General features: G+C 65.0%; 47 protein-coding genes and 1 pseudogene. 29 read left to right on the top strand and 19 right to left on the bottom strand.

Translation table 11 applies throughout. The features are described 5' to 3' along the window. Positions 1-31: 31 nt before the first annotated feature. A complete protein-coding gene (locus I6F24_RS32095) occupies positions 32-1,747 on the bottom strand; it encodes a PQQ-dependent methanol/ethanol family dehydrogenase (RefSeq protein ID WP_063822491.1) in 1,716 nt (571 codons plus the stop codon). Between the two features lie 249 nt (positions 1,748-1,996). After that, the gene (locus I6F24_RS32100) at positions 1,997-2,446 is read right to left on the bottom strand and encodes a carbon monoxide dehydrogenase subunit G (protein ID WP_225152584.1); all 450 of its coding nucleotides are present in this window, start codon (positions 2,444-2,446) and stop codon (positions 1,997-1,999) included. 715 nt (positions 2,447-3,161) lie between these two features. Here I6F24_RS32100 and I6F24_RS32105 point away from each other — a divergent pair. The 4 genes from I6F24_RS32105 to I6F24_RS32120 all read left to right on the top strand — a co-directional run bounded on the left by I6F24_RS32105 (position 3,162) and on the right by I6F24_RS32120 (position 8,209). Further along, positions 3,162-3,647, top strand: a complete 486-nt coding sequence (locus tag I6F24_RS32105; protein WP_036016131.1) for a (2Fe-2S)-binding protein — start codon at positions 3,162-3,164, stop codon at positions 3,645-3,647. Positions 3,648-3,731: 84 nt separating this feature from the next. Further along, the gene (locus I6F24_RS32110) at positions 3,732-6,074 is read left to right on the top strand and encodes a xanthine dehydrogenase family protein molybdopterin-binding subunit (protein ID WP_036016129.1); all 2,343 of its coding nucleotides are present in this window, start codon (positions 3,732-3,734) and stop codon (positions 6,072-6,074) included. A gap of 13 nt (positions 6,075-6,087) precedes the next feature. Next, positions 6,088-6,888, top strand: a complete 801-nt coding sequence (locus I6F24_RS32115; protein ID WP_036031377.1) for a xanthine dehydrogenase family protein subunit M — start codon at positions 6,088-6,090, stop codon at positions 6,886-6,888. Between the two features lie 208 nt (positions 6,889-7,096). Continuing rightward, complete coding sequence (locus I6F24_RS32120; RefSeq protein WP_225152582.1) at positions 7,097-8,209, top strand: CaiB/BaiF CoA-transferase family protein; 1,113 nt, start codon at positions 7,097-7,099, stop codon at positions 8,207-8,209. Positions 8,210-8,379: 170 nt separating this feature from the next. Here the strand turns inward: I6F24_RS32120 and hppD are convergent, their stop codons facing one another. Then, the gene (gene hppD, locus I6F24_RS32125; RefSeq protein ID WP_225152580.1) at positions 8,380-9,498 is read right to left on the bottom strand and encodes a 4-hydroxyphenylpyruvate dioxygenase; all 1,119 of its coding nucleotides are present in this window, start codon (positions 9,496-9,498) and stop codon (positions 8,380-8,382) included. Positions 9,499-9,619: 121 nt separating this feature from the next. On the opposite strand from hppD, the gene I6F24_RS32130 reads away from it, so the two are divergent. Continuing rightward, positions 9,620-10,099: an Lrp/AsnC family transcriptional regulator gene (locus I6F24_RS32130; protein ID WP_036031368.1), complete on the top strand. Its 480-nt coding sequence runs from the start codon at positions 9,620-9,622 to the stop codon at positions 10,097-10,099. 74 nt (positions 10,100-10,173) lie between these two features. After that, on the top strand, positions 10,174-10,485 hold the full coding sequence (locus I6F24_RS32135) for a DUF1272 domain-containing protein (protein ID WP_036031366.1): 312 nt from the start codon (positions 10,174-10,176) through the stop codon (positions 10,483-10,485). A gap of 9 nt (positions 10,486-10,494) precedes the next feature. Here I6F24_RS32135 and fahA read toward each other — a convergent pair whose 3' ends face one another. From fahA to I6F24_RS32160, 5 genes are all read right to left on the bottom strand, one after another. Further along, entirely contained in the window at positions 10,495-11,769 is a 1,275-nt protein-coding gene (gene fahA, locus I6F24_RS32140; RefSeq protein WP_036031363.1) for a fumarylacetoacetase, read from the bottom strand. A gap of 179 nt (positions 11,770-11,948) precedes the next feature. Next, positions 11,949-13,295, bottom strand: coding sequence for a homogentisate 1,2-dioxygenase (hmgA, locus tag I6F24_RS32145; RefSeq protein WP_036031361.1), 1,347 nt, complete (start codon positions 13,293-13,295; stop codon positions 11,949-11,951). A 2-nt stretch (positions 13,296-13,297) separates the two neighbouring features. Continuing rightward, positions 13,298-14,254 (bottom strand): MBL fold metallo-hydrolase, encoded by a 957-nt coding sequence (locus I6F24_RS32150; RefSeq protein WP_036031359.1) that lies wholly within the window; start codon positions 14,252-14,254, stop codon positions 13,298-13,300. An 18-nt stretch (positions 14,255-14,272) separates the two neighbouring features. Further along, complete coding sequence (locus I6F24_RS32155; protein WP_018646238.1) at positions 14,273-14,497, bottom strand: DUF2783 domain-containing protein; 225 nt, start codon at positions 14,495-14,497, stop codon at positions 14,273-14,275. Between the two features lie 8 nt (positions 14,498-14,505). After that, a complete protein-coding gene (locus tag I6F24_RS32160; RefSeq protein WP_036031355.1) occupies positions 14,506-16,164 on the bottom strand; it encodes an FAD-dependent oxidoreductase in 1,659 nt (552 codons plus the stop codon). A gap of 111 nt (positions 16,165-16,275) precedes the next feature. Between I6F24_RS32160 and I6F24_RS32165 the strand changes: the two genes are divergently transcribed. The 4 genes and pseudogenes from I6F24_RS32165 to I6F24_RS32180 all read left to right on the top strand — a co-directional run bounded on the left by I6F24_RS32165 (position 16,276) and on the right by I6F24_RS32180 (position 18,209). Continuing rightward, entirely contained in the window at positions 16,276-16,809 is a 534-nt protein-coding gene (locus I6F24_RS32165; protein ID WP_074448086.1) for a MarR family transcriptional regulator, read from the top strand. Positions 16,810-16,898: 89 nt separating this feature from the next. Next, complete coding sequence (locus I6F24_RS32170) at positions 16,899-17,618, top strand: methyltransferase domain-containing protein (protein ID WP_036016344.1); 720 nt, start codon at positions 16,899-16,901, stop codon at positions 17,616-17,618. Positions 17,619-17,655: 37 nt separating this feature from the next. Beyond that, positions 17,656-17,820, top strand: a pseudogene (locus I6F24_RS32175) (MarR family transcriptional regulator); the annotation flags it as partial. A gap of 38 nt (positions 17,821-17,858) precedes the next feature. Further along, entirely contained in the window at positions 17,859-18,209 is a 351-nt protein-coding gene (locus tag I6F24_RS32180; RefSeq protein ID WP_036030648.1) for a hypothetical protein, read from the top strand. 90 nt (positions 18,210-18,299) lie between these two features. On the opposite strand, the gene I6F24_RS32185 is transcribed toward I6F24_RS32180, so the two are convergent. After that, positions 18,300-19,106 carry an N-acyl homoserine lactonase family protein gene (locus I6F24_RS32185; protein ID WP_036030645.1) on the bottom strand — a complete coding sequence of 269 codons (807 nt, stop codon included), beginning with the start codon at positions 19,104-19,106 and terminating at the stop codon, positions 18,300-18,302. 349 nt (positions 19,107-19,455) lie between these two features. Between I6F24_RS32185 and I6F24_RS32190 the strand changes: the two genes are divergently transcribed. From I6F24_RS32190 to I6F24_RS32210, 5 genes are all read left to right on the top strand, one after another. After that, positions 19,456-21,024 (top strand): caspase family protein, encoded by a 1,569-nt coding sequence (locus I6F24_RS32190; protein ID WP_074448076.1) that lies wholly within the window; start codon positions 19,456-19,458, stop codon positions 21,022-21,024. Positions 21,025-21,171: 147 nt separating this feature from the next. After that, the gene (locus I6F24_RS32195) at positions 21,172-21,843 is read left to right on the top strand and encodes an OmpA family protein (protein WP_036015976.1); all 672 of its coding nucleotides are present in this window, start codon (positions 21,172-21,174) and stop codon (positions 21,841-21,843) included. Between the two features lie 158 nt (positions 21,844-22,001). Further along, entirely contained in the window at positions 22,002-22,931 is a 930-nt protein-coding gene (locus tag I6F24_RS32200; RefSeq protein WP_036015974.1) for an efflux RND transporter periplasmic adaptor subunit, read from the top strand. Further along, positions 22,931-26,077, top strand: coding sequence for an efflux RND transporter permease subunit (locus I6F24_RS32205; RefSeq protein WP_036030634.1), 3,147 nt, complete (start codon positions 22,931-22,933; stop codon positions 26,075-26,077). Before I6F24_RS32200 ends, I6F24_RS32205 begins: the two co-directional genes overlap by 1 nt. Positions 26,078-26,157: 80 nt before the next feature. After that, on the top strand, positions 26,158-26,376 hold the full coding sequence (locus I6F24_RS32210; RefSeq protein ID WP_225114559.1) for a DUF433 domain-containing protein: 219 nt from the start codon (positions 26,158-26,160) through the stop codon (positions 26,374-26,376). Positions 26,377-26,387: 11 nt separating this feature from the next. Here I6F24_RS32210 and I6F24_RS32215 read toward each other — a convergent pair whose 3' ends face one another. After that, entirely contained in the window at positions 26,388-27,062 is a 675-nt protein-coding gene (locus tag I6F24_RS32215; RefSeq protein WP_036044931.1) for a Crp/Fnr family transcriptional regulator, read from the bottom strand. Between the two features lie 250 nt (positions 27,063-27,312). Here I6F24_RS32215 and I6F24_RS32220 point away from each other — a divergent pair, with 250 nt between their 5' ends. From I6F24_RS32220 to I6F24_RS32230, 3 genes are all read left to right on the top strand, one after another. Further along, positions 27,313-29,388, top strand: coding sequence for an AsmA family protein (locus tag I6F24_RS32220; protein ID WP_225152611.1), 2,076 nt, complete (start codon positions 27,313-27,315; stop codon positions 29,386-29,388). 192 nt (positions 29,389-29,580) lie between these two features. After that, on the top strand, positions 29,581-32,028 hold the full coding sequence (locus tag I6F24_RS32225) for an adenylate/guanylate cyclase domain-containing protein (RefSeq protein WP_225152613.1): 2,448 nt from the start codon (positions 29,581-29,583) through the stop codon (positions 32,026-32,028). A 217-nt stretch (positions 32,029-32,245) separates the two neighbouring features. Further along, positions 32,246-33,112, top strand: a complete 867-nt coding sequence (locus I6F24_RS32230; RefSeq protein ID WP_225152615.1) for a hypothetical protein — start codon at positions 32,246-32,248, stop codon at positions 33,110-33,112. 143 nt (positions 33,113-33,255) lie between these two features. On the opposite strand, the gene I6F24_RS32235 is transcribed toward I6F24_RS32230, so the two are convergent. The 3 genes from I6F24_RS32235 to I6F24_RS32245 all read right to left on the bottom strand — a co-directional run bounded on the left by I6F24_RS32235 (position 33,256) and on the right by I6F24_RS32245 (position 36,220). Further along, positions 33,256-33,492 carry an AbrB/MazE/SpoVT family DNA-binding domain-containing protein gene (locus I6F24_RS32235; RefSeq protein ID WP_036015962.1) on the bottom strand — a complete coding sequence of 79 codons (237 nt, stop codon included), beginning with the start codon at positions 33,490-33,492 and terminating at the stop codon, positions 33,256-33,258. A 74-nt stretch (positions 33,493-33,566) separates the two neighbouring features. Further along, a complete protein-coding gene (locus tag I6F24_RS32240; protein WP_225152617.1) occupies positions 33,567-34,907 on the bottom strand; it encodes a Spy/CpxP family protein refolding chaperone in 1,341 nt (446 codons plus the stop codon). Positions 34,908-35,146: 239 nt separating this feature from the next. Beyond that, complete coding sequence (locus tag I6F24_RS32245) at positions 35,147-36,220, bottom strand: LysM peptidoglycan-binding domain-containing protein (RefSeq protein WP_225152619.1); 1,074 nt, start codon at positions 36,218-36,220, stop codon at positions 35,147-35,149. A 180-nt stretch (positions 36,221-36,400) separates the two neighbouring features. Between I6F24_RS32245 and I6F24_RS32250 the strand changes: the two genes are divergently transcribed. The 3 genes from I6F24_RS32250 (at position 36,401) to I6F24_RS32260 (ending at position 43,671) form a co-directional block, all read left to right on the top strand. After that, positions 36,401-37,090: a hypothetical protein gene (locus tag I6F24_RS32250; RefSeq protein WP_225152621.1), complete on the top strand. Its 690-nt coding sequence runs from the start codon at positions 36,401-36,403 to the stop codon at positions 37,088-37,090. 138 nt (positions 37,091-37,228) lie between these two features. After that, complete coding sequence (locus tag I6F24_RS32255; RefSeq protein WP_036044913.1) at positions 37,229-39,892, top strand: EAL domain-containing protein; 2,664 nt, start codon at positions 37,229-37,231, stop codon at positions 39,890-39,892. Between the two features lie 314 nt (positions 39,893-40,206). Beyond that, the gene (locus tag I6F24_RS32260) at positions 40,207-43,671 is read left to right on the top strand and encodes an AAA family ATPase (RefSeq protein ID WP_225152623.1); all 3,465 of its coding nucleotides are present in this window, start codon (positions 40,207-40,209) and stop codon (positions 43,669-43,671) included. Here the strand turns inward: I6F24_RS32260 and I6F24_RS32265 are convergent. Beyond that, entirely contained in the window at positions 43,646-45,826 is a 2,181-nt protein-coding gene (locus tag I6F24_RS32265) for a PAS domain S-box protein (RefSeq protein ID WP_225152625.1), read from the bottom strand. The two genes, I6F24_RS32260 and I6F24_RS32265, sit on opposite strands and share 26 nt — an antisense overlap. A 97-nt stretch (positions 45,827-45,923) precedes the next feature. Here I6F24_RS32265 and I6F24_RS32270 point away from each other — a divergent pair, with 97 nt between their 5' ends. Continuing rightward, positions 45,924-46,100, top strand: a complete 177-nt coding sequence (locus I6F24_RS32270) for a hypothetical protein (protein ID WP_225114568.1) — start codon at positions 45,924-45,926, stop codon at positions 46,098-46,100. A gap of 31 nt (positions 46,101-46,131) precedes the next feature. On the opposite strand, the gene I6F24_RS37695 is transcribed toward I6F24_RS32270, so the two are convergent. Then, positions 46,132-46,254 carry a hypothetical protein gene (locus I6F24_RS37695; protein ID WP_260345449.1) on the bottom strand — a complete coding sequence of 41 codons (123 nt, stop codon included), beginning with the start codon at positions 46,252-46,254 and terminating at the stop codon, positions 46,132-46,134. A 99-nt stretch (positions 46,255-46,353) separates the two neighbouring features. Next, entirely contained in the window at positions 46,354-46,530 is a 177-nt protein-coding gene (locus I6F24_RS32275) for a hypothetical protein (protein WP_156447317.1), read from the bottom strand. A gap of 148 nt (positions 46,531-46,678) precedes the next feature. On the opposite strand from I6F24_RS32275, the gene I6F24_RS37700 reads away from it, so the two are divergent. From I6F24_RS37700 to I6F24_RS32290, 4 genes are all read left to right on the top strand, one after another. Next, on the top strand, positions 46,679-46,810 hold the full coding sequence (locus tag I6F24_RS37700) for a hypothetical protein (RefSeq protein WP_260345447.1): 132 nt from the start codon (positions 46,679-46,681) through the stop codon (positions 46,808-46,810). 243 nt (positions 46,811-47,053) lie between these two features. After that, positions 47,054-48,079 (top strand): beta-propeller fold lactonase family protein, encoded by a 1,026-nt coding sequence (locus tag I6F24_RS32280; protein WP_225152627.1) that lies wholly within the window; start codon positions 47,054-47,056, stop codon positions 48,077-48,079. A gap of 68 nt (positions 48,080-48,147) precedes the next feature. Next, positions 48,148-48,318: a hypothetical protein gene (locus I6F24_RS32285; protein WP_167361671.1), complete on the top strand. Its 171-nt coding sequence runs from the start codon at positions 48,148-48,150 to the stop codon at positions 48,316-48,318. 213 nt (positions 48,319-48,531) lie between these two features. Further along, positions 48,532-49,425 (top strand): HlyD family efflux transporter periplasmic adaptor subunit, encoded by an 894-nt coding sequence (locus tag I6F24_RS32290; protein ID WP_036015950.1) that lies wholly within the window; start codon positions 48,532-48,534, stop codon positions 49,423-49,425. A gap of 117 nt (positions 49,426-49,542) precedes the next feature. Here the strand turns inward: I6F24_RS32290 and I6F24_RS32295 are convergent, their stop codons facing one another. Next, positions 49,543-50,391: a caspase family protein gene (locus I6F24_RS32295; RefSeq protein ID WP_036015927.1), complete on the bottom strand. Its 849-nt coding sequence runs from the start codon at positions 50,389-50,391 to the stop codon at positions 49,543-49,545. A 420-nt stretch (positions 50,392-50,811) separates the two neighbouring features. Here I6F24_RS32295 and I6F24_RS32300 point away from each other — a divergent pair, with 420 nt between their 5' ends. The 3 genes from I6F24_RS32300 to I6F24_RS32310 all read left to right on the top strand — a co-directional run bounded on the left by I6F24_RS32300 (position 50,812) and on the right by I6F24_RS32310 (position 54,771). Further along, on the top strand, positions 50,812-52,539 hold the full coding sequence (locus tag I6F24_RS32300; RefSeq protein WP_036030586.1) for a hypothetical protein: 1,728 nt from the start codon (positions 50,812-50,814) through the stop codon (positions 52,537-52,539). Between the two features lie 216 nt (positions 52,540-52,755). Then, on the top strand, positions 52,756-53,481 hold the full coding sequence (locus I6F24_RS32305) for a thermonuclease family protein (RefSeq protein WP_036015924.1): 726 nt from the start codon (positions 52,756-52,758) through the stop codon (positions 53,479-53,481). 102 nt (positions 53,482-53,583) lie between these two features. Beyond that, entirely contained in the window at positions 53,584-54,771 is a 1,188-nt protein-coding gene (locus tag I6F24_RS32310; protein ID WP_036015923.1) for an aminotransferase class V-fold PLP-dependent enzyme, read from the top strand. Positions 54,772-54,939: 168 nt separating this feature from the next. On the opposite strand, the gene I6F24_RS32315 is transcribed toward I6F24_RS32310, so the two are convergent. Together I6F24_RS32315 and I6F24_RS32320 are read right to left on the bottom strand one after the other, a co-directional pair. After that, complete coding sequence (locus tag I6F24_RS32315) at positions 54,940-56,046, bottom strand: hypothetical protein (RefSeq protein WP_225152629.1); 1,107 nt, start codon at positions 56,044-56,046, stop codon at positions 54,940-54,942. Further along, positions 56,046-57,482 carry an MBOAT family protein gene (locus I6F24_RS32320; RefSeq protein WP_225152631.1) on the bottom strand — a complete coding sequence of 479 codons (1,437 nt, stop codon included), beginning with the start codon at positions 57,480-57,482 and terminating at the stop codon, positions 56,046-56,048. The genes I6F24_RS32315 and I6F24_RS32320 overlap by 1 nt, the downstream gene beginning before the upstream one ends. Between the last annotated feature and the right edge of the window lie 189 nt (positions 57,483-57,671).

Below are 57,671 nucleotides of genomic sequence, written 5' to 3' on the forward strand. Positions count from 1 at the left end.
CCCGTCACCTCGAGGATACGCGCGCGAGTTGTCACTGGACGGAGAACACGAAGAGCGAGCCGCCCTCGGGGGCTGCGGCCGTCATCTTCTTTCCTACCTCGCCCAGGAACGCAGGCAGCGCAGCGGTGCGGCCGACGACGATGGCGACATATTGCTTGCCGTCGACCTGATAGGTCACCGGACCTGCGCCGATGCCGGAGCCGAGATTCTTGCTCCACAGCACCTTGCCGGACTTCGCATCGATGGCACGGAAGTCGCCATGGATGTTGCCGGCAAACACGAGGCCGCCGCCGGTGGTCAGCGTGCCGCCGTTGAAGGGCAGGTCTTCCTTGATCGACCAGACCTTCTTCTGCGCGACCGGATCCCAGGCGACGAGCTCGCCGAGGAAGCCGCCGGGGCCTTCCTTGGTCGGGAATTCGGCGCCGAGATAGAACACGCCGCGCTTGTAAGTGACGTCGCTGACCGACCAGTCCATGCAGACGTTGTTGGACGGGATGTAGACCAGGCCGGTCTGCGGGTTGAACGACATCGGCTGCCAGTTCTTGCCGCCGATCAGGTTCGGGCAGATGTCCTTGGCGGGATGGCCCGGCCCCGGACGCTTGTCGGGATCCTCGACCGCGCGCATCGTGGCGACGTCCCACTTCTTGGCCCAGTTGGAGAACACGTATTTCTCCGCCGACAGCACCTTGCCGGTCTCGCGGTTGGCGACGAAGAAGAAGCCGTTGCGGTCGGCCTTCATCAGCGTCGGAACGGTGCTGCCGCCGATCTTGAGATCCGCGAGCACGGCTTCGTTGACGCCGTCATAGTCCCAGGCGTCGGCCGGCGTGGTCTGGATGTGCCACTTGATCTTGCCGGTGTTGGGATCGAGCGCGAGCGTCGAGGCCGTGTAGAGGTTGGTTAGCTTGCCGAAATTGCCGTCGCCGGTCGAACGCACCGCCGTGTTCCACGGGGCGGGATTGCTGGTGCCCCAATAGACCGTGTCGGTCTTCGGATCGTAGGAGCCGACCAGCCAGGCCGCGCCGCCGCCATGCTGGGCGGAGTCGCCCTTCCAGGAATCGCCGCCGGGCTCGTCCGGCGAAGGAACGGTGTAGGTCTGCCACACCTGCTTGCCGGTGTTGATGTCGAAGGCCAGCAGCGCGCCGCGCACGCCGTATTCGCCGCCGCCGAAACCGGTGATGACCTTGTCGCGCACGACGAGCGGCGGCGAGGTGATGACCGAGCCCTGCTTGTAGTCGACCACCTTCGCCGTCCACAGCGACTTGCCGGTCGCGGCATCGAGCGCGGTCAGCTTGCCGTCGAGGCGGCCGACGAAGATCTTGCCGTCGGCGTAGGAGACGCCGCGGCTGTTCACGTCGCAGCAGGCGTATTGCAGCACGTCCTCGGGAATATCGGGCTCCCAGGTCCATTTGCGCTGCCCCGTCGCCGCATCGAGCGCATAGACGTATTTCGGACCCCACGAGCTCGAAACGTACAGCGTGTTGCCGATGACGATCGGCGAGGATTCGTTCGAACGCAACGACGCCAGCGAGAAGGAGTAAGCGAGGGTCAGCTTCCCGGCGTTCTCGGTGTTGATCTGCTTGAGCGGGCTGAAGCGCGTGTTGCCGTAATCGTGGCCGGCAACGGCCCATTGATTCGAATCGGATTGCGCCTTGAGCACCGAGTCGTTGGCGCGAACGCCCGGTGTAACGGCGGCGAGCATCGCAATCATGGAGATGCCGGCCAAGAAGCCCTTCGTTCCAAAGGTCATGTATTCCCTCCGCGATGTTGTTGTGCACGCCTCGTTGGGCGCCTGAGCGCACTGCGCTCGTGATGCGCAGTTCGCCTGCGAGCCATCGTTCGAAATTACAGCATCGCCGTTTCGCGCTTAGTATAGGCGGAAGGTAGTAGTGCAAATCATCGGCGGCTTTCGCCGCTCATCTTGTTGTCGCGCCTTGCGTCCTGCCCTTGTTTTGCAGCTTGAAATGCGCGTTCGAATGAAGGCGGCATCGCGCATCAATCACGATGATGGCGCTACCACGCCGGCGAGATTTTCGAAGAAGCTCGCGGCGAGTTTTCGCGACGTCGAGTCGATCAATCGCGAGCCGAGCTGTGCGAGCTTGCCGCCGATCTGCGCATCGGCCTCGTAGTGCAGGATGGTGACATCAGGGGCTTCTTCTTCCAGCCTGACCTTCGCGCCGCCCTTGGCAAAGCCGGCGACGCCGCCGGCGCCCTCGCCGACGATGCGATAGCCGTTGGGCGCATCGATATCGGACAGCCTCACCTTGCCGCTGAACGCCGCCTTCACCGGACCGACCTTCAGCACCACGGTCGCCGTCATCTCGGTCGGCGACGCCATCTCGAGCGATTGGCAGCCGGGAATGCAGCGCCTGAGAATTTCGGGATCGTTGAGCGCAGCCCACACCGTGTCCTTCGACGCCGGGATCCGCTGACTGTCGTTCATCTGCATCGCTTCCACCCTTGTTGCCGTTGCCTGTACGGCTCGACTAGGGGCACGGGCGGCTGCGTTCAATCGCCAGGAAGTAGTAGTCCTGCTTTCCGGACCTCTCATTCACGCGATGTCATTCCGGGGCGCGCCTGTTGGCGCGAACCCGGAATCCACTTCCCCGCGGACTCTGCGGCCCGATGGATTCCGGGCTCCCTCGCTCCGCTCGGGCCCCGGAATGACGCAGTGGGTTGTTGGAAGCGCAACACGCGGGGCGTCCTAACCCACGCGGCTCGACGGCGGCACTTCGCTGCATTGCCGTAAGCAAAATCAATGGCTTAAGTCGTCTCGTCCTACTACCAAGATCGCGATTACAAAGGCAGGGGCGCATGCTCCTATTCGCGCAACGAGCACGGCATTAAAGGGAGGAACGACGCACGACCGGGCCTAGGTCCAGGGCAAGCGGCGAGATGACCACGGCACGCGCGACCAGCTCACGCGCCTATTGCGGCGGCAGCCGAGCACGCCATCGCAGATGCTAGCTGCGACTTTCCGTGTGTCTCCTACAATGTCGCAGCACGTGATGGCGGCGGCACGAGACGTCGTGGCCGAATCGCAGATCGGCGACCGTCATCACGATGACCCTTCCATGACCGCGGTCAGCAAAAACCCAGTTGCAAAGTTTCGTTTGCGCTGTCTCTAATTAGAACCAATCAAAATAACTTTGGGAGGACTTCAAGTGTCTACAGTCAAACTGACGGTCAACGGCAAGGCCGTTGCTGTCGATGTCGAGGACCGCACGCTGCTGGTCCAGCTCCTGCGCGATCACCTCAATCTGACCGGGACCCATGTCGGCTGCGACACCAGCCAGTGCGGCGCCTGCGTCGTGCACATGGACGGCCGCGCGGTGAAATCCTGCACCATGCTGGCGGGGCAGGCCGACGGCGCCAGCGTCACCACGATCGAGGGCATCGCCAAGGGCGACGAACTGCACCCGATGCAGGCCGCCTTCCGCGACAATCATGGCCTGCAGTGCGGCTATTGCACGCCGGGCATGATCATGTCGGCGATCGACATCGTGCACCGCCATGGTGGACAGCTCGACGAGGCGACCGTCCGCACCGAGCTCGAAGGCAATATCTGTCGCTGCACCGGCTATCACAACATCGTCAAGGCGGTGCTGGACGCCGCCGGCCGCATGAAGGTCTCGCAGGCGGCCGAGTAAGCGGCGCGCCTCGAAACAAGAACAACCGTCGCAGCCGTCGATGGACGGCGCGATCAAGGAAATTTCCGGTCGGGAGGACCAGACATGGGTGTTGAAGGCATCGGCGCACGCGTCGTGCGCAAGGAAGACAAGCGTTTCATTACCGGCAAGGGCCGTTACGTCGACGACATCAAATTGACGGGTATGACCCATGCCTATTTCATCCGCAGCCCGCACGCGCACGCCAAGGTCAAGAAGATCGACTCGTCCGCGGCGCTGAAGATGCCGGGCGTGGTCGCGGTGCTCACCGGACAGGAGCTGGTCGACGATAAGGTCGGCAACCTGATCTGCGGATGGGCCATCACCTCCAAGGACGGCAGCCCGATGAAGATGGGCGCATGGCCGGCGATGGCGCCGGAGACGGTGCGCTTCGTCGGACAGGCAATTGCCGTCGTGATCGCCGACAGCAAGAATCTCGCGCGCGACGCGGCGGAAGCCGTCGTGGTCGACTACGAGGAGCTCCCCGCGGTCGCCGACATGCACGCCGCCATCAAGCCCGGCGCGCCGCAGCTTCATCCTGAGGCGCCCGGCAACCAGGTCTATGATTGGGTGATCGGCGACGAGGGCGCGGTGAATGCCGCCTTCTCGAAAGCCGCCAATGTGGTGAAGCTCGACGTCACCAACAACCGCCTCGCGCCGAATGCGATGGAGCCGCGCGCGGCGATCGCCGATTACGACACCGCGGAGGAGCACTTCACCCTCTATACGACGTCGCAGAACCCGCACGTCGCCCGTCTCGTGCTCTCGGCGTTCTACAACATCGCCCCCGAGCACAAGCTGCGCGTGATCGCGCCCGACGTCGGCGGCGGCTTCGGCTCCAAGATCTTCATCTATCCCGAGGAGATGGTGGCGCTGTGGGCCTCGAAGAAAGTCGGCCGTCCCGTCAAGTGGACCGGCGACCGCACCGAAGCCTTCCTCACCGACGCGCATGGCCGCGATCACATCACCCATGCCGAGATGGCCTTCGACGCCAACAACAAGATCATCGGCCTCAAGGTGAAGACCTACGCCAATTTCGGCGCCTACATGTCGCTGTTCTCGTCCTCGGTGCCGACCTATCTCTACGCGACGCTGCTGTCGGGCCAGTACAACATCCCGGCGATCCATGCCGAGGTGATCGGGGTCTACACCAACACCACGCCGGTCGATGCCTATCGCGGCGCGGGCCGGCCCGAGGCGAGCTATCTGATCGAACGGTTGATGGAGACGGCGGCGCGGCAGCTGAACGTCGATCCGGCCCAGTTGCGGCGGACCAACTTCATCACCCAGTTCCCGCACCAGACGCCTGTCATCATGGCCTACGACACCGGTGACTTCAACGCTTCGCTCGATGCGGCGATGAAGGCGATCGATTATGCCGGCTTCCCTGCCCGCAAGGCCAAGGCGAAGGCCGACGGCAAGCTGCGCGGCATCGGCGTGTCCTGCTACATCGAGGCCTGCGGCATCGCCCCGTCGAAGGCGGTCGGCAGCCTGGGCGCCGGCGTCGGCCTTTGGGAATCGGCCGAGGTGCGCGTCAACCCGGTCGGCACCATCGAGATCCTCACCGGCTCGCACAGCCACGGGCAGGGTCACGAGACCACCTTCTGCCAGCTCGTCGCGGAGCGCCTGGGCGTTCCGATCAGCCAGGTCTCGATCGTCCATGGCGACACCGACAAGGTGCAGTTCGGCATGGGCACCTACGGCTCGCGCTCGGCGGCCGTCGGCCTCACCGCGATCCTGAAGGCGATGGAGAAGATGGAATCCAAGGCCAAGAAGATCGCCGCGCATGCGCTGGAGGCATCGGAAGCCGACATCGTCATCGAGAACGGCGAGTTCAAGGTGACAGGCACCGACAAGGCGATCGCCCTGCCGATGGTCGCGCTCGCGGCCTATACGGCGCACAACCTGCCTGACGGGATGGAGCCGGGCCTGAAGGAGAGCGCCTTCTACGACCCGACCAACTTCACCTTCCCGGCCGGCGCCTATATCTGCGAGCTCGAGGTCGATCCCGGCACCGGCAAGACCTCCTTCGTCAACTTCGTCGCGGCGGACGATTTCGGCCGGCTGATCAACCCGATGATCGTCGAGGGCCAGGTCCATGGTGGCCTCGTGCAGGGCATCGGGCAGGCATTGCTCGAGCATGCGATCTATGATGCCAACGGCCAGCCGGTCACGGCCTCATTCATGGATTACGCCATGCCGCGCGCCGACGACGTGCCGTCGTTCAACCTGTCCCACACCACGACGCTGTGCCCGGGCAATCCCTTGGGCATCAAGGGCTGCGGTGAGGCCGGCGCGATCGGCGCATCGGCGGCCGTGATCAACGCGATCACGGATGCGATCGGCAAGAACAACCTGGAAATGCCCGCAACCCCTGACAGGGTGTGGCGCACGATCCACGCGGCTTAAGGGAGGACCGAAGATGTACCAGACCACCTATCATCGCGCCTCCTCGGTCGACGAGGCCGCCAGCCTGTTCGCCAAGGGTAGCGAGTCGAAGTTCCTCGCCGGCGGTCAGACGCTGCTGCCGGTGATGAAGCAGCGCCTCGCAGGTCCCTCCGACGTCATCGACCTCGGCAGGATCAAGGAGCTGCAGGGCGTCGAGCTGTCAGGCGACACGCTGACCATCAAGGCTGCGACGACCTATTACGACATCATGACGAATGCCGACGTGAAGCAGGCGATTCCTGCAATCGCCTACCTCACCTCCGTGCTCGGCGACCCCGCCGTGCGCTACCGCGGCACGATCGGCGGCTCGATCGCCAACAACGATCCGGCCGCGGATTTCCCGGCGGCGCTGCTCGCGCTCGGCGCCACCGTGAAGACCAACAAGCGGTCGATTGCGGCGGATGATTTCTTCCAGGGCCTGTTCACGACGGCGCTCGAAGACGGCGAGATCATCACCGCCGTGTCATTCCCGGTGCCGGCGAAGGCGGGCTACGAGAAGATGCGGCATCCGGCCTCGCGCTTCGCGCTGACCGGCGTGTTCGTGGCGCAAGCCAAGTCGGGCGAGGTTCGGGTCGCCGCCACCGGCGCCTCGCAAACCGGCGTGATGCGGGTGGGCGCGATCGAGGCGGCGCTGAAGGCGAACTGGTCGCCATCGGCGATCGACAGCGTCAGCATCTCGGCGAACGGATTGCTGGCCGACATCCACGGCACGGCGGAATATCGCGCCAATCTGATCAAGGTGATGGCACAACGCGCGGTCGCTGCTGCGCGCTGACAGTTCGACTTAGCGTCTCCACGCAAATCTTCCGCGGCGCGCACTTCGGTGCGCGCCGTTTTATTTTGGCCGTGCGGCATGAAAACCGCTTGCCTCGCTGGCGTGAAGGCGAGAAAAGTTAATCGGCCGATTAACTCGCTCAACAGAAGAAACGTCAGAGGCGATTGCCGATCGCCGGCATCCGTCCGCGACCCGAGGAAACAACAACGTGCTCGACAAACCCGCCCCCACCTCCTCCGTCCGCGCTTCCGGCCCGCTCTCGGGCTTCCGCATCGTCGAATTCGCCGGCATCGGGCCCGGTCCGTTCGCCTGCATGATGCTGGCCGACATGGGCGCCGACGTCGTCACGCTCGACCGCGTCGGCGCGAAGAAGAGCATGAAGTCGGTGGCCGGGCGCGGCCGCAAGGTGATCGAGCTCGACCTCAAGGACAGGGCGGCGATCGCGCAAGTATTGGATCTGCTCGCGAGCGCGGACGCGCTGGTCGAGGGTTTTCGCCCCGGTGTGATGGAGCGGCTCGGCCTCGGGCCGGACGTCGTGCTCGCACGCAACCCGAAGCTGGTCTATGGCCGCATGACCGGCTGGGGCCAGGAAGGCCCGCTCGCCAACGCCGCCGGCCACGACATCAATTACATCTCCATCACCGGCGCGCTCGCCGCGATCGGTACGAAGGAAGCGCCGGTGCCGCCGCTCAATTTGGTCGGCGATTTCGGCGGCGGTGCGCTCTATCTCGTCGTCGGCGTGCTCGCCGCACTGCTGGAAGCACAGAAGTCGGGCAAAGGCCAAGTGGTGGACGCGGCGATGTGCGACGGCGCGGCCTCGCTGATGTCGTTCTTCTTCGACATGACCACGATGGGACGCTGGACCGAGGAGCGCAACCAGAACTTCCTCGACGGCGGCGCGCATTTCTACGGCGTCTACGAATGCGCCTGCGGGCACTTCGTCTCGATCGGCTCGATCGAGCCGCAATTCTACGCGCTGCTGCGCGAGCACGCCGGCCTCACCGACGCCGATTTCGACGCGCAGATGGACCGCAAGGCCTGGCCAGCGCTGAAGGAGAAGCTGAAGGCCGTGTTCAAGAGCAAGACGCGCGAGGACTGGTGCAAGATCATGGAAGGCACTGACATTTGCTTCGCGCCGGTGCTGACCATGTCTGAGGCGACACAGCATCCGCACATGGTCGCCCGCAACGTCTTCATCGAGCGTCACGGCGTGAAACAGCCGGCCCCGGCGCCGCGGTTCTCGCGCACGCCCTCGGCCGCGCGCGAGCCGGAGGCGGCGGAGATCGGGGCGGTGATGAAGGCGTGGCAGGCGCCGAAGTAATTTCCGCGGTCACTCCGGGGCGCGCGGAGCGCGAGCCCGGGATCCATAACCACAGTCGCGTAGGGTGGGCAAAGGCGCGAAGCGCCGTGCCCACGTCTTCGCATCAATTGGGCAGGACGTGGGCACGCTTCGCTTTGCCCACCCTACAGCAGTGTGCGTGACGGCCGCGCCTACGCCGCGTCCCCCACCTTCAACACGCCGCGCCGGATCTGATCCTCCTCGATCGATTCGAACAGGGCCTTGAAATTGCCCTCGCCAAAGCCGTCGTCGCCCTTGCGCTGGATGAACTCGAAGAAAATCGGGCCGATCGCGTTGGCCGAGAATATCTGCAGCAGCACCTTGGTCTGGCCGCCATCGACCACGCCCTCGCCGTCGATCAGGATACCGTTCTTCTTGAGCCGCGCGACATCCTCTCCGTGCTTGGGCAGGCGCGTATCGATCTTCTCGAAATAAGTGTCGGGCGGCGACGGCATGAACGGCAGGCCGGCCTCGCGCAAACCTTCGATGGTGCGGTAGATGTCGCGGCAGCCGCAGGCGATGTGCTGGATGCCTTCGCCGCGATAGGTCTGCAGATATTCCTCGATCTGGCCGGACTCGCCGGCGTCCTCGTTGATCGGAATGCGGATCTTGCCGTCGGGGCTGGTCAGCGCGCGCGAGAACAGGCCGGAGGCACGGCCCTCGATATCGAAGAAGCGGATCTGGCGGAAGTTGAACAGCTTCTCGTAGAACCCGGCCCAGACATTCATGCGGCCGCGATGGACGTTGTGGGTGAGATGGTCGAGATAGAACAGGCCGGCGCCATGCGGCTTGGGATCGCGCGCGCCCAGCCATTCGAACTCGGCATCGTAGGCCGAGCCTTGGGCACCATAGCGATCGACGAGATAAAGCAGACTGCCGCCGATGCCCTTGATCGCGGGCACGTCGAGCGTCTTCTGCGCCGATGACACATCGGCCGGCTCGGCGCCGAGCGCAATCGCGCGGTCATAGGCTGCCTTGGCGTCGACGACGCGGAACGCCATCGATGGCGCACAGGGGCCGTGGGCGGCGACGAACTCATAACCGTGAGTGCCGGGCTCCTCGTTGACGAGATAGTTGATGTCGCCCTGGCGATAGACCGTGATCTTCTTGGTTCTGTGGCGCGCGACCGGGGCGTAGCCCATCAGCTTGAACAAAGCGTGCAGCTCTTGCGGATTGGGATGCGCGTATTCGACGAACTCGAAGCCGTCGGTGCCCATCGGATTGTCGGCAGTGATCGTGGCCGGTGGTGCATCGTGCGGAAACGGTCCCATGGTGTTCTCCCGAATGGCTGCTGCCAGGAACTATCCTTCATGGGGCGCGCAAGGAGCGTGCAAACGGGCCGCTGATTGGCTATTATATGCACGATCCGTGCATCAAATGGGCAGAATGCGCATGATTTCGGTGGATGCCTTCGACCTCAGGATTCTCGGCGCGCTCCAGGACGATGGCCGCCTCACCAACCAGGAGCTCGCCGAGCTCGCGGGCCTGTCAGCCTCGCAATGCTCGCGGCGGCGGATGCGGCTGGAGGAGGAGAAGGTGATCGCGGGCTACCACGCCGACCTCTCCAGCGAGGCGCTCGGCTTCGGCGTGATCGCCTTCATCCAGGTCGGGCTCGCGACGCATTCGCCGGACAATTCCAAGCGTTTTCGCGCGCTGGTGAACCGGATCGACGATATCCAAGAGGCGTATTCGCTGACGGGCGATGCCGACTATGTGCTCAAAGCCGTGCTGCGCGATCTCAAGGGCCTGTCCAACCTCGTCAACGACGTGCTGATGCCGCACCAGAGCGTGGCGCATGTGCGCTCCTCGATCGTGCTTGATAGGCTGAAGGAGAGCTCGAAGCTGCCGCTGAAGGAGATCAAGCCCGGCTGAAATCGAGGGAACTATGGCATTCGCGCTGGCAACGCGATCTGCGATGATCGCAGCTCTAGTTGCGGAGGTTCAACATGGCGCTCCAGCTGCGACCGAACTGCGAATATTGCGATTGCGACCTGCCGCCCGACGCGACCAATGCGCGGATCTGCTCCTATGAATGCACGTTCTGCGCGGACTGCGTCGAGACCAAGCTGTTCAATGTCTGCCCGAATTGCGGCGGCGGCTTCGCCCCGCGGCCGATCAGGCCGGCGCAGGAATGGCGGCCGGGCGTATGCATCACCAAGCAGGCGCCGTCCGACAAGCGGGTGCATCTGAAGTACAGCGTCGAGGACGTCGCGGCGCATTGTGCGCGGGTGCGCGACGTGCCGCCGGAGAGCCGGTGATTTGGCCCGCTACTCCGCCGCCACGATCGTTCCCTCGACCTCGCCGAAGCCGACGCGGTAGCCGTTGCCCTGACACCAGCCGCGCATCACGAGGCTGTCGCCGTCCTCCAGGAACGAGCGCTTGGCGCCGCCGGGCAGTTCGACCGGCTCGGTCCCGTTCCAGCTGATCTCGAGCAGGCTGCCGCGCTGGTTCTTCTCCGGGCCGGAGATGGTGCCGCTCCCTAAGAGATCGCCGACATTCATGGCGCAGCCGCTTGAGGCGTGGTGCATCAATTGCTGCACCGAGGACCAGTACATGTATTTGAAGTTGGTGCGGCTGATGCTGGCGGGCGCATTGGCGCCGGCGCCGCGCAAGGAGACGTCGAGCTCGACATCGTAGTTTTGCGGCCTGGTCTGCTTGAGATAATCGAGCGGCACCGGCTGCTGCTCCGGCCCGTTCAGGCGGAACGGCTCCAGCGCCTCGCGCGTCACCACCCAGGGGCTGATCGAGGTCGCGAACGCCTTGGCCAGGAACGGGCCGAGCGGCACATATTCCCATTGCTGGATGTCGCGCGCGCTCCAGTCGTTGAGCAGCACGAAGCCGAAGATCATCTCCTCGGCCTGGCTCTCGGTGAGCATGCCGCCCATCGGCGACGGCTGGCCGATCACGACGCCCATCTCCAGCTCGAAATCGAGCCGCTTGCACGGCGCAAAGCTCGGCAGCTCCACGTTCGGCGGCTTCAGCTGCCCGCGCGGCCGCTTCACCCTGGTGCCGGAGACCACGACGGTGGAGGCGCGGCCGTTATACGCGATCGGCATATGCAGCCAGTTCGGCTGCAGCGCATTGTCCTTGCCGCGGAACATCACGCCGACATTGGTGGCGTGCTCCTTCGACGAATAGAAATCGGTGTAGCCGGAGACGGCGAAGGGCAGATGCAGTCTAACATCGCGCATGGGCACCAGAGCCTGCTTGCGCAGCTCCTCGTTGTCACGCAGCTCCGGATGATCCGCACGCAACAGCTCGCTGATACGTGCGCGGGTGTTGGTCCAGACCTTCGGGCCCAGCGCCATGAAGGGATTGAGCGAGGGACCCGAGAACACGCCGAGCGGCCCGACATCGAGCCGGGACTCCTGCTCGAGCTCCCAGAGATCGAGCACGTAGTTTCCGATCGCGACGCCGACCCGCGGTGTCGGATTGGAAGCGGTCGAGAACACGCCGTAAGGCAGGTTCTGGATCGGGAAGTCCGAGGCCGGATCAACGTCGACGAAGGAGCGGAGGCTGGGGTCGTTGGGGTGGGTTGTCACGTTTGGCTCGGTTCTTTCTTCCTTCTCCCCTTGTGGGAGAAGGTGGCGCGAAGCGCCGGATGAGGGGTTCTGTCCGCGTATCCAAATGTGAGAGGTTCACTCGCGGAGAGAGACCCCTCACCCGTCTCGTCGCTTCGCGACGAGCCACCCTCTCCCACAAGGGGAGAGGGTGAAGAAAACTACGGCTTTGTCGGATCGAAGCGCTTCTCCAGGCCGTTCCAGCAATCGGCGTAATCGTCCTGCAGCGTCGAGGACTTCGCCGCATGCGCGGTGACGCGTTGCGGGTAGCGGGTCTCGAACATGAAGGCCATGGTGCCGGTCAGCTTCACCGGCTTCAATTCGCCGTTGCTGGCGTGCTCGAAGGCGTCGCGGTCGGGGCCGTGCGGCAGCATGCAATTGTGCAGCGAGATGCCGCCGGGGACGAAGCCCTGCGGCTTGGCGTCGTAGACGCCGTAGATCAGGCCCATGAACTCGCTCATGATGTTCATGTGATACCAGGGCGGCCGGAAGGTATTTTCCGCGACCATCCAGCGTTCGGGAAAGATGACGAAATCGATATTCGCGGTGCCCGCCGTCTCCGACGGCGAGGTCAACACCGTGAAGATCGAGGGATCGGGATGGTCGAAGCCGATCGCGCCGACCGGCGAAAAGGTACGCAGATCATACTTGTACGGCGCGTAATTGCCGTGCCAGGCCACGACGTCGATCGGCGAATGCGGCAACGTGGTCTTGAACAGCGAGCCGCCCCATTTCACGTAGAGCTCGGTCGGCGTGTCCTTGTCCTCGTAGTTTGCCACCGGCGTCAGGAAGTCACGCGCATTGGCGAGGCAATTGGCGCCAATCGGCCCGCGCTCCGGCAGCGTGAAGGCGCCGCCATAATTTTCGCAGAGATAGCCGCGCGCCGGGCCGTTCGGAATCTCGACGCGGAACTTGACGCCGCGCGGGATCACCACGATCTCGCCAGGCTCGGCATCGATACGGCCGAACTCGGTGACAAGGCGCAGATTGCCCTGCTGCAGCACGAACATCAGCTCGCCGTCGGCATCGTAGAAATGCTGATCCACCATCGACTTGGTGATGAGGTAGACATGCGCGGCCATGCCGGCCTGCGTATTCACATCCCCCGCCGTCGTCATGGTCTGCACGCCCTGAATGAAGGTGACCTCCTCCTTCGGCAGCGGCGTCGGATCCCAGCGCAGCTGCGCGATCGGCAGGTCGTACTCATGGCACGGCGCCGAACGCCACAAGCCGGCATCGACCTTCTCGAAGCGGCCGGAATGCTTCACGGAAGGCCGGATGCGATAGAGCCAGGAGCGCTCATTGCTGCCGCGCGGCGCGGTGAAGGGCGAGCCCGAGAGCTGCTCGGCATAGAGCCCGTAGGCGCAGCGCTGCGGCGAGTTGCGCCCGATCGGCAACGCGCCCGGCAGCGCCTCGGTCTCGAAAGAGTTGCCGAAGCCGGACATGTAACCCGGCGTCACCTGGGCCGAACTGCGGATGATCTGGTCAGGCGAGGTATTGATGTTCATGACTATCCTCCTCCTTGCAAGGCGGCCCACATTTCCTGATCGCGCTTGTCGGTCCAGATCACGGGGTCGTCGATACCGGACGCTTCGTCGTAAGCGCGCGACACGTTGAACGGCAGACAGTGCTCGTAAATGGCAAAGCTCGAGAATTTCGGATCCATCACCTCGCGCGTCGCCGCCATCGATTCCTTTAAGCTGCGGCCCTTGGCGACCGAGATTTCGGCGGCACCATAGAGCGAGGTGACGAAGTCGCGCGTCATCGCGATGGCCTCGCGCACCGTGGCGGTGCCCTTCAGCGCATCGCCGCGGCCCGGCGCGATCGCCTTCGGATTGAAGTTGCGGATCTCGTTCAGCGTCATCGGCCATTCGCGCAAATGCGCATCGCCGCAATAGCAGGCCGAGTGATATTCGATGAGGTCGCCCGAGAACATCACCTCCGCATCCGGCACCCAGCCGACGATGTCGCCCGAGGTGTGGCCGGCGCCGAGCTGCATCAGGCGCACCTCGCGCTTGCCGAGATAGATCGTCATCTCGCCTTCGAAGGTCAGCGTCGGCCAGGTCAGGCCGGGAATGCTCTGCGCATCCTGGAACAGGCGCGGAAAGCGGCCGTACTCGGAATCCCAATCCTGCTGGCCGCGCTCCGCAATCAGCCGATGAGTTTCCTGCGAGGCGACGATACCTTGGGCGTGATAGGCGGAGGCGCCCAGCACGCGCACGGCGTGATAATGCGACAGCACGACATATTTGATCGGCTTGTCGGTCACCGTGCGGACCCGCTCGATCACCTTGTTCGCCATGGCCGGCGTCGCCTGCGCGTCGAACACGAGGCAGCCATCGTCGCCGACGATCACGCCGGTGTTGGGATCGCCCTCGGCGGTGAAGGCATAGAGATCGGTGCCGATCTCGGAGAAGGTGATCTTCTTCTCGGCGAGATCGCCGGTGGATGCGAAGTTTTTCGCCATCAATTCGTCCTTACCAGGTTATTGTTGCTGCTGTTGTTGCTGCTGACCGTCGATCATGCGGCGCCTGGCCAGTCCGATCGCCTCGCGCAGCACGTCGATGTCGCCGATATGGTTGGCGAGGATCAGAACCAGCGCCGCGTCGAAATCGGCGCTCTGCTCCTCGGTCAGGCCGCGATGCGCCTCGACGATGGCGCGGAAGGCATCGTCGGGGCGTGCGAAGTTCGAACTGGTGGAGAGCGGCATGCCAGACCTCAATACAAACCTTCGGCTCGCGCCAGCGCCGCCGCGATCGCCGAACGCGTCGGATGACGGAAGCGCGCCGCGACATAACCGTCGGGCCTCAGCAGGTAGGCGGCACCCGGCACGGCGCCGTAGCGCTTTGCGATTAGGCCCGAGGGATCGGCAAATTCACCGTCGCCGCCAATGCGGATGCCCTTGATACCATCAGGCGCATCGATCGGCGCGCCATTGCTGAACGACAGCAAGGTGAAATCCGTTCCACCCTTGCGGAAGGCATCCGTCAGATAGATCGGCTCGCCGGCGGACGTTGCGGCGGGCGCGTCGAGCATCGAACCGCCGGGCGGCGGTCCACCCCGCCACGTATCCGCATCAAGCGAGGACAGCGGCGTATCGTAGCTGCACGGCACCGACAGCCGACCGCCATTGACCATGCGCTTGCCGAACTCGGTTTCCTTGGCCAGCGACAGCACCGCCTTGCGCAACCGCGCCTCCTGATGCGAGTTCGGTGCCATGAAGTCGGTCGAGCGGGTGGATTCGCGGATGTTCTCGTCGGCCGCCATGCTGCGCTCGAGATGGTAGCTCTCCAGCAGGCTCGCAGGCGATTTGCCGCGCAGCACGCGGTCGAGCTTCCAGGACAGATTCTCCGCGTCTTCGAGTCCCGAGTTCGCGCCACGCGCACCGAAGGGCGAGACCTGGTGCGCGGAATCGCCGGCAAAAATGACGCGGCCATGGATGAAGCGGTCCATCCGCCGGCACTGGAATTTGTAGAGCGAAATCCACTCGAACTCGAACTTGTCATGGCCGAGCATGCGCGCGATCCGCGGCCGCACGTTTTCCGGCTTCTTCTCGAGGACCGGATCGGCATAGCGATTGAGCTGGAGATCGATGCGCCAGACATCGTCGGGCTGCCGGTGCAGCAGCGCCGAACGCCCGGCATGGAACGGCGGATCGAACCAGAACCAGCGCTCGGTCGGAAATTCCGCGGTCATCTTGACGTCGGCGATCAGGAACTGATCCTCGAAGATCTGGCCGGCGAATTCCGCCCCGACCATCTGCCGCAGCGAGGAGCGCGCGCCGTCGCAGGCGACGACATAGCGCGCATTCAGGCGGTAGGCGCCCTCGGGCGTCTCGATCGTCAGCAGCGCGGATTCGTTGCGCTGCTCGAGCGCTGTCACCTTGTTGCGCCAGCGCAGGTCGATCTCCGGCAGCTCGTTGATGCGATCAACCAGATAGGCCTCGGCGTAATATTGCTGGAGATTGATGAAGGCCGGCCGCTTGTGACCGTCTTCGGGCAGGAGATTGAACTGGTAGAGCTGCGACTCGCCATGGAAGATCCGCCCCACACTCCACACCACGCCCTTCTCGACCATGCGGTCGCCGACGCCGAGCCGGTCCCAATATTCCAGCGAGCGTTTCGAGAAGCAGATCGCGCGCGAGCCCTCGCCGATGCGGTCGGCATCATCGAGCAGCACGACGCGCTGGCCGCGCTGGGCAAGATCGATCGCCAGCGACAACCCGACCGGGCCCGCGCCGACGATCACGACCGGATGCGCCGCGGGGCTCGAGCCGGGGCGGTCCTGATCGGGGTGACGGCGGTAGCCGAACTGGGTCTTGGCTTGAGCGGTCTTAGCTTGAGCGGTCTCGGCGTGAGGGGTATTGGCCGGCGCCATACACGAACCTCGGCTCTGGTCAGGACAGGATCGATCTGCTAGATAGTCTCACGTGCAACTATTTTGGACCGGAGCCGGCCGGCCGTCAACTGGAATTCGGAGGCGCTCTCCTTGGCGAGGACATCCAGCGACATCGCGCTCAAGGCGCGTGCGGCCGACGAGCGGCCAAAGCCGCGGCTCGATTTGTTCAGGTTCGTGCCGTTCCGCCTCAACCGGCTCGCCGCGGAGGTCAGTTCCGCGCTGTCGGTCGAGTATCAGGAACGCCACGGCCTCGACATTCCGGCCTGGCGCGTCATCGCCACGCTCGGCTTCCGCAATGATGCCTGCAGCGCGCAATACATTTCGCAATGCACCCGCACGCACAAATCCACCATCAGCCGCGCAGTGACGGCGCTGCTCAGCGACGGCCTGATCGAGCGGGTCGAGAACGAAGCCGACCGCCGCGAATTCCGCCTGCAACTGACGAAAAAGGGCCGCGCGCTCTACGAGGAGCTGTTCCCGCAATTGCTGCGGCGAGAGGACGAGATCCTCGCCTGCCTCTCGGCGCAGGAGCGCAAGCAGCTCTCGGCCCTGCTCGGCAAGATCGAGCAGAGCCTCGATCTGATCCAGACCAGCGAAGAGGCGGATGCGAAGCAGGCGTATTAGGGCGCCCACCCATAAGGCGCAGACGTCAGCTTTTGGGAGCCCGGTTGAGAAAACTTGGTAGGACCGTGACGGCAGCGAGGTATATAGCGATGCTCCTTGTGGCGTTTGCCGCAACTCGCGCATACGCCGCTGACATAGGTTATCTGGCTCCCCCTGGAGTCGCGGCAAACGAGTTTCCCTCACCGCAGCGTCCTGTCGCACGGATCGTCAGCCCGCGCCGCTCCGCCGAAGAGCGCCGCGACGCCCTCAATGAGGCCGGTCAAATCGCACGCGCTCTTGAACTGAAACCAGGGATGACTGTCGGCGACATTGGAGCAGGCAGTGGCTACCACACGGTCAGGCTCTCGCACCTCGTCGGATCCGCCGGCTCTGTCGTTGCCCAGGACGTCACGCGGGATTACCTCGTCGAACTCGCCAGGCGAACAAAACTTCTGAAGTTGACAAACGTGCAATTCGCGCTCGGCGAACCACACGACCCGCGTCTGCCCGCTTCCTCGCTGGACGCCGCAATCCTTGTGCATATGTATCACGAGATAGCCCAACCCTATGCCTTTCTCTACAATCTTGCGTCCGCCTTGAAGCAAGGTGCGCGGGTCGGAATTGTCGATCTTGAGCTTCCGACGTCGAAGCATGGCACGCCAATTGAGCTCTTGCGCTGCGAGTTGACCGCCGTCGACTATCGCGAGATCGCCACATATAAGCTCGCAGGGGGCGGAGGATACCTGGCGGTATTCTCTCCTCCGGAGCTAGCGGCTCGAAAATCTCCCCACGATATCGTTGCTTGCGGGGATCCTGCCGGTGCTCGTTGACATCGCGCCCGCCTCCCGTCTCAACCCATCCGACGAACTCTACGAGGAGCTGTTCCCGCAATTGCTGCGGCGAGAGGACGAGATCCTCGCCTGCCTCTCGGCGCAGGAGCGCAAGCAGCTCTCGGCCCTGCTCGGCAAGATCGAGCAGAGCCTCGATCTGATCCAGACCAGCGAAGAGGCCGACGCCAAGCAGGCGTATTAGGGCAGGCTGTCGCGAGCGGTTAGTAGATGAGAGGCGAAATGAATAGCCAAGAATTCGTTGAAGCCATCAAGCGCTATGTGAAGGATGCCGCAATCGAAGATACAATAGCCGGTCTGAAGAACCCTCCGGGTAGGAGTGTGCCGCTCCGAGAGCGGGCGTGCTCGGATTGGTACAACGGCCTACGACCGGAAGACGCTGATAACGTTAATCGCGTGATCGCGACATCAGTCCATCAAGCGCTGTTCGGGCTTCTTGCAGTGCTCGATGGCGTACGAACCATTGACGACGAAGCGGGACGGTTCGAGCTGACTTATGTTGGCGCGAAGCGGATCTTGCTCAACGATCAACAGGCCATTGGTCTACACGACCTCCTGAACGCCCCGAACTGAGCTGGTGGGTAGAGCGCCAGCGAAACCCATCCTACGAGCTGTCATTCCGGGGCGCCGCAGAGCGGCGAACCCGGAATGACGGCGACACCATCACCTCGCAAACGACCGCGTCGGCGGCAGATGCAGCGCCCAGGCATCGACCTCATCGCTGGCGCGCGGATAGATCTCGGTCACGATCGGATCGTGGCCGGGGATGAACCTGTCGGGATGGCCGGCGAGGTGCTCGATCGTGTCCCAGCCTTGCGCCATGTCGCCGACATTATAAACGATCGGGAACGGGCTCTTGCGCTGCAGATTGGCGTAATAATGCGCGGCATCTGAGGCCAGCACCACGGCGCCGCGCGCGGTCTCGACCTTCACCACCTGCAAGCCGTCGGAATGGCCGCCGACGCGGTGCACGGTCACGCCGGGAGCAACCTCGCCATCGCCGGAATAGAAGGTGACGCGCTCGCCATAGACGTGGCGCACCATCAGCGTGACATGCTCGACCGAGAACGGGTGGCGCAGCAGGCCGTTGCACATGCAGCGTCCGGTCGCGTAGGCCATCTCGCGCTCCTGCAGATGGAAGCGCGCGTTGGGAAAGCGGTCGAGATTGCCGGCATGGTCGTAATGCAGATGTGTCACGATGACGTCACGAATGGCTGACGCCGAAACGCCGAAACGCTCCAGCGCATCGACGGGATTGAGCGTGAGCTTGCGCGCCCGCGCGCTCGCCTCCTCGGCGTTGAAGCCGGTATCGACCAGAATGTCGCGGCCGTGCCCGCGAATCAGCCAGACGAAATAATCGAGGTCCTGCGCCGCGCTGTCATGCGGGTCGGGCACGAGGAAGTTCATGTGGGGGGTGCGCGGCGACATCGTCGCATAGCGCAGGGCGTAGATCTCGTAGACGTTTCCCATGGGGCTCGCTTTTTTTTAGAGTTGGATCTTGGACGATCGCGCACACCAAGCCACCACCGGCAGGAAAGGTCAAACCCGGAGGCGCGGCTGCAATGTGAGATCGATCACGTCTTCACCCGCCCTGGCTGCGCTAAGGTCCGCCGGACAGCATCGAGGTACCGAGGACCGTCATGATAACCCCATCCATTCCTCTCGCGGCATGCCCATCCGCTGCGGTCCATCATCGGGATAAGGTCGAATCTCCAAGCGGTTGACGCCCTCCGTCCCCGGTTTGATAATGAGGTAAGCGTAAGTTAAGGTCGCCGCGGCGCAAGCTGGAACGGCGCCTTTTGGCTGGACCGCGCTGATTATGAAAATTCGCTTCTTTTTTCTTCTGCCCTTGCTGATCTCGCTCGTCCCGACGGCCCCCTCGCTTGCGGCCGGCGACCGTTTTGCGCTGGTCATCGGCAACGCCAAATATCCGGATGCGGATGCCCCGCTGAAGGAACCGATCAACGATGCGCGCGCCGTCGCCGACGAGCTCAAGCGCGACGGCTTTTCGGTCGAGCTCGGCGAGAATCTGACCGGCGACGCCATGCGCCGCGCCTTCGACAAGCTCTACGGCAAGATCAAGCCGGGCTCGGTCGCGCTGGTGTTCTTCTCAGGTTTCGGCATCCAGTCCGCGCGCCAGAGCTATTTGCTGCCGGTGGATGCGCAGATCTGGACCGAGTCCGACGTGCGCCGCGATGGCTTCAGCCTCGAGACGGTCCTCGGCGAGCTCAACACCCGCGGCGCCGGCGTCAAGATCGCGCTGGTCGATGCGTCCAGGCGCAACCCGTTCGAGCGCCGGTTCCGCAGCTTCTCAGCGGGCCTGACCCCGGTGATCGCCCCGAACGGCACGCTGGTGATGTACTCGGCGGCACTGGCCTCGGTGGTCTCGGACGCCGGCGGCGACCGCAGCCTGTTCGTTCAGGAGCTGCTGAAGGAAATCCGCGTTCCCGACCTGATGGCCGAGGAGACGCTGAACCGCACCAAGATGGGCGTCACCCGCGCCTCGCGCGGCGAGCAGGTGCCGTGGATTTCCTCGTCATTGGCCGAAGATTTCTCGTTCATTCCGGGCGCCGGCGGATCGCGTCCGGCAACGCCGCCGCCCGCGCCTCCCGCCGCGCCGGCCGTCGTCGCCAACAACCCGCCGCCCGCCCCTCCCGCACCGCCGACACCACCGCCGCCGCCGAAGCCGGCCGACAGCGCGGCTGCGGCTCCCGCTCCTGCGCCTCCGCCACCTGCGGCTCCAGTCGCGGCGCCGGCACCGGCGCCCGCGCCTGCTCCCACGCCGAGGCCGCAGATCGAGGCCGCCCTGCCCCCGCCGCCACCGCCGGTGAAGCCGGTTGATCCCGTTCCTGCGCCGAGCACGGACGGTGGGCCGAGCGCTGCCGCCCTGGCTGACGATCCCACGATCAAGAGCCTGACTGCCAAGATTGCCGCCAACCCTGACGACGTGAACGCGCTGTACCGCCGCGGCCAGGTTTATGCCAGCAAGGGCGCCTACAGCCTCGCCATCAAGGATTTCGACGACACCCTCCGGATCAATTCGAAGGACGTCGAGGCCCTCAACAACCGCTGCTGGACCCGCACCGTGGTCGGCGACCTCCAGGCCGCGCTGAAGGATTGCAACGAGGCGCTGCGGCTGCGGCCGAACTTCGTCGATGCACTGGACAGCCGCGGGCTCGTCAATCTCAAGTCGGGCGCGGTGAAGAATGCGATCGCCGATTTCGACGCGGCCCTGAAGATCAACCCGCGCCTGACGTCCTCGCTCTACGGACGCGGCCTTGCCAAGCAACGCAACGGCTCGGCCCAGGAGGGGGCGCTGGACATCGCCAATGCTAAGGCGATGGATCCGAACATCGTTCAGGAATTCGCAAGCTACGGAGTGCGCTAGTATTTTTTTGAGTCGGGCCCCCGTCCAAGGCTCGAACCTTGAACAGCCCTGGGAAGACCAATGGGCGGATGCCGCAACAGGCTTTTTCGGGGGCGTGTTGCTTGAATTTTGAGAGCACGTGAGCTGGCTGCGCAGGAGGGACTGGGAATGAGATCGGCTGCAAATTGGCTTACCGCGATTCTGTCCATCATCACCGTCGGCGCCGCGCTGTCGCTGCCGACCTCGGCCGCATATGCGGGCGATGACGGCAACAGCAAGAATGTCACCGAGGACGAGATCGTCCGCGCGCTGGCGCCGGCGCCGAAGAAGCCCTTGACGCGCGGCCTCTCGATCGGTCCGCAGACCGCCCCTGCACCGAGCGCGACCGACTCCAAGCTGATCCAGTCGGTGCGCGGCCGCTCGACGCGTTCGCTGTCGTCGACCGAGCGCGAGGAAATCGCCTTGGCCGCCAAGGACAAGCCGAACATCGATCTCGAGATCACGTTCGACTACAACTCCGCCAATATCAGCGCCAAGTCGCTGCCCTCGGTGCAGGCGCTCGGCCGCGCCTTGACCAGCCCGGATCTGAAGGGCTCGACCTTCGTGGTCGCCGGTCATACCGACGCCGCCGGCGGCGAAGCCTACAACCAGGACCTCTCGGAGCGTCGCGCCGATTCGATCAAGCGCTACCTGGTCGAGAAGTACAGCATCTCCGCGACCGATCTCGTCACCGTCGGCTACGGCAAGAGCAAGCTCAAGGACCCGAACCAGCCGCTGGCGGAGGCCAACCGGCGCGTGCAGGTCGTCAACATGGAAAACAAGACCACCGCATCGAAGTGAGCACGACGAATCCATTGCCAGTGACAAGTCGTGATGTCGTGTAAGGTCTCGTTTCCAAAGCGCGTCCCGCAGCCTTGCGGGACGCCGCTTCATGTCAGAAAAGCGCTCCGTTTGGGCCTCGCGCGGATGGCCGTGAGCCAGGTCAGGATGATCCGGCGATGAATTTGACTGAATACCTCAAGCCGGCCGGAACCGTGCTGTTCGTCGCCGCGCTCGGCATCGGCTATTATCTGTTCGAGCATCGCAAGCGTCCCGAGCCGAAGGAGACGCAAAGCGAGGCGCTCGTCATCGTGACGAAGTCAACCAATGCCTGCTTCTCCGATCTGGTGCGGGTGACCGGTTTCTTCGTACCGCGCCGCGAGGCGGTGGTCGTTGCCGATCAGGAAGGCTCCAGGGTCACCGACCTCCTGGTCACCGAGGGCACGATCGTCGCCGACAATCAGGAGCTAGCGCGCCTGACCGCGCCGCCGCAGATTCCGGGCCAGCCGCAGCGGCCCGGCCCGCAAGGCCCGATCTCGCTGAAAGCCCCCGCGCCGGGCCTTGTCACCGAAGTCCGCACCATCGTCGGCGCGCCGGCCTCGCCGCAGGCCGGTCCGATGTTCCGCATCGCCGTCAACAACGAGATCGAGCTCGACGCCCAGGTTCCGGCGGTGCACATGTCCAAGCTCACCTCCGGCGCCACCGTGCGGATCAGCCGCGACGATGCGCCCGACCTGATCGGGCGGGTCCGGCTGGTTGCACCCGAGATCGACCGCGCCACGCAACTCGGGCGGGTCCGCATCAGCGTCGCCAACAACCCCTCGCTCAAGGTCGGCGTGTTCGCTCGCGCCTCGATCGACGCCAAGCGAAGCTGCGGCGTCTCGATCCCGAAGACCGCGATCGATCACCTCACGGTGCAGGTCGTCAAGGGCAATGTCGTCGAGACACGCAAGGTGCGGGTCGGATTGTCGTCCGACAGCGCGACGGAAATCCTGGAAGGGCTGCAGGTCGGCGAAATCGTCGTGGCCGACGCCGGCTCTTCGCTCCATGACGGCGACCAGATCAAGACCATGTTCGCCGATGAACTCGATCGCACGCGGGTACGCTGATGGCTCTCAATATCTCGGCATGGTCGATCCGCAATCCGCTGCCGTCGATCGTCTTCTCCATCATCCTGCTGGTGCTGGGTTGGGTGTCCTTCACCAAGCTTGCGATCACACGGCTGCCCTCGGCCGACATCCCCGTGATCTCGGTGGCGGTGTCGCAGTTCGGCGCCGCACCGGCCGAACTGGAATCCCAGGTCACCAAGACGGTTGAAGACGCGGTCTCCGGCGTCGAGGGCGTCAGGCACATCACCTCGTCGATCACCGACGGCCTGTCGGTCACCACGATCCAGTTCGCGCTCGAGACCAACACCGATCGCGCGCTCAACGACGTCAAGGACGCGGTGACGCGCGTGCGCTCCAACCTGCCGCAGAACGTCACCGAGCCGCTGATCCAGCGCGTCGACGTCATCGGCCTGCCGATCGTGACTTATGCCGCGATCTCGCCCGGCAAGACGCCGGAGCAGCTCTCCTATTTCGTCGACGACGTGGTCAAGCGCGCGCTGCAGGGCGTGCGCGGCGTCGCCCAGGTCGAGCGCATCGGCGGCGTCGAGCGCGAGATCCTGGTCTCGCTGGATCCCGATCGCCTGCAGGCGATGGGCCTGACCGCGGTCAATGTCAGCCAGAGCCTGCGCGGCACCAATGTCGACGTCGCCGGCGGCCGCGCCGAGATCGGCAAGAACGACCAGGCGATCCGCACGCTCGCCGGCGCCAAGACGCTTGGCGATCTCGCCGGCACCATGATCCCGCTGTTCGGCGGCGGCGAGGTCCGGCTCGACGATCTCGGCACCGTCACCGACACCATCGCCGACCGCCGCACCTTCGCCCGCTTCAACGGCGAGCCGGTGGTCGCGCTCGGCATCAAGCGCTCCAAGGGCGCCAGCGACGTGAAGGTGGCCGAGGCCGTGCAGAAGCGCATCGACGCGCTGAAAGCGGCCTATCCCGACGTCGACCTGAAGGTGATCGACACCTCGGTCGAATACACCAACGGCAATTACCACGCGGCGATCTCGACCCTTTTCGAAGGCGCCATCCTCGCCGTGATCATCGTGCTCTTGTTCCTGCGCGACCTGCGCGCCACCATCATCGCCGCGATCTCGCTGCCGCTGTCGATCTTCCCGGCGTTCTGGGCGATGGACCTGCTCGGCTTCTCGCTGAACCTCGTCAGCTTCCTCGCCATCACGCTCTCGACGGGCATTCTTGTCGACGATGCCATCGTCGAAATCGAGAACATCGTCCGGCACATGAACATGGGCAAGTCGCCCTACCGGGCCGCGCTCGAGGCCGCCGACGAGATCGGCCTCGCCGTCATCGCGATCTCGCTGACCATCATCGCCATCTTCGCGCCCGCGAGCTTCATGTCGGGCATTGCCGGACAGTTCTTCAAGCAGTTCGGCATCACCGTCTCGGTGCAGGTGTTCTTCTCGCTGCTCGCCGCGCGCTTCGTCACGCCGGTGCTGGCCGCCTATTTCCTCAAGCACAGTACGCACGAGGAGCCGCCGCCCGGTCCCATCCTGCGCTCCTATCATCGCATCGTTGCCTGGTCGGTGAAGCACTACTTCATCACGGTGCTGATCGGGCTCGGCGTCTTCGCCGCCTCGATCTGGAGCATCACGCTGCTGCCGCAGGGCTTCCTGCCGGCCCAGGACAGCGCGCGCTCGCTGCTTGCGCTCGAGCTGCCGCCGGGCACCCAGCTCGCCTACACCGAGAAGGTCACCGAGGACATCGTCGCGCGCCTGCGCAAGCGGCCCGAGGTCAAGAGCATCTTCGTCGACGGCGGCCGCGTCCCGCCGGGCACCCAGGAGGTGCGCCGCGCCGCCCTGATCATCAATTACACACCCAAGGACAGCCGCGACATCACCCAGCGCGAGCTCGAATTCTCCATCAGCCAGGAGCTGGAGAACGTTCCCGATATCCGCTTCTGGTTCCTGGACGAGAACGGCCTGCGCGCGATCTCGCTGGTGGTGACAGGCGTCGACCCCAACATCGTCAACAACGTCGCGAGCGAGCTTGCGACGCAGATGAAGCGCATTCCCACCATCGCCAACGTCATCTCCGAAACTTCGCTGGAGCGCCCCGAACTGCGCATCGAGCCGCGCGCCGATCTCGCCGCACGGCTCGGCGTCTCCACCGAAAGCCTGTCGCAGACCATCCGTGTCGCCACCATCGGCGACGTCGGACCGGCACTCGCCAAGTTCGACGTCGGCGACCGCCTGGTGCCGATCCGCGTGCAGCTCGAGGACGCCGCCCGCGGCGATCTGAAGACGCTGGAGCAGCTCCGCGTGCCGCTCGGCGAGCGCGGCGAGAAGGGCGGCGTGCCGCTTTCGGTCATCGCCGACGTCAAGCTCGACCAGGGTCCGACCAGCATCGGCCGCTACGATCGCGAACGGCAGGCGACCGTTGCCGCCGACCTCGTCGGCTCCGCCGCGCTCGGCGATGCCACCAAGAAGATCTACGACCTGCCGGTCATGAAGACCCTGCCGAAGGGCGTGAAGGTCTCGCCCTCGGGCGATGCCGAAAGCCTGAACGAATTGTCCGAGGGTTTTGCGACCGCCATCACGGCGGGGCTGATGATGGTCTATGCGGTGCTGGTGCTGCTGTTCGGCACCTTCCTGCAGCCGATCACCATCCTGTTCTCGCTGCCGCTCTCGATCGGCGGCGCGATCGCGGCCCTGCTCGTCACCGGCAAGCAGCTCACCACGCCGGTGTGGATCGGCATCCTGATGCTGATGGGCATCGTCACCAAGAACGCGATCATGCTGGTGGAATTCGCCATCGAGTCCATCAAGGCCGGCACGCCGCGCGAAGAGGCCATGATCGACGCCGGCATGAAGCGCGCCCGTCCGATCGTGATGACCACGATCGCGATGGCCGCGGGCATGATGCCGAGCGCCCTGGCCGTCGGCGCCGGCGGCGAATTCCGCTCGCCGATGGCGCTCGCGGTGATCGGCGGCCTGATCTTCTCGACCCTCCTGTCGCTGGTGTTCGTGCCCGCGATGTTCATGGTGATGGACGATTTCGGCGCCCTGATCTGGCGCTTCGCCAAGCGGCTGATCGTGCACAGCGAGGATGCGGAGACGGACCATCATGGGGCTGCGGAGGCGGAAGCCAGGCCGGCGGTGACGAGCGTCGCACGGCCCGCGGCGGAGTAGGGTCCACGCCAGCTTGGAAGCCCACGGTGGCGCAAGTCGTTTGCGTCCGCTAGCCTATGGCATGGCCTTCGCGCATCACGATGGACCCTGCCGTCTGCACTGGCAAAGCTTGCATTCGCGGGCTGCGTTTTCCGGTTGCGCGGCTGCTCGGCCTGCTGGCGGCCGGCGAGACGCGCGAATCGATCCTCAATGAATATCGGTATCTCGAGCGCGAGGACATCGATGAGGCACTGCGATACGCGGCGTTCCTCGCCGAGGATCTAGCCGTCGATCTGTCTCCACCCGCCGAGCAAGAGTGAAACTGCTCGCCCTACTCGTTCCGCGCGATCGCGGTCAGCTTGGTCATGTTCCGCAGCAGGATCCGGCCGCGCTGGAGATCGAGGATCGCTTCCTTGCGCCAGGCCTGGAGCTGGCGGTTGACGCTTTCGCGGGCGGCGCCGACGAAGACGCCGAGCTGCTCCTGCGAGATATGGACCTCGGAACCGAAATCGGCGGCGAGCGCGCAGAGCCGCCGCGCCAGCCGCACCGGCAGCGGCTGCAGCATGGATTCTTCCATGCGCTCGCTCTGCCAGCGGATGCGCTGGCACAGCAGCGCGATGATCTTGATCGCGACCTTGGGCTCGCGCTCGAGGAAGCCGAGGAAGTCTTCGCGCCGCAGCACGAACAATTCGCTGGCCTCGCCCGCGGTCGCGTCCGCCGTCCGGTTCTGGCCGTCCAGCACCGCGACCTCGCCGAACAGGTCGCCCGGCCCCATGAAGTTCAGCGTCAGCCGGCTGCCGTCGGCGGCGCCGGTCTCGATGCGGACCTGGCCGCGGCGCACGCCGAACAGCGCATTGCCGGGATCGCCCTTCTGGAACAGCACCTCGCCGCTGGCCAAATGCTGGGTGTGGCAGAGATTGGACAGCCGCTGGAGCTCGTCTGCGCCGAGATCGGCGAACATCGGGTTCATCTTCAGGATGACCGCAAATTCGGCCTGCTTGCTCATGTCAATGTCCTTGTGAACGTGCTGGTCATCGTCTCTTGGCAAATCGTCTTGGCAAATCGCTTGAAACCATCAACCTCAGGATCGCGTAAAACAGCGCCGGAGAAGTGTGTCATAAGTCACATAACTTTGCAGCACCCCCTGACTATTTTTACGCGCTTGGAGCCGCTTCCCGTCCGGGGATAAACTCCGGGCGCAAAGGACGGGTGATCGGCCGGGTTCGGCGCGGATTGTCCGTTGCTGGAAAGTCGACATGAGAGCATTGAAATTCGTCGGCGGGGCTTTGGCCGCCGTCATCGTCGTGATCGCACTTCTGCTCGTGGTCGGGATCCCCTCGGGCTTCCTGACCTCGACGATCGCCTCGCGCCTCGAGAGTGCGACCGGCTATCGGCTGTCGATCGACGGCACCACCAAGATCAGCCTATGGCCGACGCTGAACGTCACGCTGAACGACCTCACGCTGGCCGACCCCAAGGACCGCAGCGGCATCACGCGCCTGACGATCGATCGCGTGCAGGCCGACATGTCGCTCGTGAGCGTGTGGTCCGGCAGGCCCGAGATCAGCGAGCTCGTCGTCACCCATCCCGTGCTCTACCAGCCGCTGCTCCGCGAACGCCTGCCGAATGCAGCCGCGCCTGCGAAGCCGCTCGCGCTCGACACCAAAGGCGCCACCATCGACCGCATCAAGGTCACCGACGGCGAAGTGGCATTCTCGCGCCTGCGCGACCGTGTCGAGGGCCGCATCAGCGCCATCAACGCCGACGCGACCCTGGACCGCGACCGCAAGGTCAATATCACCGGCACCGCGCGCGTCGGCGATCACCCGACCAAGTTCGACATCAAGGCGGCCTCGCCGGCCGAACGGCCGGCGTTTCATGTGGATTTCGCCATCGACATGCCCAGCGTGCTGAAGTCCCAGCTCACCGGCCAGGCCGAGATGCGGCTGAGCGGCAATGTCGTGATGATCAACGGCGTGAACGGCAGGCTCGGCGATGGCGCCTTCAATGGCTGGGCTTCCGTCGACATCGCGAGCAAGCCGCTGGTCAAGGTCGATCTCGACTTCCAGCGGCTCGCCATGCCGCTGGCGAAATCGCCGGAAAGCGTGTCCGGGCAGCCCTGGAGCAACGCGCCGATCGACGTGGCCGGGCTCAACTATGTCGATGCGCAAGTGCGGATCTCCGCCAACGAGGCCGTGATCGGCGATGCGCGCATTGCGCCGCTGGCGCTCGACGCCAAGCTCGCCGGCGGCGTGCTGAAGGCCGGCACGGCCAATCTCGGCGCCTATGGCGGCCAGGTCTCGGGCGAGGTGATCCTGGACGCGACGACCGGCGCGCCGAGCTTTGCGATGCATTCCGACCTCGTCGGCGTGCGCGCGCTGCCGCTGCTCCAGAGCCTTGCCGAGTTCGATCGCATCGACGGCAAGCTGCAGGCCAAGCTCGCCCTGCGCAGCGCCGGCAACAGCCAGCGCGCGCTGATGGCGAACATGCAAGGGACGGCCTTCGTCAATTTCCAGGACGGCGCCATCCGCGGCATCAATGTCGCGCAGATGATCCGCTCGCTGACGACGAGCACGCTCTCCGGCTGGCAAGGAAACCAGAACGGAAACCAGGACCCGAGCCAGGAGCAGAGCACGGATCTGTCGCAGCTCTCGGCCTCCTTCCGCATCGACAAGGGTCAGGCGGTGACGACCGATCTCAACCTGATCGGGCCGCTGGTGCGCGTCACCGGCGCCGGCACCATCGCGCTCGACACCAAGATGATGGGCTTTCGCGTCGAGCCGAAGCTCGTGATGACGACCGAAGGCCAGGGCCGCACCTCCGAGCCGGTCGGCTTCGGCATTCCCGTGATGATCCAGGGCTCCTGGTCGCAGCCGCGGATCTATCCCGACATGGCCGGCATGCTGGACAATCCCGACGCCGCCTATGCCAAGCTGCGCGAGATGGGCAAGGGCCTGTTCGGCCCCGACGGCGCCGGGCTCGGCAACATCCTGGGCAGCCTCGGTAGTAACCTTGGTCTTGGTGGCGCCGCCGCGCCGGGCAGTGGCAATGCAACCGGCAATGCCAATCCGCAAGGCCAGCAACCGGGGCAGAACAATCTGCTTGGCGGCCCGCTCGGGGAGGCGATCGGCAATCTGATCCAGCAGGGTCTCTCCAGCGGCGCGGGGAGCGGCACTGGCACCGGCACCGGGCGCAACCGCAGCCTGCCGGCAACGCCCTCGACGCCGGCGCCGCAGGCCTCCCCTGCGGCCCCCGCCCTGGAGGATCCGCCGGCCGCGCAGCAGGACAGTCAGCCAATGAACGACGTGCTGCGGCAGCTCTTCAACCGCTAAGCTCCCTCCTTCGAACAGATCGGGCTGCGACCATCGCCGCCCGTCCACCTGCCCAGGAGGCCACAGGGGGTAACCACACCGGCCGGTCCCCGGCCGCGCGACGGCCCTTCGGTCCAAATTGTGCTAGAACGGCTTGGAAGGGCCTGTACGGCCCATAGCGCGCAGCGTCAGTGGCGGCGCGAGAGGATCGGGATGGCAGGAGCGAACGACAAGACACGATCTCTGCGCGAGGGCCTGTTCGCCAAATACGTCGTCTCCCTCGTCGGCCTCGTCGTGTTCGTCCTCGCCGTCAACGGGGCAATGGAGACCTGGATCTCCTACCGCGCGACACGGACACAGCTGACCGACGGCCTGGAGGACAAGGCGCAGGCGGCCGCCCGGCGCATCGAGCAGGCGATTTCCGAGCTCGACCGCCAGATCAGCTGGGTGACGCGCGCGAGCCAGGACACGCTGGAGAAGCGCCGCGCCGACTATGCGTCGCTGCTGCATCAGGTTTCCGTCGTCAACCAGCTGTTCCAGCTCAACGGCGACGGCCGCGAGGTGCTGCGCGTCTCCAGGCAATCGACCACGACCGGCGGCAATGCCGACCTCTCCCGCGACGTGCGCTTCACCGACGCCGTCGCCCGCGGCGTCACCTACGCGCCGGCCTGGTTCGCCGACCGGACGCCGTTGATGTCGATCTCGGTGGCGCATTCCGGCTTCAATGCCGGCGTCACCGTGGCCGAGATCGACCTCGGTTTCCTCTCCGACTTCCTGTCCGACGCGCAAGTAGGCAAGGCCGCCTTCGCCTATGTCGTCGATCCGCGCGGCCGGGTGCTGGCGACGTCATCGAAAGGGCCCGAGATCGGCAAGGACCTCTCCAAACTGCCGCAGGTGGCGGCCGCGATCGCGCCCGGCCACGAAGCCGAGACGTCGGGCACCGACTTCAACGGCCATGCGGTGATGAGCGCCGCGAGCATCGTGCCGAAGCTCGGCTGGAGCGTGCTGTTCGAGCAACCGACCACGCAGGCCCTGATGCCGATCCGCGACCAGCTGGTGCGCATCGCGCTTCTGATCGGCATGGGCCTGATGGTCGCGATCCTCGCCGGCACGCTGCTCGCCCGCCGCATGATCATCCCGATCACGGCCCTGCGCGACGGTGCGCATAAGCTCGGCGAAGGCGATTTCAGCCACCGCATCGACGTGCACACCTCCGACGAGCTGGAAGACCTCGCCGGGCAGTTCAACCGCATGGCCGACCAGATCCAGGAGACCTATTCGAACCTGGAGAGCAAGGTCGAGGAGCGCACCCGCGATCTCGCGCAGTCGATCCACGAGCTCAAGGTGCTGGAGGAGGTCGGCCGCGCGGTGGCCTCCTCGCTCGATCTCAACGCGGTGCTTGCAACCATCGCCGCCCGCGCCATCGAGATCACCCGTGCCGACGCGGTGCTGATCTACGGCTTCGACGCCGAGGCGCGCCGCTTCAACCTAGTCGAGGCCAACGGCATCGACAAATCCGCCGAGGGCGCGCATGTCACCATCGCCCAAGGCGGCAACATCCTGAGCGATGCCGCCGACAGCGGCGAGCCGATCGCGCTGGCCGAGCTCGGCGATGCCGCCGAGCAGCCGCTGCGCGAGGCCGCGCTCGCGGCCGGCTTCAACTCGGTGCTGGTGGTGCCGCTGATCGACCAGCAGGGCACGCTGGGCTCGCTCGTGGTGCTGCGCCGCGCCGCCGGGGCGTTCGCGCCCAGCATCATCGGCCTGATGCGCACCTTCGCCAACCAGGCCGTGCTGGCGATGCGCAATGCGCAGCTGTTTACCGAGGTCGACCACAAGAGCCACGCGCTGGAGGCGGCGAACACGACCGTGCGCGCGCAAGCCGACAAGCTCCGCGAGCAGACCGAGCAGCTCAAGGACTGGAACAAGTCGCTGGAGGAGCGAGTCAGGACCCAGCTCGGCGAGATCGAGCGCATCCGCAAGCTCGAGCGTTTCCTGGCGCCGCAGGTGGCGCAGCTGATCGCCTCCTCCGACAGCCCCGAGGGGTTGCTCACCAGCCAACGCCGCGAGGTCACGGTGGTGTTCTGCGACCTGCGCGGCTTCACCGCGTTCACGGAGGCGACCGAGCCGGAAGAGGCGATGAACGTGCTGCGCGAATATCACGCCGCGCTCGGCCAGCTGATCTTCAAGTACGAGGGCACGCTCGACAAATATGCCGGCGACGGCGTGATGATCCTGTTCAACGCCCCGATCCAGTTCGAGGACCACACCAAGCGCGCTGTGAAGATGGCGGTGGAGATGCGCGACACGATCGGCCCCCTGACCGAGCGCTGGCGCAACCGCGGTCATAGCCTCGGCTTCGGCATCGGCGTCGCGCTCGGCTATGCCACGCTCGGCCAGGTCGGCTTCGAGCAGCGGCTGGAATATGCCGCGATCGGCAGCGTCACCAACCTCGCCTCCCGCCTCTGCAGCGAAGCCAAGCCCAACCAGATCGTGGTCAGCCGCCGCGTCTACGGCATGGTCGAGCCTTTCGTCGAAGCCCGCGCCCTCGACGATCTCCAGCTCAAGGGCTTCAATCACCCCGTGCTGGCGATGGAGATCCTGAGCTGGCGCGAGGAGGTGGAGAACGTGGTGGATGCGGCGGCGGTGCGGCGAAGGGGGTAGCCGCAAACAAAACTGCGAAAACAACCCCATGCACAGTAGGCAGGGGCTTTGGGATCAATGACTTACGGCAGGCCTCGGCCGCGTGCCGCGCAATTTGACACGTCGGGCAAAACACCGCAGATTGGCAGCATCCCAGCTCCCTCTCACGAACCACATCCCTCCTCCCCGCGACCAACCATCGCCTCAACGGCGAGGCGGACTTCGTGGGAGACGATTCGTGACGCTTGCCCTGCCTTCGCGTGCCTATGATTTGCAGATGCTGGACCGGCCCGCGGATCGCGCGCGCGACCAGGGCTGGGTGTTTGGGCTGCCGCCGGGCATTGCATCCGAGCAATGGCCGCTCGATCCCGTCACCGGCTATCCCTTGATGCACGGCTTCACGCTTCTGCTGCCGGAGGATTATCGGGTGCATGGCGATGACATCGTCGCATTGTCGTTCTTCGCCACGGCGCCCGATCACAATGACGGCGGCGCGCCCGACGATCCCGAGATTCGCGAGGCGGTGCTGGCGCGGCCGTCGCATCCGCGCCTGTCGCGCATGACCGACATTCTCGACTACGCCTATGCCGCGCTGCTCTTGACGAAGGCCGAATATGACGGCGCGTTCGCCGCGCCGCCGGCGCCGCTTGCGCTGGCAACGGTGGAGCGGCCGCGCTGGTTCGATGTCGGCGGTGCCAGCGCCTTCTTCGAGGCCGCACCTAGCTACGCCAAGAAGATGTTTGCAGCCCCGCCGCGTGCCGATCTCAGCGAGACGCGCGCGATCGCGCTGTCGCCGCGCGCTGATGATCCCAACGCCGGCAAGGGCCCGCAGGATGAGCACGTGCGCGAAAATCCGCCGACCGGCTATCAGCCATATTACTACTATGTCGGCGGCAAGCCGGGCCGCGACAATTTCCGCCTGCACGACTGGGCCAAGGATCACGCCCACAACCACCTCGGCGGCACCATGCGGCCCTGCCAGGCCGTGCCGGAGATGAGCCCGTTCTATATCGAGTTCGAGGAATATTTCGGCGGCTACAATTTCGGCGGCGGCAACGCGCAGCTCGACTTCAAGGACATGAAGTTCGACTGGGCGTGCGGGTGATCATGGAAGCCGCGCAAGGATCCGGACTTTGCGATGATGCGAGCGTTCACGGAGCCATGCCGAGGAACGGATTGACGATGGTGAGCCCGCCGATGCTGCGGCCGTGCTGAAGGTCCCAGAATCACCGCTGTCAAAGAACGCGATCACCGCTCGTTCGCCTCGTCCCGATCGAATTTGTAGCCGGCGGGCAAGGCCGCCCAATTGCGCGCCTCCATGTTCTCGATCGCACGCCGACGCTGCTCCGCCTTGGTCTCGATTTCGATCGCGCCTTTGCGAGTGGCCACGATATCGATTTCGTCGCCCTCCTTGAGGCCGAGTTCATCAACTAGCGCTTTGGGCAGGCGCACTGCGAGGCTGTTGCCCCATTTGGAAACCAGCACCAGCACCCTCCGTGATGTGCATCCCTATCTGCATATCATAGGGAGATATGATGGCATTCCAAGCTGGCGTCCCCTCACGCCCCTCGCTTTGGCCCGATCGCCTCGAATCCGGCCTTTTGCTCGTCGCTGAGATCGGCCTGGAAATCGTCGAGCGCGTCGGCGATGGCGCCGACGGCTTGCAGCATGGTCTGCAGCCGCGCCTTCACGGCGGCGAGGCGGGCCTGCGCCGTTGCAGCGGGTTCTGTCGGACAGGCGCTGAGCGTCTGCATGGTGCGGAGCGTGGTGTCCTGCAGCACCTCGAAGCGGGCGCGGGCGACCTCGTCGAGTTGGAGCGTGGTGGCGATGTCGGCGGCGGGCCATTGCTGCTGGAGCAGCTGCTCGTATTGGCGCTGGGCGTTCTCGTCGGAAACAGGATCGTAGTCCGCCTGGCAGGCCTTGGCCGCCTGCGCATCCCTGGGTGCGTCTTTGGGAGCGTTCTTGTCAGCGTTCTTGCTCGCGTTCTTGATATCGTTCTTGTCAGCGTTTTTGGACTGGTAGGACGCCAGCGCGGCGCGACGCTCATTGGCTAAGGCGTTGAGCCGGGCTTTCTGGTCGTCATTGAGCAGGCCGACGAATTTCGACAGCGGCACTTCCATGGTGTCGATGGCCTTGATCATGGCCTCGACACGCTCGCGCATCAGGCCGAGGCGCTCCGCCGCATTCCCTGGCGTTTGCGCCGGGCAGGCGGTGCGGATGGTGTCGCGCGCGGCAAGCCAGGCGGATGAGAGTTCGTCGAGCGCGGTGCGCTGAGCTTCGTTCGGCGCAACGGCGCTCGCGACGCGCTCGACCGGCAGGCCGCCGGTGTCGCTGGCCTCGCACAGCGTCTCCGCGGTCGGGACCTTTCGCGCGCGACGGCCTTGCGGCACGGTGTAGGCGGCAAGCTCGGTGGCGGCATAGGGCGTGAACAGCGCGGCATAGATATCGCCGTAGCCGTAGAGCGAGAGGCTGGTGGTGTCGCCGAAGACGATCGCATTGGTGAGATCGTCATGGGCGAACGGCCAGAACACCGGGCCGACCCAGCCATAGCTGCCATCGGGATGACGCCACCAGCCCTGCGGGCGGCGGCCGCCTTGCCAGCCCGCCAGCGCAGCCTGCGCCGTGAGGGCCGCACGCATCACGTAAGGGTTCGACAGCTGGCTGCGGTCGGCCCCGCGCGGGTCCTGCGACCTCAGCGCCGCGGAGCGGTAGCGGCCGCCGCGCACCGCCATGCGGGAATGGCGCAGGCGCGACAGGCCGATCACGTGGCCGACGGCGAAGCGCGCAACCCCGACCGGACCGCCGCGCAAGCCGAACTGCGCCTCGGCTCTGTCAGGCAGCAGCACTGCTGCAACCACCAGGATCGCGCCAGCCAGCGCCAATCCCATGCGTCCCGGCATGATCGTTGACCTGACGACCAATTTGGCCAGGTCTTGTTTGGCCACGTCTTGTTTGGCCACGTCTTGTTTGGCCACGACTTGTTTGGCCACGACTTGTTTGGCCACGACTTGTTCGGCCACGTCTTGGCCCTCCCACCCGCGCCAAGTGCGCAATGCGTCGCATCACGAAGACGCGCGAGGGAACCGAATGTTCCAGAGAGACACAGGACAATGCGTCGCAACGCGCCGGCCGTGCCGTGTCACTCCGCCTTTTGCGGCATCACGAAGGTCTGGCCGGGATAGATCAAGTTGGGATTCTGGATCTTGTCGCGGTTAGCGTTGAAGATCACGGCGTAGCGGGAACCGTCGCCGTAAGCGAGCCGGCTGAGCGCCCACAGGCTATCGCCGCGGGCGATGATCCGGCTGCCGCCGGCCTCGGCCGACGCGGCGGTGAGCGCCTCCGCCGGCGAGGCCGATGCAACCACGGTGGCCCTCGGCGCCTGCGCGAAGGCCTTGGGTTTCGGCGCGCCGATCAGTTTCGGCCGGGCCGCTTGCTTCTCAGGCACCGACGCCAGCCGCGGCGAGGCCGACGGCAGCGCGGCGACGACATCCGATTTGTCGTCGGGCTTCTCGGCCGGCTTGGCCTCCTGCTTCGCAACCGGCGGCATGCGCACGGGCGGCGGCGCCGCCGCGGCGATTGTGACCGGCATGGTCCGGCCGGATTCGGTGACCGTGCCGTCCGGCGCCCTGGCGCGGAGCGTCAGGTCATATGAGCCGGCCGGCAGCTGCGGCGGGGTCATCACGAATTGGCCCGAGGCGTCGGCGACCACGCTGTCGAGCGGCTTGCCGTCGCGCAGCAGCTCGACCCGCGCACCCGGCGTGGCGCGGCCGGCAATCACCGCCGCCTCGCCGTGATCGTCGATGCGGGCGACGTCGAAACGGGGGCCGGCATCTGCAGCCGGCGCCGGCGGCTTGACCGGCACGAGGTCACCGAGCGCGGCCACCTGCTTCTGGGTCTCGGCCAGCGCGCCCGCCTTCGGCTCGGGTGCAGGCGGCGCGCTGTCGACGAGCTTCGGCTGTTCCGGCTTCAGCTCTGGCTTGGATTCAGGCTTGGACTCAGGCTTGAACTCCACCTTGGGCTCGACCTTGGCTTCAAGCTTGGGCTCGACCTTGGCTCCGACCTGGGGTTCGACCTTGGCCTCCGGCTTGGCGGCGACGGTGACCTTCGTCCCATCAGGCAGCAGGCGGCGCAGCTCGGTCGGGCCGATCACCAGCGCGGTGCCGACCAGCGCGAGCAGACAGAAGGCAATGAAGGCCTTGGAGGCGGTGATCATTTGAAAAGGACCTTGGGTGGCAAATCAGCCGAGGCCGGCAAGGTGCGCCGATTTGGCTGCCGCAGCAAGACTGTCGATAGGATTATGCTTCCGTCCAGGCGCGCGGGATGAACCGGCGCGACCACGCGGGTGTCCAAGTATCAAGGCCGCCTGGCGGCATTCTTCAAGGGAATTCCTCCCGTGACCGTATTCTCCCGTGCCGCGGGATCCCTAGCGGTTGCTCTGACGCTGGCCGCTGCACCCGCTTTGGCCGCCTCCGGCCCGCCGCCCGGCTTCACGCTTTCCGACGATGCCGATCTCGCCTTCACCTCGCCCGACGGCGCCACCAGGCTCGAGCAGTATATGAAGGAGGGCGAGGATTTCGACATCAAGTGGCAGGTCTGGGCGCGACGCGGCGGGGAGATGCGCGAGCTGAAGCCCGAGCAGGGTTATCCGGCCGGCTTCCGTTTCACGGCCGACTCGCGATGGCTGGTGCGGATCCAGAAGACGGGCTCGGGCGAGCAGGACCTCTTTCTCTATCATTTGGAGAACGGCGCCTTCGTGAGCGCGACCAAGCAATCGCTCGGCGATCTCGCCTGGACCTATTTCCGCAGCCGGCCCGACACTGGGAAAATGAAGCTCGACTACCACATCTCGGCCAATCTGATAGGCGCCGAAAATGGGTATCGCTGGCTCGGCGTCGACCGGACCAACAACCGCTATCTCCTGATCTCGCTGTCGGGCGAGACGGACAAGCATCCGAAGAACGTCGCGGTGAAGGGACTGGCGGATTGGAAATGCCGCTATGATCTCGAGACCGGCAATTTCGATGTGCCGAAGATGTTCGCCAAGGACAACGCGGAAGCCTTGAAGTGGAAAATCAAGCGCTGAAGGTCCTGCGGTCTCGCCGCGGTCTCCTGTACGATGGAACCAACCCTCTGATTCCATTCCGATTCATATTTTCCTAACCGTCAATGGTAACCGGGTCTTGTCGGTTTTGCTGCATCTTGCATCCCAAGGGAGGGCTGGATGGGCGCATCGATCCGATGGACCGCGCGAACGCGCGCGTTGCTCCGCCGTTGGCGCGGAGCGCCGCTGACGTGGCTGATCGCCGGCGGCTTCGTGCTGATGCTTGCGACCGCCATCGGCACCGCGCTCACCGTCGACCGTTTCCGGCAGAATGCCATCGAGAGCGGCCGCGACAGCTTGGAAAACGCCGTCCGCATGCTCGCCCGGCATTTCGACCGGCAGTTCGAGGACTTTGCGGTGCTGCAGAAGAGCATCATCGCCGAGCTCGAGAGCCACGGCATCCAGTCCGCCGAAATCTTCCGCAGCGAGATGGGCACGCTCGCCGTGCACGAGGTGCTGCGCGCGAAAGCCAGCGGCTGGTCCGACGTCGCCGGCGCCAATGTGTTCGATTCCAGGGGCGTGCTGATCAACTCGTCGCGGCAATGGCCGGTCGCCGATATCTCGATCGCCGATCGCGGCTATTTCAACCGTCTCAAGGACGATCCGGCTGCGCAAGAGGAAGTGGAGGTCGTGCCCGGCCGGTTCGGCAACGGACCGGCGATCGTGTTCGCGCGGCGCATCTCCGGCCCGCACGGCGAATTCCTCGGGCTGGTCTCGCGCGCGATCACGCCCGAGCAGCTCGAATCCTTCTTCGCCTCGACCGGGCTCGGCGAGGATTCCTCGATCGCGATGCACCACCAGAACGGCCAGCTGCTCGCCCGCATTCCACACGTCGAAGCGATGATCGGGCAGAACTTCCGCACCGGCACGCCGGAGCAAATGGCGGTGTTCGAGCGCACCTTCGTCACCACCCAGCTCGCAAGCCCGATCGACGGCAAGGACCGCATCGTCGCCTCGCGCCTGCTCACCGGCGAGCCGCTGGTCGTGGTCGCGACCAAGTCGCTCGATGCGACGCTGGCGACCTGGCGCACACAGACGAAATTCTTCGTCACCATTGCCGCGCTGTCGATCGGCCTGTTGGTGCTCACGCTGTTTCTGATCTTCCGCCAGGTGACGCACCGCCTGTCGCTCGAGAAGCAGCGGCTCGACACCGCGATGAACACGATGACGCAAGGCCTGTTGATGTTCGATCAGGACGAGCGGCTGATCGTCTGCAACCGCCGCTACATCGAGATGTACGGGCTCTCTGTCGCCGTGGTGAAGCCCGGCGTCCACTTCCGCGATGTGATCCGGCACCGCCGGGACACCGGCTCGTTCGAGGGCGACGTCGAGGCCTATTGCGACGACATCCTGAGCAATGTCGGCCGTACCAAGAGCGCGATCGTCGAAACCGCCGACGGCCGCCTGATCGAGATCAAGAACCAGCCGGCCGCTGCCGGCGGCTGGCTCGCCACCCATGACGACGTCACCGAGCGCATCCGCGCCGACGAGCGCATCGCCCATCTGGCGCATTACGACGCCCTCACCGATCTGCCCAACCGCGTGCTGCTGCGCGGGCATCTGGAACGCCGCGTCGCCGAGCTCGCGCAAGGCAAGCCATTCGCGATCCTCTATATCGACGTCGACGAGTTCAAGGGCGTCAACGATTCGCTCGGACACGAGGTCGGCGACGAACTGCTGCGCCAGGTGGCGAACCGCCTGCGCGCCTGCGTCAGCGGCAACGACATGGTCGCGCGGCTGGGCGGCGACGAATTCGCCATCGTCAAGGCCGGCACCTCCGATCCGGCCGAGCTGACGGCACTGGCGGAAACCATCCTCAAGGCGTTGCGCGCACCGGTGGATTGCAGGGGGCACGAGGTTCCGACCGATGCCAGCATCGGCATCGCCGTCGCGCCCGATCACGGCGACAATCTCGACGATCTGCTCAAGCGCGCCGATCTGGCGATGTATGCGGCGAAGTCGGAAGGCCGCCGCACCTTCCGCCTGTTCGTGCCCGAATACGACGCCAAGGCGCGGCAGCGCCGCCAGCTCGAGCTCGATCTGCGCCAGGCGCTCGCACGCGGCGAGTTCGAGGTGCACTACCAGCCGCTGGTCGACCTCACCGCCAATGTCGTCACCGGCTGCGAGGCCTTGCTGCGCTGGCGCCATCCCGAGCGCGGCATGGTTTCGCCGGCGGAGTTCATCCCGGTCGCCGAAGACACCGGCCTGATCGGCGAGATCGGCGAATGGGTGCTGAAGCAGGCCTGCGTCGAGGCTGCCTCGTGGCCGGGACGGATTCACATCGCGGTCAACGTGTCGCCGGTCCAGTTCCGCTCGCGCACGCTGGCGCTCAAGGTCGCCGCCGCCCTCGCGGAGTCCGGGCTCGCGCCGGGCCGGCTCGAGCTCGAGATCACCGAGACGGTGCTGATCCGCGACGACGAGGAGGCGCTGGCGATCCTGCAGCAGCTGCGCGAGCTCGGCGTGCGCATCGCGCTCGACGATTTCGGCACCGGCTATTCCTCGCTCAGCTATCTGCACCGCTTCCCGTTCGACAAGATCAAGATCGACCGCAGCTTCATCAGCGACATCGGTCAGTCCGAGGACTCCTCGCCGATCGTGCAGGCCGTGGTGCGCATGGCCGCCGCGCGCCATATGGCGACCACCGCCGAAGGCGTCGAGACCGAAGCGCAAGCCGAGGTGCTGCGCCAGCTCGGCTGCAGCCAGATGCAGGGCTGGCTGTTCAGCCCGGCGGTACCGGCGACGAAGCTGAAGCAGCTGCTGGCGGCGCAGGCGGTCGCGGCCTAGCCGGCGACGCCACGTCTGGCCCGGATGTCCGCAGCGAGGAAAGCGGCGCCGCTGAGTGTTTGGTTCGAGGTCGTGCGGCGATTTGACAATCAGCGACCGACAGCTATCAATTCATTGAATTCTGCGCACCTGGCTCGTCGAAATGGTGAGCCGCCGATCCGCCTCATTTTCGAGACGCGGGCAAGAAACGCTCAAAATACCGATGGTTTGCCTCCATTGGCCGCCGCAACGAAGAGTCGCATCGAGTCCCAATCCAAGCGCAAACCACAGGCATTTTGGAGCCGCTCAGCGCAATTTGAACCAGGGATTTCCGCATGCCGAATGATGAGTCGAGGACGGGGACGGAGCGTCTGAGACACTGGCTTGAAAGCGTTGGGCTCAGCCAATACACGGACCTCTTCGTCCGCCATCGCATCGATCTCGACATCCTGCCCCACCTGACCGAACCGGATCTGGCACAGATTGGACTGCCGCTCGGAGACCGCAAGCGGCTTCAGCGTGCAACGGCGTCCCTTTCCGGAATGGCCGCGCCAGCCGCGGGCCACACATTGCCCGCTACGGCAATCGTTGCGGAACGTCGCCAGCTCACCACGATGTTCTGCGACATGGTCGATTCCACCGCGCCCTCCGCACAGTTCGATCCCGAGGACGTGCGTGACATGATCGCGAGCTTTCGCGAAACCTGCGTGGGTGTGGTCAAACACTATGAAGGATTTGCCGCCCGCTTCGTCGGCGACGGCATCCTGGTCTATTTCGGCTACCCGAGGGCGCATGAGGACGATGCCGAGCGAGCGGTGCGGGCTGGTCTCGAGATCGTGCGGACATTGTCGACCGCGCCTGCGATCGAGCCGCTGAGTGCGCTCAACCAAGCGCCCGCCGTCCGGATCGGCATCGCGACGGGACTGGTGGTCGTGGGCGACTTGGTCGGCCAGGGGACCGAGGAGCGCGATTCCGCGGTCGGCGAGACCGTCAATCTGGCGGCGCGATTGCAGGGCCTGGCGCCGCCGAACGGGGTGGTCATCTCGTCGTCGACGCAGTCGCTGTTGAAGGGAAAGTTCGACTATCGCAATCTCGGGGTCCATGCACTCAAGGGCATAGCCGGAAGAACACAGGCGTGGCATGTGGTACGGCCGTCGCGCGTGGAGACCCGCTTTGCCGCAGCCATCGGCTCCCGGCTGACGCCACTCGTCAATCGCAACGACGAGATCACGGTTCTGCTCGGCCGCTGGGAGCAGGCCAAGGCGGGCGACGGCCAAGTCGTGGTGCTGTTCGGGGAGCCGGGCATTGGCAAGTCGCGCATCGTCCAGGAAATCTTCGTGCGGATTGCGGGGGATCGGCACGGGCATGTCTCGTTCCAGTGTTCGCCCTACTACAGCTCGACGGCGTTCCATCCCTTCATCGAGCAGCTCAAATTTGCCCTGGGCCTCGACCGCGACGATGCTTCGGCCTCGTCTCTGTCGAGTCTCGAGCGGACCGTTGCGGCCGCGCATGGCGACATCGAGCAGATGACGCCGCTCTTTGCGGCGCTGCTGTCGATCCCGACCGGAGGTCGCTATCCTCCGCTCGATCTGTCGCCGCAGCAGCAAAAGGACGCCATCGTCTCCGCCCTCATCAATCATCTCCTGGGCCTCGCGCACGATCAGCCGCTGGTGATCGCCTTCGAGGACGCCCATTGGATCGATCCGACATCCCGGGAGGTCATCGATCTGCTGGTGGAGCGGGTCCAGTACACGCCCATTCTCGTCGTCATCACCTGCCGTTCCGAATTCAAGCCGAGCTGGAGCGCTCACTCTCACATCACGACGCTGGTGCTGAACAGGCTGAGCCGGCAGCAGCGGACGACCTTGGTCGAGCGGGTTGCCGGCAGCCGCAAAATGCCGAAGGAAGTCGTCGAGGACATCATCGTCAAGACCGACGGCGTGCCGCTGTTCGTCGAGGAGCTGACCAAAGCCGTTCTCGAAAGCGACCTTCTGACCGAGGAACGCGGAAACTATGTGCTCTCCGGTTCGTGGCGACCGCTGGCAATCCCGGCGACGCTGATGGATTCGCTGATGGCGCGTCTGGATCGGCTGGGCCCGTTCAAGAGGGTCGCACAGATCGGAGCCACCATCGGCCGGCAGTTCTCCTACGAGATGCTGAACGCTGTCGCCTCCGTACCAGCCGACCAGATCGAGGCGGCGCTCGATCGCCTGGAGGAGGCAGGGCTGATCGTCCGGCTGGGCCATCCGCCGGATGCGCTCTACTCGTTCAAGCACGTGATGATCCAGGATGCAGCGCATGCGAGCCTGTTGCGCAGCGAGAGGAGACGGCTCCACGCGCGGATCGCGTCGGTGCTGGCTCAGAACTATCCGGAAAAGACCGAGCGCGAGCCGGAGCTTCTCGCCTATCATCTGACCGAATCCGATCAAAGCCAGCCGGCTGCAGCTTCCTGGATCAAGGCCGGCAGGCACGCCGCAAGGTTGGGAGCCTATTTGGAAGCGATCGGCCACCTGCGCCGTGGCCTAGCGGTCGTCCTCGGCAGTCCCGAGATGCCCGACCGCGATGAAATGGAGCTGGAGCTTCGCATTGCGCTGGGTAACGCGCTGATCGCTGCCAAAGGTTACGGCACACAGGAGGTGGAAGACAATTTTGCCCGAGGCCTCGAGCTCGGACGGCAGCTCGATGATGAAGACAAGGTGCTAGCGGCGATAAGAGGGCTTTGGATGCACCACTTCATTCGGGCTGACCTGACCAAGGCGCATGGTCTGAGTGCCGCACTCCTGAAATTCGCCAAACGGGAACGCCCGAGCGAGTTGCTGTCGAAGCAGACGCTGTACCTCGTGGAGGCCCACAGGTCGATCGCGGCGACCATGCTTTACCGCGGGCGGTTTCTGGCGGCGCAACATCATCTTCGTCGCTCCATCCAACTCGATGATCCGGCTCTGCATCGCGGTTCGGCGGAAAGGCTCCTCAATCCAGGCGTGATGTCGATGTCGTACCTCGGATACCTGCTATGGTTCCTGGGGCAGCCCGACACCGCGCGGCAGCACAGCGAGCAGGCGATTTCCGATGCCGAGCAAATGCGCCATCCTTTTACGCTGGCATTCGCGCAAGTGTTTGGCGCGTACCTTTGTCAGCATCTGCGCGACGTCACGGGCACCAGAGATTATGCCAGCCGCGCGATGACCATTTCATCGCAACACGGCTTTCTGCATTGGAAGCAACAGGCCACCATTCTGCATGGATGGGCGCTGACCGAGCTCGGGGACATGGATGCAGGTCTGAGCGAAATGCGCACGGGCGTCGAGGGTTATGAGGCGCAGAATTCCTGGCTCGCCAGTTGCTGGTTCAGATGCCTCCTCGCGCAAGGCTATGCGAGGGCCGGTCTGTCGGAAGCGGCCTTGCGCGCGCTCGATGGTGCCTTGACGGTCGCGAAGAGGACGGGCGATCACTTCTATCTGGCGGAGATCTACCGCCTGCAAGGGGAGTTCATCCGGGCCCATGCCGGACCAGCGGCCGACTCCGAGGAATTGTTCGTGCAGTCGCTGGAAGTCGCGCGCGGACAGAATGCCCGCTCGTGGGAGCTGCGGACAGCCGTCAGCCTGGCCCGCCTCTGGCGAGATTCCGACAAGCTTGAGCAGGCGGCGGACCTGCTTGTGCCTGTTGTCGGCAGGCTCCGTGAAGGGCTCGTCACGCCGGACGTGAAAGAAGCCATCGCGCTCGCAAGCGAGCTCGATATGCTGTCATCCAGAGATCAGCCATGGATCGCGCGAATCAATTCGATCCGACAGTGCCCGTGACCGGCATCGACATGCGACAGCGCACGCCGCCCGGTTCGAAGGCGAGATCGAACTCGCCGCCGAGGTCCGCCTCGACACAGCGCTCCATCAGCCGCGTGCCGAAGCCGCGGCGCATGGGCGGCGTGACTTTCGGGCCGCCGGATTCCACCCATTCATAATCGAGAATGGTGCCGTGCCCGGCATTCCGCAGGCTCCATCGCATCAAGAGCGTCCCATCCGGCGCCGACAAGGCACCGTACTTCGTCGCGTTGGTCAGGAGCTCGTTGAGAACCATCGTAAAGCTGAGCGCCGAGCGCGCATTGAGCGCGACGGGTGGACCTTCCATCCTGATCCGGCCATCCTCCGCAACAGCCGCCGTGATGTCCTCGACGAGCCGCTGGAGCGGAGCGTCCTGCCACTTGCGCTCGGTCAAGAGATCATGCGCACGAGAGAGCGCCAGCAACCGGCCCTCGAAGGTTCGATTGAAGTCGTCCAGACTGCTGGTATGGCGCGCGGTCTGGCCGGCGAGCGATTGCACCATCGCCAGGGTATTCTTGACGCGATGATTGAGCTCATCAATCAGGAGGGTTTGCGCCATTTCCGCGCGCTTGCGTTCGGTGATGTCGACCAGCATGTTGACTGCACCGATCAGCCTGCCCCCCGAATCGAATAGCGGCGTCGGATAGGGAATGAACGGCACGCGCGTGCCGTCCGGTCGCTCCGCGACAGCCTCCACTCCACGCACGGGCCGACCCTCCCGGAGCGCGATCGCCATCGGACATTGGTCGTGCGGCAGAGGCGTGCCGTCGGGCCAATAGAGCTTCCAGGTCACGCACCATTCGTCGCCGGGCAGCGGCGTGCGCCCGGCCATCTCGACGGCGGTCTTGTTGTAGAAGGTGATGCGGCCGTTTGCGTCGGTGGTGTAGAGTGCGGCGGGCAGCGCCTCGAGCAGATCGCGCATATGCTGCTCGCTCTCGCGAATCCGATCCTGCAATCGCTTGGCTTCCGTGACGTCGTGACTGACGCGAACGCCGTAGCGGAAGCGTCCCGCGCTGTCCGTGACCGAAGAGCTGAAGATCTCGAGATAACGCACGCTGCCGTCGGGGCGCAGGGCGCGCTTGCGGCAGGTGTAGCTTGGAATCTCGCCACGGACCTGTTGCTCATAGAGGGCAAGATCCGCGGCGCAATCGTCGGGATGAGTATAGTCGGAAAAGCTCATCCCCAGCAGCTCCTCACGGGATCTCCCGGTGATCTCGCTCAGATAATCGTTGACCCGGAGCAGCCGCCCATGTTCATCGGCCTCGGCGATGCCGACCTTGGCCGCTTGGTAGGTTGCAGCGAGGCGAGTCTCGCTCGCCTCGCGCGCCAGCTCGGCCACGCGCAGCCCGGTGACATCAGCTGTAAAGCAGCGCGTGCTGACGAACTTGCCGTCCTCGACACGACTGTTGGAGGTGATCAGTACGTGCTTGATCGAGCCGTCCTTCGCGCGCAGGCGGGCAGGATAACGGTCCAGCCTTTCGCCGCAGGACAGTCGGTGGAGAATGTCGCCGATGACGGGGGCGTCCGCGTGAAATTCGGCCACATGGTGACCGATATACTCTTCGGCGCTGTAGCCCAGCAGATCGAGCTCGGCCTGATTGGCCCTGCGAATGATGCCGTCGCCACCCACGATATGGAGCCCGACCGCACTGTTCTCGAAGAAGTCCTCGAGATCCTTGGTCTTTGCACGAACCTCTTCCTCGATCTTCTTGCGATCTGAAACGTCCTGAAAGCAATTGATTGCGCCCTGGATGCGGCCGGCATGATCGCGCAGGGGACGGATGTTCACGAGTGCAGTGATCCGCGAGCCGTCCGGCCGTTCGATCATGACCTCCGTGTTACGCGCGGGGAGGCCGAGCCGGACCGCCGTGGCCATGGGGCACTCGGAATGCGGAAGCAGGGTGCCGTCCATCCTGTAGAGACGATGCGACCCGCAGAACTTTTCGACGGAACCAAGCTCCGGAGTTCTGCCCCACAATTCCGCGGCTTCGCCGTTGTAGGTCACGATCCAGCCTTCACTATCGCAGACATAGACCGCGCCCGGAATGGCCTCGAGCGCTGCAGGAGCCGCCGCCACCAGGGCCTCGAATTCGGTCAGCTTGCGGGCAGAGAGCGGAAATTCCTCGACATTCGACATACTTAGCCCCGACGTGCCGCAGGCGGGCGCCTACGCAATCAGCTTGAACGCATCGAAGCCCAGAGCGTTCCAAGGCCCACTAACCGCTGGTTGAGACTTGGCGGCGCCGAGTGCGGTCAAAGCGTCCGCGAGCGGCGCTTCGACAGTCGGGCCTCACCCCTGTTGTGCCGACGCCGACGGCACGGCGCTCGACGACGGGCGCACCATGGTCTGGCCCTATTACGTCAACGGCCGCCCCAAGATCCGCTGCTTCATGCCCGGCAGCATGACGTGATCCGGAACGGGCTCGGCAAGGTAAGAGAAGCTCACATCGATTGTCGGGCCGCCCGCACTTCGGCGAATTCGGCGTCGGGGTGGCTGACGATGGTGGCGACCATGATGCCGCTGATGATCAGCGACCAGGCGGTGTTCCAACAGATCCAAAACACGAGCCAGCCTCCCTTTTCCCTCTCTCGCGCCCCGAGCTAACGGCAGAGCGATGCCGCCGTTCCCGGCGCGGGGCCTGCCGCGAGGGCGGCGGCAAGGAACTATTTTGGTTTGGTCGGCGGCGCCGCCCGATCGGTTTGGCCGGTGTGGCGCTTTGCCACGACGTCCGCATCGCGCTCGCCCTCGTGCGGGCGCGGCGGAAGTTTGGGCTGGCCGGCTTGACCGCCATGCTTGCCGCCCATGTCGGGCTTGCCTTCGAGATCGTTTGCGCGGGACATGTCGGTTCAATGCGTTCGCAGCGCATTGGTTCGCGACAGCATCGGCCGTTTTCGCCCTGTGAACGGCCTCATAGAACCGCCGCTCTTTGCAGTGCAGGATCGCTGACGCGGCCCTTGGCCTCGCGGCTTGCACCGATGGATTGGCCTGATGCGAAAACGACTCATCCTCTGGACCCTCATGACCTCCGCCCTGGTCGCGATCACCGTGTGGACTATGCTCGGGCCGCCGGACCAGCCGTCCGGGTTGCGTCTGCCCTCCCGAACCGCAGCGGCGCGCTGACCCGGCATCCCGCGACCGATGCGATTTCGGCATCGATCGATCCCCATTGGATTTTGGTGCGGCGTCGCTCCGCCCGCTATGCTCGCGGCAAAAACGATAATACCGCGAGCCAGCTTTCAGGAGGAGCCCATGTCGAGACCGATGTCGAGACCGATCCGACGCATCGCATCGCGCGCGCCACGCGCTGCGATCGCCGCCGCCCTGTTCGCTTCGCTTACCCTCATTTCTGGAGTCCGTGCCGGTATGGCCGAAACCTTCGCCTATGTCGGCAATGCCGACAGCAACGACATCAGCGTGTTCAAGATGAGCGAGAGCGGCGAGATGACGCTCGTGCAGACGGCCGCCTTCAAGGGCGTCGAAAAGCCGGGCTCCTCGACACCGCTCGCGATCACGCCCGACCACCGTACGCTGATTGCCGGAATCCGCTCGCAGCCCACTCTCGCGGTGAGCTTTGCGATCGATCCCAGGACGGGCGAGCTCAGCCATCTCGGCAACGGACCGCTCGCGGACAGCATGGCCCATATCGCCATCGACCGCAGCGGCAAGTTCCTGTTCAGCGCCTCCTATGGCGGCAACAAGGTCGCGTTGAATCCGCTGCTTGGCAACGGGGTTGCCGGCGAGCCCAAGCAGGTGATCCCGACCGGGCTGAACGCCCACGCCTTCCTGCCATCGCCCGACAACCGCTTCGCATTCGCGACCAATCTCGGCTCCGATCAGGTGCTGGCCTTCGCATTCGATGCCACGACCGGCACCCTGACGCCGAGCGATCCGCCGGTGCACAAGGTGCCGGAGAAATCGGGGCCGCGGCACTTCGTGTTTCACCCCGGCGGCAAGTTCGTCTATCTCCTCCACGAGCTGAACGGCGATGTCGCGGCCTTCACTTATGAAGCCAGGAGCGGCGCGTGGGACGAGATCCAGCGCACCACCGCGCTGCCGGAAGGGTTTTCGGGAAAACCTTGGGCGGCCGACATCCACATCACGCCGGACGGCCGCTTCCTCTACGCTTCCGAGCGCACCACCAGCACGCTCACCGCCTACAGGGTCGATGGCTCGAGCGGCAAGCTGACCACGATCGGCAGCGTGCCGACCGAGAAGCAACCGCGCGGCTTTCAGGTCGATCCAAGCGGCCGCTATCTCGCCGCGGTCGGCGAGCTCTCCGACAGCATGACGGTTCATGCCATCGACCAGGGCAGCGGCGCGCTGACCAAGCTGAAATCCTACCCCACCGGCAAGAAACCGAACTGGGTCGAGTTCCTGAAACTGCCGTGAGGAGCCATCGCCGACCTACGTAAACATCCGTAATTTCGCGAGGCCCGGCTTGGCGTCATATCTCGGTCATGGACCGGCAGATTGTCTTCAAATGCCCCCAGACGGGCCTGAACGTGCAGCATCGGCTTACCGACGAGCCGAGCGATCGCACGCACGTGTCGGTGTCGTGTCCGGCCTGCACGCGGCTGCATCTGATCGAGCGGGCCAGCGGCAAGCCGGTGGGTGAGCGGCGCCGCTGACGCCCGCCGCGCGCGACTCGAGCTCTTCGGAGCGAACCTGTTCTCCAATCCCGCGACTCATCAAAGACTTGCTTGTCAAAGACTTGCTTGCCGCGACTGCCGGCGGCGGCACGGCGTCCTGTTTCCGGACGACGCGGCCGTAGTGCGGGCGGCGGCCATCTGCTATCGATTGGAGGCATAGCCCAAGTGGAATTTACCCAATTGGAATTTCCGATGCGTCATTTGCCCCGCGCCGTTGTTCGAAACCTGTGCCCCGCAGCCGTCGCCGGCCTGCTCGTCCTCAGCCCCCATCCGGCCGGTGCCGCCGATGACGACGCGCCGAAGGGGCCGGCGGTCACGGTGCTGAAGGTCGCGAAATCCTGCTTCTCCGACGTCGTCGAAGCCACCGGCACGATCATCGCGCGTGAGGAAACCTCGGTGCGGCCCGAGCGGCCCGGCCTGAAGGTCACGGACGTGCTGGCGGAAGCCGGCGACACCACCACCGCCGGCCAGGTGCTGGCCCGGCTGGCGCTGCCCGAAGGCGGCACGCTTCAGGTCACCGCGCCCGTGGCGGGGGTGATCGCGACCTCGACCGCGCAGATCGGCAACTTCGCCTCGGCCAAGGGCGAGGCGCTGTTCACGATCGTGGCGCGCAGCGAGTACGACCTCGTCGGCCTCGTGGCCACCACCGATGTGCGCAAGCTCGCGGTCAATCAGCAGGCCACCGTGCGGATCCCAGGTGGCGGCGACATCAGCGGCAAGGTGCGCCGCATCGGACCGACCGTCGAGCCGAATATCCAGCAGGGCATGGTCTACATCGGCATCTCCTCGCAGAAGCGGCTGCTGCTGAATGGGAGCGGGCGCGCGCTGATCAAGACCGGGCAGAGCTGCAACGTGGCGGTGCCGCTGACCGCCGTGCAATATTCGTCCGCCGGCACCGTGGTGCAGGTGATCCGCCGCAACCGCGTCGAGACCAAGCGTGTCGAGGTCGGCTTGATGTCCGGCGGCAATATCGAGGTCCGCGACGGCCTCAGCGAGGGCGACGTCGTCGTCGCCCGCGCCGGTGCCTTGCTGCGCGAAGGCGATCCGGTGCGTCCCGTGATGGCGAGCGCGGAAGCGGCGAAGTAGGAGCAACGTCGTAGGGTGGGTTAGCCGAAGGCGTAACCCACCTCTTTGCTTTCCAAGCTGACGCGAGAGAAGCGGTGGATTACGCCTTCGGCTAATCCACCCTACAAGAGCCGCGAACTAACCGCCGGCTTCGCCGAAACGGACGTCTTCGAGCAGCGACGACGATACGGTCGGGACCTGGTCGCCTTCGCTGGCGCGGGAGATGGCGAGGCGGGTCTTGTTGAAGACGCTCTCGGCGCTGCCGGGCTTGCTGAGGTTGTTGAGGAACTCGCTGACCAGCACGCTGTGCTCGCCCTTGCCGTCGTCGACGACCTTGCCGGGCGAGGCGGAGGTGAGGATGAGCGCATTGTCGGACGCGCTGATCGGCGCGAGACCGTGGCTGTAGGAGCGGAAGCGGCGCTCGTAGGGATTGCGGCGGGAGGCGTCGACCACGACGAGCTTCGCCTTGGCGCCCTGCTCCTTCATCATCTCGAGCACGCCCTCGATCGACACGCCTTGGCGGCGGACGTCCTTTTCCTTCCAGATCACGGCATCGACCGGCAGCATGTAGCTCTCGCGGCCGGCCTGCACGCCGTAGCCGCCGAAGAACAGCATGACGACGCTGTCGCGGGTGATCCGCGACTTCAGGCGGCTCACGGCGCGGACCATGTCGTCGCGGGTCGCATCTTCCACCATGTCGACGTCGAAGCCGTTCTTGCGGAGGGACGAGGACAGCGCACGGGCGTCGTTGATCGACTGCGTCAGCGGCGCGCTGGCGTCGGGGTAATGTCCATTGCCGATGACGAGCGCCAGGCGCGAGCTCTGGCCGATCGAACCGGTGATCTGATCGGTCGAGACCGCCTTGGCGGCATCGATCGCACGCATGTTGAGAGCAGCATGGGCGCCGATCACCAGCGACACCGTGCCGATGAGGGCCGCGGCGAGGGCGATCGTACGTCTGGAAAGGTCGAGCTGCTTTAGATTCATCTCGCTTCGTTTCCTGTGCCAAAGACCTACCAAGCGCGCGCACACTGTTTGAGTAGCGCGATAGCGTCTTTAGGTTTGAGGGATTGGCCGGGGATGTGACCCCGAATTGCGCGCAATTTGCGGCGCCGCACCAAACAAACCCTTAACCGGATATAGGCCCTGGGGCAATAGATTGCTCAAAATTTGAACTAAGCGTCTGAATATACTTGATAATTCTCCGATCCAAATTGCCGCCTTTACGGCTTCCCCGTAGCCTTCCGGAGAGCGATCATGCAGCCTTCGTGCCGGCTTTTCCGTGACTTCCATCACATTTGTTTTTCCCGCGAATCCGGGTAGCTTTTTCAACGACTTGCAGGGGGTGGCGCGCAGATGGCAGCGTGCCTGATGTCCCCGACCAAGGCCCCCGCGACCAGGTATTTCATGAGCTTTCATTATTTTGCCGGCGCCGCCTGCCGGGCGCTGACGGCGCGGAAGGACGGCCCCTCGCTTTACGACGTCTGCGATCCCGTATTGTCGGATACGGCCAGCGGCGATCCGCATCTCGCCAAATTCTACAGGACCGCCCTCGGCAATCCCGCGCTGCGGATCCTGCTCCGCCGCGCCGGCCTGCCCGAGCTGCGCGACGAGGGGATGCTGACGCGGCTGCGCGCGGCCCTCGCCCAGGCCCGCGACGAGGCCGAGCCCGACTGGGCGGCGGTCGGGCAGCCGATCGCCGATCTCGTCGACAGCATCGCGCTCGACCACCCCAAGCCGCCGCCGGTGCCGTTCACCGCCACCATGCCGCAGAGCGCTGAGATCGACGGCGTGATCCGCGATTGCGCGCAGCATCTGCTCGGCTCGTACCGCCGCAACGGCTTCCTGCCGACCTACGCCGCCTTCAACCTGATCGGCGATCCTGATGTCCGCGGCCGCGAGCTGATCATGGCGCTCACGGGCCTCAACGCGCGCGGCTACAAGAATTCCTCGCTGCTGTTCAACCTCGCCCGCGTCTTCATCGCGCGCTCGCCCGCGCGCGCCGTGGTCAATCCGCCCTGGAAAGGCATTGCCGAGCCGATGTGGGAGCCGGTGCAGATCCGCCACCGCTCGGCCTATTACGACGCGTTCTTCATCGAGGCCCTGCTCGGCTTCGTCGAGACCGGGCTCGCCTCCCCGGCCGACAAGGTCGCGGCGGAGCGCGCGATCGCCGACATGGTCGATTTCTGCGTCAACATCAGTCGCGAGGAGGTCGAGGGCTTGGGCGGCGCGCGCTTCAACGTCGTCACCGCACTGGCGCCGGCGCCGCATCCGCGCTTCTCCCGTTACTTCGCGCAGATCAAGCAGGACCTCGGTTTCGGCATCTACGTGCCGGATTGCGACACCACGGCCTGCTCGATCTCCGCGGCGACGCAGGCCGGCTGTACCGACGCGATCATCGACCAGCCGCTCCTGGACTTCTATGCGGGCTATCAGGTGCGCGCCGGCGTCAACGAACCGCGCGTGACCGTGCCGCTCAACGACAATATCGACTATGAGGGCGGGGTTGCGACCTGGATCGACAATCTCAAGGGCGAGCGCCCTTACGGCAACGATCTCGATCCGACGCTCAATCTCGACATTCTCGAGGTAAGCTTCCGCAACCTTGAGCGCTGGAAGGTGCTGGAGACGCCGTCGCGGCTTGCAACATTGCACCGGATCATCGGCTTTCAGAAGCGGCTGGCCGCCAGCGGCGCCTTCGCCAATCCGCGCTCGCACATCTATTATCTGCCGGAGCTCTACAGCGCCTATTTCGGCCGCTGCTATGCCGCCTTCCTGGCGCTGCCGCTGGCGGCGCAGGCCGCGATCGATCCCGCCGGCGATTTCGATTTCATCCGCCATCGCGTGCTGTCCTACGTCAAGGGCGAGCTGATGGCGGCCGAGATGAACGTGTTCGACGCCGCGCTGGCACTGATCGCGCTCGGCCATCTCGGCGCCGACCCGCGCGCCTTCGCACCGGCGCTGAACGTGATCGTCGCCGGGCTCGGTGAAGGCGGCCGCCGCGGCCCGTTCCGCGCCTATGAATGGAACAAGATGAAGACGCCGACGCGGATCCTGGTCGGTGGCCCGGAGGTGACCTCGGCGTTCGTGCTGATGGGGCTGGCGGTGGCGAAGCGGGCGATGGCGCGAGGGTGAGGGGTCTCGTAGGGTGGATTAGCGAAGCGTAATCCACCATCTAACCTCCGCGGATACGAACAGTGGTGGGTTACGCCTTCGGCTAACCCACCCTACGAGACCGTCGCAAAATGACAGGAAGTTGAAAGCCTATCTGTTCGGCATGCGCTGGCCGCGCGGCCAAAAGCCGACCACAATTGCGCCGTCTATCGAGATTTTCATCACAACTGGACGGGCATGTTGCGAAAGGTCCTGATTGCGCTGTCTTTGTTCGCCATCCCTTCGCTGGCGGATGCCGCCGAGATCACCGGCACGGCAAAGGTCCGCGCTGGCGATGCGGTGGTGATCGGCACCACGCGGATCCGGCTCGGCGGCATCGACGCGCCTGCAATCGACCAGCTCTGCCTCAACACCAAGTCCGAGCGCTGGACTTGCGGCGTCGCGGCCCGCGATGAGCTCGCCAGATACGCCGAGGGCAAGACTTGGGTCTGCCGCCCGAGATCGGTCGACCGGCGCGGCCGCACGGTGGCGCGCTGCGAGGTCGGCGGCGAGGACATCCAGAAATGGCTGGTGCGCAACGGCTGGGCGCTGGCCTACGCCCACATGTCCCGCGACTATGAAGCCGATGAAAAGGCCGCGCGGGAGGCCAAGGCAGGGATGTGGCAGGGCGCCTTCATCGCGCCGTGGGACTGGCGCGTCCGCAACAAGAAGACCGCGATCCTCGGCGCGACCAAGCCGCCTGACGGCGCGCACGCGGTGCTGCTCGCTTCGGCCTCGGGGCCGGTCGCGCCGTCGCCGGACTGCACCATCAAGGGCAACGTCAACAGCTCCGGGGAGTGCATCTTTCACCAGCCGACCAGCCGCTGGTACACGCAGATCAGGATGAAGATCAGCAAGGGCACCCGCTGGTTCTGCTCGGTCGAGGAGGCCGAAGCGGCCGGTTGCCGGGAGACGAAGCGATAACCCAGCCCTGCATTTTGCGCGCTTTTCTCGGGACGCGCCGGCACGTAAAAGCATGATTCAGCGACCCACCATCCTGTTCTCAGGCAATAAGGACCGACAGCAATGACCGTTCGCGCGGGCCGGGAGTTTCTGGCCATCCCCGGGCCCACCACGATGCCCGACGAGGTGCTGCGGGCGATGCACCGTCCGGCGATCGACATCTACTCCCAGGAGATGCTGGATCTCACCGAGAGCCTGCTCAGCGACATCTCGAAGCTGTTCGCGACCAAGGGCAAGTCCTACATCTACATCGCCAACGGTCACGGCGCCTGGGAAGCGGCGCTGAGCAACGTGCTGTCGCGCGGCGACAAGGTGCTGGTGCTGGAGAGCGGACGTTTTGCGATCGGCTGGGGCAACGCGGCGGCGCTGATGGGCGCCGAGGTCGAGGTGCTCAAGGGCGATTGGCGCCGCGCGGTGCGGCCGCACGAGGTCGAGGAACGCCTGCGCCGCGACAAGGAGCACAGCATCAAGGCCGTCGTCGTGGTCCAGGTCGACACCGCCTCCGGCGTGCAGAACGACATCGAGGCGATCGGCAAGGCGATCAAGGCGAGCGGCCATCCCGCACTCTACATGGTCGATACCGTCGCCTCGCTCGGCTGCATGCCGTTCGAGATGGACAAATGGGGTATCGACGTTGCGATGTCCGGCTCGCAGAAGGGCCTGATGACGCCGCCCGGCCTCGGCTTCGTCGCCGCCAATGCGCGCGCGCTCGAGGTGCACAAGAAGGCCAATATGTCGACGCCCTATTGGAGCTGGAGCGAGCGCGAGGGCACCGAAAATTATCGTAAATATGCCGGCACCGCGCCGGTGCATCTGCTGTTCGCGTTGCGCAAGGCGATCGACATGCTGCACGAGGAAGGGCTCGAGAACGCCTTCCGCCGCCACAGCCTGCTCGGCGAAGCCGCCCGCCGTGCGGTCTCGGTCTGGTCGGAGGGCCAGGTGCTCGGCTTCAACGTGGCCGAAGCCAGCGAGCGCTCCAATACCGTGACCACGGTGACGATGAGCAACGGCCACGATCCGGCGGTGCTGCAACGCTATTGCAAGGACAAGTGCGGCGTCGTGCTCGGCACCGGCATCGGCGATCTCTCCGGCCAAGCCTTCCGCATCGCCCATATGGGCCATGTCAATGCGCCGATGCTGCTCGGCACGCTCGGGGTGATTGAGGTCGGGCTGAACGCGCTGAAGATCCCGCACGGCAAGGGCGGGCTGGAGGCGGCGGTCGCGTATCTCGGGGAAGAGGTGGCGGTGTAAGTCGCGCGCGCGCCTCTTCCTTCTCCCCTTGAGGGAGAAGGTGGCGCGAAGCGCCGGATGAGGGGTTCTATCCGCGATTCCCGACTGCCAGGACTCGCGGAGAGAACCCCTCATCCGTCTCGCCGCTATGCGGCGAGCCACCCTCTCCCGCAAGGGGAGAGGGGAAGATCAGCGCTCCACCCGATACGCCTCCACCTGCGCCTTCAGCTCATTCAGCGACGCGAGCGGCGCTTTCGGGTCGACGCGGTGCTCCCCGCTCGCAAGCCATCTCAGCAGCTTCGCATCGATCACCGGCGAATGGTGGATGACGTCGCTGTAATTGTTAAGATCGTGCGTGACGGCCTTGATCGCGCGGAAATCGTGCAGGCGGACGTTGGGCAGTTGCGTCAATCGCCGCGCAATGTGTGCCGTGAGATCGGTGACGATCTTCAGAGTTTCGGGCGAGGCATCGCGCATCGCGACGAATTGCAGGATCGAATAGGGCGGGAGGTAGATGTCGAAGGTCACGTCGGGGTGGCGCGCGATCAGGCCGACGGCGTCGTGCTCGAAATGCCGGACCATGGCTTCGTAGCTGTAGCCTTCGCCGAGGAAGCGACGGCGCACGGGATCAGTGATGTAGGTGAAGGCGGCGAGCGTCTTTCTGGCGTTGTAGTCTCGCGCGACGTCGAAATCACGCGGCAGGGCGTAGATGTCGTCGATGTCCGCCAGCGCGAACTTGACCGGCAGATAAGGCGACGCCCGGGTCAGCGGCTCCCGCAGCAGCGGGACGGATCGCAGCAGCGCGAACACCGATTCCTTCGCCATCGCCGCGCTGAACAGATAGGAGGCGATGCCCTTGGCGGTTCGGCGATAAAGATCGACGGACAAATAAGGGTCGGTCTCGATGTCCGCGGCATCGATGAAGATGAAATCGTCCATTTCCCAGATCACGCGCCTTGCGCCGCGGCCGATCGCCTGCTCCAGCACGAAGGCCTGCTGACGCGAGTTGGAGCCGGTCATCGCCAGCTTCAGCGAGCGGACACGAAGCGCGCGATCGATGTCGCTCTGGCGGAAATGGATCGCAAGCGAGGTGCCCATGAAGGCGGTGTCGAACGGCTGGCTGCTGATCAGCCCGGCATTCTGCACGCGCGTGTCCTCCGAGTAGAAGGCCGGGACCAGGCGCGAGGGGCGGAACAGCTGCAGGGGATCGACGATGAAGGTGAGCGCCGCGGCGCTCAGTACGCAGGCCACGCTCGCCAGCAGAAGACGCCCGAGATGGGTGAATGCGCCCTGCATCAGAATCGGAAATAGATGAATTCGCTGTGGCTCTGGATGCCCAGGAAGCCGAAGGCGAGCAGCAGCGAGGCCGCATAGAGCACCAACGGCCGCGTGCGCCCTGCCCGCAAGGCCTCGCCGACCTCGCGGTTGCCGTGGTCGTATCCGATCAGCGCTTGTGTGTTCGGCGCCAGCCACACCAGCGCCGCATAGATCGCGACTTGCACCAGGGCCGCGATCTCCTCGCGGCCGAGCACGAGGTTCGAAGGGGCAGCCATGGCGTGGAGCACCCGCAATGCCCAGGCGACGCTCTCGGCACGGAAGAACACCCAGGCGATGACGACAGCGAGGAAGGTCAGCACGGCGCCGGCGATGCGAGCTGGGCGTGCAATCAGCGGCGGACCGTTCGGCACCAAGGCATTGAAGGCATGATTGACGCAGAGATAGGCGCCATGCAGCGCGCCCCAAATGACAAAGGTCCAGGCCGCGCCGTGCCAGAGACCGCCGAGCAGCATCGTGATCAGCAGATTGACGTAACGGAGCACGCGGCCGCGGCGGTTGCCGCCGAGCGGGATGTAGAGATAGTCGCGCAGGAATTGCGACAGCGTCATGTGCCAGCGCCGCCAGAACTCGACGATGCTGGTGGCCTTGTAGGGCGAGTTGAAATTGACGGGCAGGAAGATGCCGAACATCAGCGAGATGCCGATCGCCATGTCGGAATAGCCGGAGAAGTCGAAATAGAGCTGGAAGGTGTAGGCGAGTGCGCCGAGCCAGGCCTGGTCGAAGCTCGGCGAGCGCGCCTCGAAGGCGAGCGCGACCAGCGGCTGGATGCCGTCGGCAAGGCAGGTCTTCTTGAACAGGCCGATCGCGAAGATGATGACACCGCACAACATGAGATGCCCGTCCGGGCGCTTGGTCTCCTCTCGCTCGAATTGCGGGATCATGTCCTTGTGATGGAGGATGGGCCCCGCGATCAGATGCGGGAAGTAAGTCACGAACAGCGCGTAATGCGGCAGCGCATAGGCCGCGACCTGGCCGCGATAAGCGTCGACCAGAAACGCGATCTGGGTGAAGGTGTAGAAGGAGATGCCGACCGGCAGCAGGATGTGGAGCGCGACATGCGTGCCGAGCAGCGCGTTGACGTTCTCCGCGACGAAGCCGGTATATTTGAAGATGCCGAGCATGAGGAGATCGCCGACGACGCCGAGCGCGAGTGCGGCCTTTCGTTGCGGGTGCGTGAGCTCCGCCACGATGAGAAGATGGCCGACGCCGTAGTTGAAGGCGATCGAGAGCAGCAGAAGGGCGACGAACTGCCAGCTGCCGATTGCGTAGAAGGTGATCGAAGCCAGCGCCAGCCAGACCACCGGAGCCAGATTGCTGCGCCGGCCGAGCCGGAAATAGCCGGCGAGCACGACCGGCAGGAACAGCAGGATGAACGCATAGGAATTGAACAGCATCGGGCTGGACCGGCGGCGGGATATTGCCCCTCAAAGCACACAAGGGGCCGATCAACAACCCGGCAGCATGGGCGGTCGTGCTGGCAATCCGCGGAATCGGAACGATATAAGGTGGGACACGGCGAGCCGCTTTTTCTTCTCCCTCTCCCCGTTCTTAAGGGGAGAGGGTCGGGGTGAGGGGCTCTCTCC

This window comes from Bradyrhizobium sp. BRP23, assembly GCF_020194135.1.
Taxonomy (GTDB): Bacteria; Pseudomonadota; Alphaproteobacteria; order Rhizobiales; family Xanthobacteraceae; genus Bradyrhizobium; species Bradyrhizobium yuanmingense.

What these genes read in the sequence shown, in the direction of transcription:
- I6F24_RS32200 (WP_036015974.1), top strand. Translation starts at nt 22,002, where the DNA reads ATGAATTTGACTGAATACCTCAAGCCGGCCGGAACCGTGCTGTTCGTC.
- I6F24_RS37700 (WP_260345447.1), top strand. Translation starts at nt 46,679, where the DNA reads ATGCGAAAACGACTCATCCTCTGGACCCTCATGACCTCCGCCCTGGTC.
- I6F24_RS32295 (WP_036015927.1), bottom strand. Translation starts at nt 50,391, where the DNA reads ATGAATCTAAAGCAGCTCGACCTTTCCAGACGTACGATCGCCCTCGCC.
- I6F24_RS32135 (WP_036031366.1), top strand. Translation starts at nt 10,174, where the DNA reads ATGGCGCTCCAGCTGCGACCGAACTGCGAATATTGCGATTGCGACCTG.
- I6F24_RS32280 (WP_225152627.1), top strand. Translation starts at nt 47,054, where the DNA reads ATGGCCGAAACCTTCGCCTATGTCGGCAATGCCGACAGCAACGACATC.
- I6F24_RS32285 (WP_167361671.1), top strand. Translation starts at nt 48,148, where the DNA reads ATGGACCGGCAGATTGTCTTCAAATGCCCCCAGACGGGCCTGAACGTG.
- I6F24_RS32095 (WP_063822491.1), bottom strand. Translation starts at nt 1,747, where the DNA reads ATGACCTTTGGAACGAAGGGCTTCTTGGCCGGCATCTCCATGATTGCG.
- I6F24_RS32170 (WP_036016344.1), top strand. Translation starts at nt 16,899, where the DNA reads ATGCTCCTTGTGGCGTTTGCCGCAACTCGCGCATACGCCGCTGACATA.
- I6F24_RS32130 (WP_036031368.1), top strand. Translation starts at nt 9,620, where the DNA reads ATGATTTCGGTGGATGCCTTCGACCTCAGGATTCTCGGCGCGCTCCAG.
- I6F24_RS32100 (WP_225152584.1), bottom strand. Translation starts at nt 2,446, where the DNA reads ATGCAGATGAACGACAGTCAGCGGATCCCGGCGTCGAAGGACACGGTG.
- I6F24_RS32310 (WP_036015923.1), top strand. Translation starts at nt 53,584, where the DNA reads ATGACCGTTCGCGCGGGCCGGGAGTTTCTGGCCATCCCCGGGCCCACC.
- I6F24_RS32255 (WP_036044913.1), top strand. Translation starts at nt 37,229, where the DNA reads ATGGGCGCATCGATCCGATGGACCGCGCGAACGCGCGCGTTGCTCCGC.
- I6F24_RS32260 (WP_225152623.1), top strand. Translation starts at nt 40,207, where the DNA reads ATGCCGAATGATGAGTCGAGGACGGGGACGGAGCGTCTGAGACACTGG.
- I6F24_RS32305 (WP_036015924.1), top strand. Translation starts at nt 52,756, where the DNA reads ATGTTGCGAAAGGTCCTGATTGCGCTGTCTTTGTTCGCCATCCCTTCG.
- I6F24_RS32320 (WP_225152631.1), bottom strand. Translation starts at nt 57,482, where the DNA reads ATGCTGTTCAATTCCTATGCGTTCATCCTGCTGTTCCTGCCGGTCGTG.
- I6F24_RS32315 (WP_225152629.1), bottom strand. Translation starts at nt 56,046, where the DNA reads ATGCAGGGCGCATTCACCCATCTCGGGCGTCTTCTGCTGGCGAGCGTG.
- I6F24_RS32205 (WP_036030634.1), top strand. Translation starts at nt 22,931, where the DNA reads ATGGCTCTCAATATCTCGGCATGGTCGATCCGCAATCCGCTGCCGTCG.
- I6F24_RS32245 (WP_225152619.1), bottom strand. Translation starts at nt 36,220, where the DNA reads ATGATCACCGCCTCCAAGGCCTTCATTGCCTTCTGTCTGCTCGCGCTG.
- I6F24_RS32265 (WP_225152625.1), bottom strand. Translation starts at nt 45,826, where the DNA reads ATGTCGAATGTCGAGGAATTTCCGCTCTCTGCCCGCAAGCTGACCGAA.
- I6F24_RS32215 (WP_036044931.1), bottom strand. Translation starts at nt 27,062, where the DNA reads ATGAGCAAGCAGGCCGAATTTGCGGTCATCCTGAAGATGAACCCGATG.
- hppD (WP_225152580.1), bottom strand. Translation starts at nt 9,498, where the DNA reads ATGGGACCGTTTCCGCACGATGCACCACCGGCCACGATCACTGCCGAC.
- I6F24_RS32300 (WP_036030586.1), top strand. Translation starts at nt 50,812, where the DNA reads ATGAGCTTTCATTATTTTGCCGGCGCCGCCTGCCGGGCGCTGACGGCG.
- I6F24_RS32290 (WP_036015950.1), top strand. Translation starts at nt 48,532, where the DNA reads ATGCGTCATTTGCCCCGCGCCGTTGTTCGAAACCTGTGCCCCGCAGCC.
- I6F24_RS32275 (WP_156447317.1), bottom strand. Translation starts at nt 46,530, where the DNA reads ATGTCCCGCGCAAACGATCTCGAAGGCAAGCCCGACATGGGCGGCAAG.
- I6F24_RS32240 (WP_225152617.1), bottom strand. Translation starts at nt 34,907, where the DNA reads ATGCCGGGACGCATGGGATTGGCGCTGGCTGGCGCGATCCTGGTGGTT.
- hmgA (WP_036031361.1), bottom strand. Translation starts at nt 13,295, where the DNA reads ATGAACATCAATACCTCGCCTGACCAGATCATCCGCAGTTCGGCCCAG.
- I6F24_RS32110 (WP_036016129.1), top strand. Translation starts at nt 3,732, where the DNA reads ATGGGTGTTGAAGGCATCGGCGCACGCGTCGTGCGCAAGGAAGACAAG.
- I6F24_RS32210 (WP_225114559.1), top strand. Translation starts at nt 26,158, where the DNA reads ATGGACCCTGCCGTCTGCACTGGCAAAGCTTGCATTCGCGGGCTGCGT.
- I6F24_RS32185 (WP_036030645.1), bottom strand. Translation starts at nt 19,106, where the DNA reads ATGGGAAACGTCTACGAGATCTACGCCCTGCGCTATGCGACGATGTCG.
- I6F24_RS32150 (WP_036031359.1), bottom strand. Translation starts at nt 14,254, where the DNA reads ATGGCGAAAAACTTCGCATCCACCGGCGATCTCGCCGAGAAGAAGATC.
- I6F24_RS32225 (WP_225152613.1), top strand. Translation starts at nt 29,581, where the DNA reads ATGGCAGGAGCGAACGACAAGACACGATCTCTGCGCGAGGGCCTGTTC.
- I6F24_RS32155 (WP_018646238.1), bottom strand. Translation starts at nt 14,497, where the DNA reads ATGCCGCTCTCCACCAGTTCGAACTTCGCACGCCCCGACGATGCCTTC.
- I6F24_RS32160 (WP_036031355.1), bottom strand. Translation starts at nt 16,164, where the DNA reads ATGGCGCCGGCCAATACCCCTCACGCCGAGACCGCTCAAGCTAAGACC.
- I6F24_RS32190 (WP_074448076.1), top strand. Translation starts at nt 19,456, where the DNA reads ATGAAAATTCGCTTCTTTTTTCTTCTGCCCTTGCTGATCTCGCTCGTC.
- I6F24_RS32115 (WP_036031377.1), top strand. Translation starts at nt 6,088, where the DNA reads ATGTACCAGACCACCTATCATCGCGCCTCCTCGGTCGACGAGGCCGCC.
- I6F24_RS32180 (WP_036030648.1), top strand. Translation starts at nt 17,859, where the DNA reads ATGAATAGCCAAGAATTCGTTGAAGCCATCAAGCGCTATGTGAAGGAT.
- I6F24_RS32195 (WP_036015976.1), top strand. Translation starts at nt 21,172, where the DNA reads ATGAGATCGGCTGCAAATTGGCTTACCGCGATTCTGTCCATCATCACC.
- I6F24_RS32220 (WP_225152611.1), top strand. Translation starts at nt 27,313, where the DNA reads ATGAGAGCATTGAAATTCGTCGGCGGGGCTTTGGCCGCCGTCATCGTC.